56 protein-coding genes and 1 pseudogene (2 of these 57 cut by a window edge) are annotated in these 55251 nt (G+C 63.4%); 24 read left to right on the forward strand and 33 right to left on the reverse strand.

Features of this window, described 5'->3' with window-relative positions:
• Positions 1–251 carry the 5' end (the start) of a 2-isopropylmalate synthase gene (gene leuA, locus NKH43_RS15295; RefSeq protein ID WP_352640817.1) on the reverse strand. It extends 1426 nt beyond the left edge of the window, so only the first 251 of its 1677 coding nucleotides appear in the window; it begins with the start codon at positions 249–251; its stop codon lies beyond the left edge, outside the window.
• Positions 252–842: 591 nt separating this feature from the next.
• On the opposite strand from leuA, the gene NKH43_RS15300 reads away from it, so the two are divergent.
• A complete protein-coding gene (locus tag NKH43_RS15300; protein WP_352846535.1) occupies positions 843–1157 on the forward strand; it encodes a nuclear transport factor 2 family protein in 315 nt (104 codons plus the stop codon).
• Between the two features lie 19 nt (positions 1158–1176).
• Here NKH43_RS15300 and NKH43_RS15305 read toward each other — a convergent pair whose 3' ends face one another.
• From NKH43_RS15305 to NKH43_RS15320, 4 genes are all read right to left on the reverse strand, one after another.
• Complete coding sequence (locus NKH43_RS15305) at positions 1177–2265, reverse strand: AbrB family transcriptional regulator (RefSeq protein WP_352858871.1); 1089 nt, start codon at positions 2263–2265, stop codon at positions 1177–1179.
• Positions 2266–2432: 167 nt separating this feature from the next.
• On the reverse strand, positions 2433–2738 hold the full coding sequence (locus NKH43_RS15310) for a putative quinol monooxygenase (protein ID WP_352858873.1): 306 nt from the start codon (positions 2736–2738) through the stop codon (positions 2433–2435).
• 49 nt (positions 2739–2787) lie between these two features.
• Positions 2788–3585 carry an SDR family NAD(P)-dependent oxidoreductase gene (locus NKH43_RS15315; protein WP_023719253.1) on the reverse strand — a complete coding sequence of 266 codons (798 nt, stop codon included), beginning with the start codon at positions 3583–3585 and terminating at the stop codon, positions 2788–2790.
• Positions 3586–3657: 72 nt separating this feature from the next.
• Positions 3658–4110: a DsrE family protein gene (locus tag NKH43_RS15320; protein ID WP_352858874.1), complete on the reverse strand. Its 453-nt coding sequence runs from the start codon at positions 4108–4110 to the stop codon at positions 3658–3660.
• Positions 4111–4211: 101 nt separating this feature from the next.
• Here NKH43_RS15320 and NKH43_RS15325 point away from each other — a divergent pair, with 101 nt between their 5' ends.
• Positions 4212–5300 carry a hypothetical protein gene (locus NKH43_RS15325; RefSeq protein ID WP_352858876.1) on the forward strand — a complete coding sequence of 363 codons (1089 nt, stop codon included), beginning with the start codon at positions 4212–4214 and terminating at the stop codon, positions 5298–5300.
• A gap of 220 nt (positions 5301–5520) precedes the next feature.
• On the opposite strand, the gene NKH43_RS15330 is transcribed toward NKH43_RS15325, so the two are convergent.
• Together NKH43_RS15330 and NKH43_RS15335 are read right to left on the reverse strand one after the other, a co-directional pair.
• Positions 5521–6450 (reverse strand): cation diffusion facilitator family transporter, encoded by a 930-nt coding sequence (locus NKH43_RS15330; protein WP_502906482.1) that lies wholly within the window; start codon positions 6448–6450, stop codon positions 5521–5523.
• Positions 6451–6482: 32 nt separating this feature from the next.
• Positions 6483–8672 (reverse strand): anthranilate synthase, encoded by a 2190-nt coding sequence (locus NKH43_RS15335; RefSeq protein ID WP_352858878.1) that lies wholly within the window; start codon positions 8670–8672, stop codon positions 6483–6485.
• A gap of 319 nt (positions 8673–8991) precedes the next feature.
• Here NKH43_RS15335 and NKH43_RS15340 point away from each other — a divergent pair, with 319 nt between their 5' ends.
• Positions 8992–9762 carry an isocitrate lyase/PEP mutase family protein gene (locus NKH43_RS15340; protein WP_023719246.1) on the forward strand — a complete coding sequence of 257 codons (771 nt, stop codon included), beginning with the start codon at positions 8992–8994 and terminating at the stop codon, positions 9760–9762.
• 14 nt (positions 9763–9776) lie between these two features.
• Here the strand turns inward: NKH43_RS15340 and NKH43_RS15345 are convergent.
• From NKH43_RS15345 to NKH43_RS15355, 3 genes and pseudogenes are all read right to left on the reverse strand, one after another.
• Positions 9777–10825: pseudogene (locus NKH43_RS15345) on the reverse strand (M14 family metallopeptidase).
• Positions 10826–10965: 140 nt separating this feature from the next.
• On the reverse strand, positions 10966–12342 hold the full coding sequence (locus tag NKH43_RS15350) for an FAD-containing oxidoreductase (RefSeq protein ID WP_352591699.1): 1377 nt from the start codon (positions 12340–12342) through the stop codon (positions 10966–10968).
• On the reverse strand, positions 12339–12800 hold the full coding sequence (locus tag NKH43_RS15355; RefSeq protein WP_352482058.1) for a DUF4126 domain-containing protein: 462 nt from the start codon (positions 12798–12800) through the stop codon (positions 12339–12341). The genes NKH43_RS15350 and NKH43_RS15355 overlap by 4 nt, the downstream gene beginning before the upstream one ends.
• 146 nt (positions 12801–12946) lie before the next feature.
• Between NKH43_RS15355 and NKH43_RS15360 the strand changes: the two genes are divergently transcribed.
• Positions 12947–13504 (forward strand): sugar O-acetyltransferase, encoded by a 558-nt coding sequence (locus NKH43_RS15360; protein WP_352787774.1) that lies wholly within the window; start codon positions 12947–12949, stop codon positions 13502–13504.
• A 6-nt stretch (positions 13505–13510) separates the two neighbouring features.
• Here NKH43_RS15360 and NKH43_RS15365 read toward each other — a convergent pair whose 3' ends face one another.
• Entirely contained in the window at positions 13511–14497 is a 987-nt protein-coding gene (locus NKH43_RS15365) for a helix-turn-helix domain-containing protein (protein ID WP_352858881.1), read from the reverse strand.
• Positions 14498–14625: 128 nt separating this feature from the next.
• Between NKH43_RS15365 and NKH43_RS15370 the strand changes: the two genes are divergently transcribed.
• Positions 14626–15273 carry a cysteine hydrolase family protein gene (locus NKH43_RS15370; RefSeq protein ID WP_352482061.1) on the forward strand — a complete coding sequence of 216 codons (648 nt, stop codon included), beginning with the start codon at positions 14626–14628 and terminating at the stop codon, positions 15271–15273.
• A 71-nt stretch (positions 15274–15344) separates the two neighbouring features.
• On the opposite strand, the gene NKH43_RS15375 is transcribed toward NKH43_RS15370, so the two are convergent.
• The 9 genes from NKH43_RS15375 to NKH43_RS15415 all read right to left on the reverse strand — a co-directional run bounded on the left by NKH43_RS15375 (position 15345) and on the right by NKH43_RS15415 (position 25973).
• Positions 15345–17024: a formate--tetrahydrofolate ligase gene (locus NKH43_RS15375; protein ID WP_023719240.1), complete on the reverse strand. Its 1680-nt coding sequence runs from the start codon at positions 17022–17024 to the stop codon at positions 15345–15347.
• 303 nt (positions 17025–17327) lie between these two features.
• Positions 17328–18452, reverse strand: coding sequence for a DUF2333 family protein (locus NKH43_RS15380; protein ID WP_023719239.1), 1125 nt, complete (start codon positions 18450–18452; stop codon positions 17328–17330).
• A gap of 15 nt (positions 18453–18467) precedes the next feature.
• On the reverse strand, positions 18468–19772 hold the full coding sequence (locus NKH43_RS15385) for a DUF6638 family protein (protein ID WP_023719238.1): 1305 nt from the start codon (positions 19770–19772) through the stop codon (positions 18468–18470).
• 109 nt (positions 19773–19881) lie between these two features.
• The gene (locus NKH43_RS15390) at positions 19882–20298 is read right to left on the reverse strand and encodes an endonuclease domain-containing protein (RefSeq protein ID WP_352858883.1); all 417 of its coding nucleotides are present in this window, start codon (positions 20296–20298) and stop codon (positions 19882–19884) included.
• A gap of 136 nt (positions 20299–20434) precedes the next feature.
• Positions 20435–22345, reverse strand: coding sequence for an AAA family ATPase (locus NKH43_RS15395; RefSeq protein ID WP_352858885.1), 1911 nt, complete (start codon positions 22343–22345; stop codon positions 20435–20437).
• Positions 22346–22369: 24 nt separating this feature from the next.
• Positions 22370–23515, reverse strand: a complete 1146-nt coding sequence (locus NKH43_RS15400; protein WP_352858887.1) for a hypothetical protein — start codon at positions 23513–23515, stop codon at positions 22370–22372.
• Between the two features lie 35 nt (positions 23516–23550).
• The gene (locus tag NKH43_RS15405) at positions 23551–24639 is read right to left on the reverse strand and encodes a hypothetical protein (RefSeq protein WP_352494786.1); all 1089 of its coding nucleotides are present in this window, start codon (positions 24637–24639) and stop codon (positions 23551–23553) included.
• Positions 24640–24851: 212 nt separating this feature from the next.
• Complete coding sequence (locus NKH43_RS15410) at positions 24852–25241, reverse strand: c-type cytochrome (RefSeq protein ID WP_023719233.1); 390 nt, start codon at positions 25239–25241, stop codon at positions 24852–24854.
• Between the two features lie 120 nt (positions 25242–25361).
• On the reverse strand, positions 25362–25973 hold the full coding sequence (locus NKH43_RS15415; protein WP_023719232.1) for a thymidine kinase: 612 nt from the start codon (positions 25971–25973) through the stop codon (positions 25362–25364).
• Between the two features lie 93 nt (positions 25974–26066).
• On the opposite strand from NKH43_RS15415, the gene NKH43_RS15420 reads away from it, so the two are divergent.
• From NKH43_RS15420 to choV, 4 genes are all read left to right on the forward strand, one after another.
• A complete protein-coding gene (locus NKH43_RS15420; protein WP_280940418.1) occupies positions 26067–26195 on the forward strand; it encodes a hypothetical protein in 129 nt (42 codons plus the stop codon).
• A 15-nt stretch (positions 26196–26210) separates the two neighbouring features.
• On the forward strand, positions 26211–27146 hold the full coding sequence (locus NKH43_RS15425) for a choline ABC transporter substrate-binding protein (RefSeq protein WP_023719231.1): 936 nt from the start codon (positions 26211–26213) through the stop codon (positions 27144–27146).
• 117 nt (positions 27147–27263) lie between these two features.
• Positions 27264–28118 carry a choline ABC transporter permease subunit gene (gene choW / locus NKH43_RS15430; RefSeq protein WP_023719230.1) on the forward strand — a complete coding sequence of 285 codons (855 nt, stop codon included), beginning with the start codon at positions 27264–27266 and terminating at the stop codon, positions 28116–28118.
• Positions 28115–29296, forward strand: coding sequence for a choline ABC transporter ATP-binding protein (gene choV, locus NKH43_RS15435; protein WP_023719229.1), 1182 nt, complete (start codon positions 28115–28117; stop codon positions 29294–29296). Before choW ends, choV begins: the two co-directional genes overlap by 4 nt.
• Before the next feature lie 235 nt (positions 29297–29531).
• On the opposite strand, the gene NKH43_RS15440 is transcribed toward choV, so the two are convergent.
• Both NKH43_RS15440 and NKH43_RS15445 read right to left on the reverse strand, forming a co-directional pair.
• Positions 29532–30941, reverse strand: a complete 1410-nt coding sequence (locus tag NKH43_RS15440) for an ATP-binding protein (protein ID WP_352496078.1) — start codon at positions 30939–30941, stop codon at positions 29532–29534.
• A complete protein-coding gene (locus NKH43_RS15445; protein WP_023719226.1) occupies positions 30938–31654 on the reverse strand; it encodes a response regulator in 717 nt (238 codons plus the stop codon). The genes NKH43_RS15440 and NKH43_RS15445 overlap by 4 nt, the downstream gene beginning before the upstream one ends.
• Before the next feature lie 237 nt (positions 31655–31891).
• On the opposite strand from NKH43_RS15445, the gene NKH43_RS15450 reads away from it, so the two are divergent.
• The 3 genes from NKH43_RS15450 to clpS all read left to right on the forward strand — a co-directional run bounded on the left by NKH43_RS15450 (position 31892) and on the right by clpS (position 33049).
• Positions 31892–32236, forward strand: a complete 345-nt coding sequence (locus NKH43_RS15450; protein WP_352858934.1) for a hypothetical protein — start codon at positions 31892–31894, stop codon at positions 32234–32236.
• Between the two features lie 36 nt (positions 32237–32272).
• On the forward strand, positions 32273–32488 hold the full coding sequence (locus NKH43_RS15455) for a hypothetical protein (RefSeq protein WP_023719224.1): 216 nt from the start codon (positions 32273–32275) through the stop codon (positions 32486–32488).
• A gap of 255 nt (positions 32489–32743) precedes the next feature.
• Complete coding sequence (clpS, locus tag NKH43_RS15460) at positions 32744–33049, forward strand: ATP-dependent Clp protease adapter ClpS (protein ID WP_023719223.1); 306 nt, start codon at positions 32744–32746, stop codon at positions 33047–33049.
• A 40-nt stretch (positions 33050–33089) separates the two neighbouring features.
• Here the strand turns inward: clpS and NKH43_RS15465 are convergent, their stop codons facing one another.
• Genes NKH43_RS15465 through NKH43_RS15480 form a run of 4 tightly spaced genes read right to left on the reverse strand, consistent with a single transcriptional unit; the run spans position 33090 to position 39918 of the window.
• Entirely contained in the window at positions 33090–35177 is a 2088-nt protein-coding gene (locus tag NKH43_RS15465; protein WP_023719222.1) for a membrane protein, read from the reverse strand.
• 3 nt (positions 35178–35180) lie between these two features.
• On the reverse strand, positions 35181–38003 hold the full coding sequence (locus tag NKH43_RS15470; RefSeq protein ID WP_352858889.1) for a DUF4159 domain-containing protein: 2823 nt from the start codon (positions 38001–38003) through the stop codon (positions 35181–35183).
• Complete coding sequence (locus NKH43_RS15475) at positions 38000–38914, reverse strand: DUF58 domain-containing protein (protein WP_352546818.1); 915 nt, start codon at positions 38912–38914, stop codon at positions 38000–38002. Before NKH43_RS15475 ends, NKH43_RS15470 begins: the two co-directional genes overlap by 4 nt.
• Positions 38914–39918 carry an AAA family ATPase gene (locus tag NKH43_RS15480; protein WP_023719219.1) on the reverse strand — a complete coding sequence of 335 codons (1005 nt, stop codon included), beginning with the start codon at positions 39916–39918 and terminating at the stop codon, positions 38914–38916. Before NKH43_RS15480 ends, NKH43_RS15475 begins: the two co-directional genes overlap by 1 nt.
• Before the next feature lie 145 nt (positions 39919–40063).
• Between NKH43_RS15480 and NKH43_RS15485 the strand changes: the two genes are divergently transcribed.
• The 3 genes from NKH43_RS15485 to NKH43_RS15495 are packed head-to-tail and all read left to right on the forward strand — an operon-like array spanning position 40064 to position 42604.
• Entirely contained in the window at positions 40064–40693 is a 630-nt protein-coding gene (locus tag NKH43_RS15485; protein WP_023719218.1) for a DUF1285 domain-containing protein, read from the forward strand.
• Positions 40694–40703: 10 nt separating this feature from the next.
• On the forward strand, positions 40704–41339 hold the full coding sequence (locus NKH43_RS15490; protein ID WP_502906483.1) for a CoA pyrophosphatase: 636 nt from the start codon (positions 40704–40706) through the stop codon (positions 41337–41339).
• Positions 41336–42604: a CCA tRNA nucleotidyltransferase gene (locus NKH43_RS15495; protein ID WP_352858891.1), complete on the forward strand. Its 1269-nt coding sequence runs from the start codon at positions 41336–41338 to the stop codon at positions 42602–42604. Before NKH43_RS15490 ends, NKH43_RS15495 begins: the two co-directional genes overlap by 4 nt.
• A gap of 3 nt (positions 42605–42607) precedes the next feature.
• On the opposite strand, the gene NKH43_RS15500 is transcribed toward NKH43_RS15495, so the two are convergent.
• The 3 genes from NKH43_RS15500 to hemF all read right to left on the reverse strand — a co-directional run bounded on the left by NKH43_RS15500 (position 42608) and on the right by hemF (position 44513).
• Positions 42608–42793, reverse strand: a complete 186-nt coding sequence (locus NKH43_RS15500) for a DUF1059 domain-containing protein (RefSeq protein WP_023679490.1) — start codon at positions 42791–42793, stop codon at positions 42608–42610.
• A 286-nt stretch (positions 42794–43079) separates the two neighbouring features.
• On the reverse strand, positions 43080–43340 hold the full coding sequence (locus NKH43_RS15505; RefSeq protein WP_023679489.1) for a DUF1344 domain-containing protein: 261 nt from the start codon (positions 43338–43340) through the stop codon (positions 43080–43082).
• 258 nt (positions 43341–43598) lie between these two features.
• Positions 43599–44513, reverse strand: a complete 915-nt coding sequence (gene hemF, locus NKH43_RS15510; protein WP_352858893.1) for an oxygen-dependent coproporphyrinogen oxidase — start codon at positions 44511–44513, stop codon at positions 43599–43601.
• A 103-nt stretch (positions 44514–44616) separates the two neighbouring features.
• On the opposite strand from hemF, the gene NKH43_RS15515 reads away from it, so the two are divergent.
• Entirely contained in the window at positions 44617–44874 is a 258-nt protein-coding gene (locus tag NKH43_RS15515) for a hypothetical protein (RefSeq protein ID WP_023679487.1), read from the forward strand.
• Here the strand turns inward: NKH43_RS15515 and soxR are convergent.
• Positions 44871–45317 carry a redox-sensitive transcriptional activator SoxR gene (soxR, locus tag NKH43_RS15520; RefSeq protein ID WP_023719213.1) on the reverse strand — a complete coding sequence of 149 codons (447 nt, stop codon included), beginning with the start codon at positions 45315–45317 and terminating at the stop codon, positions 44871–44873. The genes NKH43_RS15515 and soxR overlap by 4 nt on opposite strands.
• Positions 45318–45487: 170 nt before the next feature.
• The gene (locus NKH43_RS15525; RefSeq protein ID WP_352858895.1) at positions 45488–45946 is read right to left on the reverse strand and encodes a tRNA (cytidine(34)-2'-O)-methyltransferase; all 459 of its coding nucleotides are present in this window, start codon (positions 45944–45946) and stop codon (positions 45488–45490) included.
• A gap of 283 nt (positions 45947–46229) precedes the next feature.
• Between NKH43_RS15525 and NKH43_RS15530 the strand changes: the two genes are divergently transcribed.
• The 4 genes from NKH43_RS15530 to NKH43_RS15545 are packed head-to-tail and all read left to right on the forward strand — an operon-like array spanning position 46230 to position 50907.
• Positions 46230–46772, forward strand: coding sequence for a hypothetical protein (locus NKH43_RS15530; RefSeq protein ID WP_352482080.1), 543 nt, complete (start codon positions 46230–46232; stop codon positions 46770–46772).
• Positions 46773–46798: 26 nt separating this feature from the next.
• Positions 46799–48688, forward strand: a complete 1890-nt coding sequence (locus NKH43_RS15535; RefSeq protein ID WP_352482081.1) for an ABC transporter ATP-binding protein — start codon at positions 46799–46801, stop codon at positions 48686–48688.
• Complete coding sequence (locus NKH43_RS15540; RefSeq protein ID WP_352546823.1) at positions 48685–50568, forward strand: ABC transporter ATP-binding protein; 1884 nt, start codon at positions 48685–48687, stop codon at positions 50566–50568. The genes NKH43_RS15535 and NKH43_RS15540 overlap by 4 nt, the downstream gene beginning before the upstream one ends.
• A gap of 24 nt (positions 50569–50592) precedes the next feature.
• Positions 50593–50907, forward strand: coding sequence for a DUF6665 family protein (locus tag NKH43_RS15545; protein ID WP_352846587.1), 315 nt, complete (start codon positions 50593–50595; stop codon positions 50905–50907).
• A gap of 27 nt (positions 50908–50934) precedes the next feature.
• On the opposite strand, the gene NKH43_RS15550 is transcribed toward NKH43_RS15545, so the two are convergent.
• Complete coding sequence (locus NKH43_RS15550; RefSeq protein ID WP_352858896.1) at positions 50935–51279, reverse strand: cupin domain-containing protein; 345 nt, start codon at positions 51277–51279, stop codon at positions 50935–50937.
• Between the two features lie 280 nt (positions 51280–51559).
• Here NKH43_RS15550 and petA point away from each other — a divergent pair, with 280 nt between their 5' ends.
• The 4 genes from petA to NKH43_RS15570 all read left to right on the forward strand — a co-directional run bounded on the left by petA (position 51560) and on the right by NKH43_RS15570 (position 55160).
• A complete protein-coding gene (petA, locus tag NKH43_RS15555) occupies positions 51560–52120 on the forward strand; it encodes a ubiquinol-cytochrome c reductase iron-sulfur subunit (protein WP_023719206.1) in 561 nt (186 codons plus the stop codon).
• Positions 52121–52136: 16 nt separating this feature from the next.
• Positions 52137–53438 carry a cytochrome b gene (locus NKH43_RS15560; protein ID WP_352858898.1) on the forward strand — a complete coding sequence of 434 codons (1302 nt, stop codon included), beginning with the start codon at positions 52137–52139 and terminating at the stop codon, positions 53436–53438.
• A gap of 89 nt (positions 53439–53527) precedes the next feature.
• The gene (locus NKH43_RS15565; RefSeq protein ID WP_352846592.1) at positions 53528–54400 is read left to right on the forward strand and encodes a cytochrome c1; all 873 of its coding nucleotides are present in this window, start codon (positions 53528–53530) and stop codon (positions 54398–54400) included.
• Positions 54401–54614: 214 nt separating this feature from the next.
• On the forward strand, positions 54615–55160 hold the full coding sequence (locus tag NKH43_RS15570) for an adenine phosphoribosyltransferase (protein ID WP_023719203.1): 546 nt from the start codon (positions 54615–54617) through the stop codon (positions 55158–55160).
• 43 nt (positions 55161–55203) lie between these two features.
• On the opposite strand, the gene NKH43_RS15575 is transcribed toward NKH43_RS15570, so the two are convergent.
• Positions 55204–55251: the end of a MaoC family dehydratase gene (locus tag NKH43_RS15575; protein ID WP_023719202.1), read on the reverse strand. Its footprint extends 423 nt past the window's final position; the window shows 48 of its 471 coding nt (coding positions 424–471); its start codon lies beyond the right edge, outside the window; it ends in the stop codon at positions 55204–55206.

The following is a 55251-nucleotide window of genomic DNA, read 5'->3' on the forward strand; positions in this document are numbered from 1 at the left end:
CGGGCGAAATCGAAGTCGGTCTGCGAGGCCGACGGGAAGCCGATCTCGATCTCCTTGAAGCCCATGTCGAGCAGCAGGGCGAACATGCGCGCCTTGCGTTCCTGGCCCATCGGATCGATCAGCGCCTGGTTGCCGTCGCGCAGGTCGACCGAGCACCAGATCGGCGCCTTGTCGATCACTCTCGAAGGCCAGGTGCGATCGGCAAGGCCGACGGTCGGATAGGGCTGGTATTTGCGGGCGGCGTCCGGCATGCCCTTTACCGCAGGCTTGCTGATTTCCTCTACATTCAGGCGGATATCTTCTCGTGCGTTCATCGTCGTTTCTCCCGGCGGCTCGCGGATCCAGCTTCAGGCGGATTGGTGGCGAGCGGCGCCTTTACCAGAATTTCGTTCGCTTGATGTGACGTGCCAATTTGTGACTGGCCAAGGAGCGTGCGCGTGAGCGGCAATTCGACCGCCGGGCGCTCCTTCAGCGAACCCGGCGATCGCCGATAAGGCCGAGAAGCAGCAGGGTGGAGGCAAGCGCGCGAACGGTCTGGCCGGCAATGCCGGTCGGGCGGGACGCAAAAGAGGTGGCGCGCGGGCTCATGGCGGATTTCATACAGGAGCGGGCAAAGCGAGGCAAGTGGGAGCCTCGCCGTCGCAGAAGCTGCCGATCTCCCCCCGCAAGGGGGAGATTGGATGTCGCCTTGGTTTTCGCCAACATTCAAAGTTGAGGGTGGGGCAACTTTGTTCTTGCTTTGTGCCGGCAGCTATGCTACTAATCTGGCTATGGTGCTGATTGGCGCCGAGGACCCGCCGTCGAGGCGGGTTTTTTATTTCCGGCACCTCCCAGGAGGAAACATGACCACACCCGATCCGATCCGCCGCTTTGTCGAAGCCACCAATGCCGGCGATAGCGAAGCCTTCCTGGACAGTTTCACGCCCGACGCCTTCCTGAGCGACTGGGGCCGGTCGTTCAAGGGCCGCGAGCAGATTGCGCGCTGGAACCAGTCGGACAATATCGGCGTGCAATCCAGGCTCCGCATCCTCGGCATCGCAGCGAAGGACGGCACCTGCCGCGTTCGCATCGCCGTCGAAGGCAACGGTTTCAACGGGGACGGCGATATGGTCTTCACGCTGGACGGCGAGCGTATATCGGGCCTGGTGATCAGCTGACGCACTGCCCGGCTGGTCTTTACTCCCGCAGGCTTCTCGCCATCAGCCGCGCCACGCTTGGGCCGACCAGAAGCACGATCAGGAAGCGTGCCGATTGCAGCGCCATGACGAAGGAGATGTCGACATGCTGCGCGGCGGCGGCGATGATGGCGACGCTGTCCATGCCGCCGGGGCTGGTCGCCAGATAGGCGGTCAGCGGATCGATGCCGAGCAGGCGGCTGATCAGGAAGGCGAGGCCGCCGCAAAAGACGATCAGGGCAATGATCGAGCCGACGATCTGCGGCAGCGCGCGGGCCGCGTGGCGCAAAATGGCCCTGGTGAAATTCAGGCCGATGCTCCAGCCGATCATTGTATAGCTCAAGGCGAGCAGCCAGGGCGGCAGCTGCATGGTCACGCCGAGCCCGAGATGGATCACGGTGCCGAAAATGAAGGTGCCGAGGAAGAACGGCGACGGCAGCCTGAAAAGCTTTCCGGCGAGGCCGCCGACCAGCGCCACGCCGAATGTCGCGGCCAAGCCTTTCGGGTCGACCGGCGGAAACCAGACGATGGCCGGCACCTCGATGCCTGAGGTGTCGACCCAAAGCTTGGCCACCAGGGCCGCCGTCATCGAGACGCAGATGACGCGCAGATAGAGCATGAAGGCGACGAGGCGCTGGTCGGCGCCGAAGGCACCGGCCATCAGCACCATGGCGGTGGCGGCGCCCGGCGATGAACCCCAGACGGCGGTGGTGCCGGGCAGGATGCGCCAGCGGCTGATCAGCCAGCCAAGCAGGCTGGATGCCGCGACCGTCGCCATCACGACGCCGAGGAACAGCGGCCATTCCTTGTAGAAGACGGGAAAGATATCGGCCGAGATGGAACTGGCGACCAGGCAGCCGACGACCGCCTGGGCGGAGCCGAACAGAACCCGCGGCACGCGCACCGTGGCGCCGTTGGTGCCGGCAGCGATGGCAGCCAGCATCGGCCCGATCAGCAGTGCGGCGGGCAGGTTGGCGAGTTCCAGCGCGCCGGCAAACAGCACCGAGACCACCACCAGGACCGGCCACTGCCAGCCCTTGTGGATCCGCGCCAGATGCTCGATGGCCGGCGGGTTCGGGGAAGAATCCATAGATCGGCTCTTAGACCGGTCGCGAAAAAATGCGAACCCTTTTTGCGGGGGGAAAAGGGCTTGGGTGGTAATAGGACCGCGAAGGCCGAAGTGACATTCAATCTCCCACTTGAGGGGGAGATGGCCGGCAGGCCAGAGGGGGGGCGCTGTCCCGCCGGCCTCTCCCTCTATTCCGCCTTCGCCGGCAACCCAAACCCACCAGCCGGATGCGTCTCCACCTGGAACTCGAAGCCGGCGATGATCGGCCGTGCCTTGGCGATTGCCGCCTGGACTTCGGGCAGCTGCAGCGAAGCTTTATGGCTTTCGGCGTCGGTCCACACTTCGGTCACCCAGATCGCGTCGGCGTCGGCCGGGTCGGTGGCGATGATGTAGTTCAGGCAGCCGGGCATGGCGCCGGTGCTGGCGAGCAGGACCTCCATGACCGCGTCGCGCTGGCCGCGCGTCGCCCGCATCTTGCCGATCAGTCCGTACATTCGCTTTGCTCCGTTGAGATTACGCAACCAGGAGTATGCAGTTCGCCGTCTACGGCATCAACTGGCCGCCATTCACCTCGATCACCTGGCCGGTGATGTAGCCGCTCAACAGATCGGAGGAGAGGAACAGATAGGCGCCAACGCAGTCCTCGGCGGTGCCGGCGCGGCCCTGCGGGATGGTGGCGATCATGCCTTTCATCTGGTCGTCGGTCGAGTAGCGCTCGTGGAAAGGTGTCGCGATCGTGCCGGGCGCCACCGCGTTGACGCGGATGTTGAAACCGATCAGCTCCTTGGCCATGCCGCGCGTTACGTTGGAGACGAAGGCCTTGGCGGAGCCGTAAAGGCCGGCGCCGCCACCGGCGCCGTTGCGCGCGGCGATCGAGGAGGTGTTGACGATGAAGCCGCCCTGCCGCTTCAGCCATGGGATCGCCTTGCGCGAAGCTGTCAGCACGGAACGCGCGTTGAGGTCCATCACCGCGTCGTAATGCGCCTCGGTCTGCTCGGCATAGGGCACGCGGCCGAGCATGCCGCCGGCATTGTTGACGAGGCCGTCGAGCCGGCCGAAATGTTGCGCACTGTCCTCGACGACACGCTCGACATCGGCGGGGATCGAGAAATCGCCCTGGGTCAGGAACACGTCGCCGCCACCGTTGCGAATGGTCGCCGCCAAGTTTTCGGCAGCCACCCGGCTCGAATTGTAGTGCAGTGCGACACGGCATTTCTGCGCGGCATAGGCAAGTGCAAGCGCCGCGCCGATGCCGGTCGAGGCGCCGGTGACCAGCACCGCCTTTCCGGCAAGGTCGGGGATGACCAGAGAGGGGCTGACAAGGGTGGTGGTGGCTGGCACGTCTATTCCTCCGGGGGACTCGGCCTGCTCTTCGTAGGCCCTCCCAGTCCTCGCGTTCAAGTCCGTAAAAGCCTATGGCCTGAGATAGGCGTAGCCCTGGCGCTGCAATTCGGCGAGCTTGACGACACCGCCTCTGTCGGCGGCATGGAAGCCGTCGAGCAGGTCGGCCAGGCCGATATCCATGCCGTGCATGGTGTTGGCGCAAGCGTGCGGGCTGAGCCCATCCTGGACAAGGCCGGCGAAACGCCCGGAAATGGCGGCGGATATGCCCTTCGACTTGAAGGCGGCAAGTGCTGGGCCGTGCACGACAAGCGCGATGTCGACCTTGCGGTCGGTGCCTTCGAAGTGGTTCTTGATGTTGCCGAGCACGAAATTGACCTTGTCGAGATCGCTGAGGTGATAGGCGACCTTTTGCCTTTCCTCTTCGACGGCCTTGACTTCAATGGCTGCCGCCTTGGTGGGGCGCAGCCCGAAAAGCCCGGCGGCCCCGGCAAGACCGACGCGGAAAATATCGCGGCGTCGCATGGCTTCATCTCCCATTTAGCCGGCCCGCGCAAATTGCGTGGCCTCGGCCTCGATCCTAGCATAAATTGACATCACGTCTTGTCGGGGCAGGGGGAGCCAGCATGATATCAAAGACCGTGATGGGCGCCGGAGTTGGGGTTGCCTTGCTTGCCGCAGTCGCCGGCGCGGCTTTCGCCGATGACACGCTCAAACTCACCGAGCTCAGCCCCGACGGCAAGGACGCCTGTTTCGGGCGCGTCTACGACGCCGCGCATCTCAAGTCGCATCCGCACCAGAAGGTGGCGCGCATCTTCTTCTATTACGGCCGCGATCCGGTCAGCCGGCCAAACGAGGAGCCAAGCACCGGCATCGATTCCTCCTACAATGGCTTCATGGCGACGACGGTACGCCGTGCCAAGGCGCCGGAATGGCTCGGTGGCTGGTGCAGTCATGAGTCGGAGGACGGCAAGACCGGCCCGATCCGCTGCGGCATGGACTGCGATCGCACCATGGCTTCGCTGAAGGTCGACGACAAGGGCCGGCTGATCGTCTCGGACGTGCAGCCCGATCTTTATCTCGATGCCGGATCGGAAGACGAGCTCGGGGAGGCGGAGTACGAACGGCAGGCGTTGGGCAAGGACGACAACGGCTTCAGGCTCGATCCGATGCCGGCCGCGACCTGCAAGGCGGAGTTCGCCCGCATCGACCCGATCGATCCGGCACTTGGCCCGCCATTGCGCGAGCGGCTGAAGCCGGACCAGGCCTTCTGCTACGGGCGTGACTACGATGCCGCGCATCTCGGCTCGCATCCCGATCAGCTGACCCAGACGATCCGGGTTTTCCGCGGACCGGTCGAGCTGGCATCCTTCGCCAAGGGCGGCGACCTCGCCAATTGGCCGAGCGGCGCAGACATCGCCGTTTCGGTTACCACGCGGCAGAAATCGGCCAAGGTCACGCAGGTCTATAACTGCCAGGGCGAGGGCGACCAGTGGCGCTGCGCGGCGAGCGCGAAGACGGGTGGTGCCTCCTGCGATATCGCGCAAAAGGAGATTTTTCTCCGCCGCGGCGCCAACGGCACGATGATGCTGGCCAACCCAAACAGCGGCCTGCCGATCATCGATCTGTGCTCGAAAGCGGCGGAAGGCGACACCAGCTCCGACGACAAGGTCTACCGGCTGGAGCCGATGCCGCAGGCTGCCTGCGGGCTGTAGCAACCGCAATGCTGGAGGGACAGCGCCCCCCTCTGTCCTGCCGGACATCTCCCCCACTTGGGGGGAGATCGGCAGCTTCCTCGCGTCACTCACTCCTGCGACTATGGCTATTGGCAAAAGCCGCGGTGACGGCCAATCTCCCCACTTGTGGGGGAGATGTCCGGCAGGACAGAGGGGGCGCGAAGGATCACGACTGAGCGATTTTTCTGCGCGAATTGCTTCACGCGAACGGCACGGCCGTCGTGCCCTTGGGCAGTTTCGCTTCGTCGTCGGGCTCGACATGGATGATGACGCGAACCGAAGGAATCTCTGCCCGCAGCGCGTCCTCGATGCGGTCGCAGATGACGTGGCTGGCGCCGACCGACATGTCGGCGTCGACGACCAGATGGAACTCGATGAAGGTGGCGCGGCCGGCGATGCGCGTCTTCAGGTCGTGGACCTCGAGCGCGCCCTTGCAATTGGCAGAGATGATGTCGCGGATACGGATATGTTCCTGGGTGTCGACGGCGCGGTCCATCAGCCCGTTCATCGACGAGCCGATGACGTGCCAGCCCTGCCACAGGATGTTCAGCGCCACGATCACCGCAAGAGCCGGATCGAGAACCTGCCAGCCGGTCAGCACGGCGCCGACCAGGCCAATGAACACACCGACCGAGGTCGCTACGTCGGTCATGATATGCCTGCCGTCGGCAACCAGCGCCGGTGATTTTTCACTCCGTCCGGTGCGGATCAGCGTCAAGGCCCAGACGGCGTTGATGACGGTTGCGACGCCGTTGACGGCAAGGCCGGTCCATGGCTGTTCGAGCGGGGCCGGATGCTGCCACGACCACCAGACCTCGTCGAGGATGAGCAGGGCGGCAAGCACGATCAGCACGCCTTCCAGGACGGCCGAGAAATACTCGGCCTTGTGGTGGCCGAACGGATGGTCCTGGTCGGCTGGCTTGTAGCTGACCTGGATCGCCCAATAGGCGGCGGCCGAGGCAATGACGTTGACGATCGATTCCAGCGCGTCCGAATAAAGCGCAACCGAACCGGTGACGTACCAGGCCACCAGCTTGAGGCCGAGCACGACGAAGGCGACGACGATCGACCAGAAAGCGAGGCTGGCGACCTTCTGCCTGGCGGCTGCTTTGATTTCTGCCGCGGTCACTGGGGAAGAAATCCCAACACTGAGCCCTCGAATTAAGCGGCCTTTTCCTTGGCCTTGCGCGGCAGGTGCGCGACGATGTTCTCGATGATGCGCATGCCGGCATTGTGGCCGAGCGTCATGATCGATTCCGGGTGGAACTGCACAGCGGCGATCGGCTCCTTGCGGTGCTCGAAGGCCATGATGATGCCGTCCTCGGTCTCGGCGGTGACGACAAAACCATCGGGCAGCCGCACCGGATCGGCAAAGATCGAATGATAGCGGCCGACCGTCACCTCCTTGGGCAGGCCGGAGAAGATGATGCCCGGCTTCGACACGCGGATGCGCGACGGCTTGCCATGCATCGGGATGTGCAATTGCCGCAATTCGCCGCCATAGGCCTCGGCCAGCGCCTGCAGCCCGAGGCAGACGCCGAAGATCGGCAAGTCGCGCGCACGGGCTCGCTTGATGGTGGCGGCGCAGTCGAAGTCCTTCGGCGTGCCGGGGCCGGGCGACAGCACGACCAGGTTTGGTTTCAGCCGGTCGAAGACCTCGTCCGGCACCGGTGTGCGCACCGTCGAGACATTGGCGCCGGTCTGGCGGAAATAGTTGGCCAGCGTGTGGACGAAGGAGTCCTCGTGGTCGACCAGCAGGATGTTGACGCCATCGCCGACGCGCGCGGTGCTGCGTTCGGTGCTGGCGGCATTGCCTAACTTGGCGTCGCGGGTGGCGGAGATCATGGCGGATGCCTTCAGTTCGGTTTCGGCTTCTTCTTCCTCGGGTATGCTGTCGAAGAGCAGCGTGGCGCCGGCGCGCACCTCGGCAATGCCGTCCTTGATGCGGATGGTGCGAAGCGTCAGGCCGGTGTTCATGTCACCGTTGAAATTGACCATGCCGATCGCCCCGCCATACCAGGCGCGCGGGCTCTTCTCGTTCTGCTCGATGAAGCGCATGGCCCATAATTTCGGCGCGCCGGTGACGGTGACCGCCCAGGCATGCGACAGGAAGGCGTCGAAAGCGTCCATGCCTTCGCGCAGCCGCCCTTCGATGTGGTCGACGGTGTGGATCAGGCGCGAATACATCTCGATCTGGCGGCGGCCGATGACGCGCACCGAGCCCGGCTCGCAGACCCTCGACTTGTCGTTGCGGTCGACATCCGAGCACATGGTGAGTTCGGACTCGTCCTTCTTGGAATTGAGCAGCTTCAGGATCTGCTCGCTATCGGAAATGGCGTCGTCGCCGCGCTTGATGGTGCCGGAGATCGGGCAGGTCTCGACGCGGCGGCCGTTGACGCGCACGAACATTTCCGGCGAGGCGCCGATCAGATATTCGCCCTCGCCGAGATTGATGAAGAAGGAATAGGGCGAGGGATTGATGCTCTTCAGCTTGCGGGAAATCTCGGAGGGCTGGGTTTCGCAGCGTTCGTAGAACATCTGCCCCGGCACCACTTCGAACAGGTCGCCGCGCTCAAAGCTCTTCATCGCCTTGCGCACCAGCTTGGCATATTCGCCGGGCTCGTGGTCGCCGCGCGGCGGGATGCGGTCGGCGGTCCTGAACGGCTCGACGATTTCGTCGCGCGGCAGGCCTTCGGTCGAAAAGCCGTCGCCGGAATAGTCGTAGCGGTCGGTCCAGGCCTTGGTGGAATAGTGGTCGACGACGAGGATCTCGTCGGGCAGGAACAGCACGAGATCGCGCTGGCTTGGCTTGCGCTCGAGCTTGTAGTCGACCGGATCGAACTGGAAGGCGAGGTCGTAGCCGAAGGCGCCATAGAGGCCGAGATTGGCGTCTTCCTCGGTCTTGAACAAAGCAGTGATGGCGCGCAGCACGGTGAACACGGAGGGAACGCGGCTGCGTTCCTCTTCGGTGAAGACACGGCCGGGCTTGGCGACCTCGAGGCGGATGAGTTTGTTCGACGTCTCGGCGATCGTGACATCGTCAAGGCCAGCAAGCACCGTACCGATCACCGGCAAAAGCACCTCGCCACGGCGGTTCAGCGCCTCGATGCGCATGGCGCGGCCGCGTGCCGAGATCACCAGCGGCGGATCGATGATGGCGGTATCCCAGCGCGTATAACGGCCGGGATATTCGTAATTCGAGGAAAACACGGCGCCGCGGCGCGAATTCAGGCCATCGACATAGCCGTCGATCGCGCCCTCATATGGCCGGTCATGGCGCTGGCGGGTAATCGCCACGCCACCCGCGGTGACGAAGCGCTCGGCGCCATTCTCCAGAATTTTCGTCGTCATTGCCGTCTCCATCAGCGTCTTTGGGGCAACGGACCCGGGAATGGCTTGAAAAAACAAATGGCCGCCCGGACATTCCGCTGCGGCCACCTTCTATTGTCACGCGAACGCGTTCGAACAGGCCGCTGTCAGCGAGCCCACCACCAAATGGTCTTGATCGAACGCATATTCATGGCGAAATCCATAGCCGCGAAAAGCGGTATGCGCAACAGGTTTGAAAGTCTGTGGGGTGGCTGCTGCTTTCGCAACCCATGGCACATGGCCAAGACCGGCAGTCCTGCCTAGACTCTGCATCAAACAGCAGGAAGACGGGAAAACATCGATGACCGAGCAGATCGACCGCGCACGGACGTTCCATTCCCTCCATGTCAAGGGCAACCCGATTGTCCTCTACAATGCCTGGGACCCAGGCTCCGCCAAGATCATCGCGCAAGCAGGGGCCAAGGCCATCGCCACCGGAAGCTGGCCGGTCGCGGCCGCTTTCGGATTCGCCGATGGCGAGAAAATCCCGTTGGAACTGGCGCTCGAAAACATCAAACGCATCGTTGCGGCGGTGGATCTGCCGGTAACCATGGACCTCGAGGGCGGTTACGGGGTCGCTCCGGAGGTTGTCGCCCGCAGCGTGGGGCTCGCCGTGCAGGCTGGAGCCGTCGGCTTTAATTTCGAGGATCAGATTGTCGGCGGCAGTGGGCTGCACGACATCGCCATACAGGTGAGGCGGATCGAAGCCGCCGCGGCGGCCGTGAAGACCTCGGGTATTCCGGCCTTCATTAACGCCCGAACCGACATTTTCCTGAAGGCGAAACCGGATGCGCACGACAAGGCTCTCCTCGATCAGGCGATCGAGCGGGCGCACGCCTACGAAAGGGCCGGAGCGCATGGCTTCTTTGCGCCGGGGCTTGCCGATGAAGGCCTGATCGAGGCGCTCTGCCAGGCAACGGCATTGCCGGTCAACATCATTGCACTGGCGCATGTGCCGCCGCGCCAGAGGCTTGCCGAACTCGGCGTCGCCCGCGTGAGCCATGGTCCGGTGCCTTACCGGCAGATGGCCGAATGGCTGGAGTCCAAGGCGCGACAGGCGATTTCGGGGTAGCCTGGCGGGTTGCGTCAGTCCTCCAGCGTCCCCGACCTTGCATCGGCACTCTTCCTGTCGCCGACCAGCTTCAAGAGGTCCTCGCCGGCGCGAATTATGCGGCGCGAGCGGCGTGTCAGGATGAGGCCGGCCTGGGGCGCCAACACTTCCGTGCGGCCGTCGGGCTCACCCGGCGCGTGGACGATGGTGGCAAGGCGCGCACCCTTGGTGACGCGGTCGCCCGGCTTCACGTGGTAGAGGATCGCGCCCGAGCGGGGCGCCGGCATCATCTCGATGTTTTCGATCGGCGCGACGAGCCCTCCGAAGCCGCCAGGCGCGGGCAGCGCCTGATCCCGGATGACGCCGCGCGCCACCAGCAGCCGGTAGAGCCCTTCGGCATCGGCGCCGGCGAGGGCGCCGTCGACATCGAGTATGCCGCGATATTCGACGGTGGTGGCGACGCGCCGATCGAGGCGCGCGACGTCGGCGGAACGTTCTGATACGGCATGATCGAGGCGCCTTCGAAGGTGCCGTCGGGATCTTCGTGCCACAGCATCACCGCATCGACGCCCATAGCCGCCGCACAATCCGCCATGGCCGGCCACAGGCTGGTGTGGACGTAGAGGTAGGCGAGGCCTTCATCGTCGCAGTGCAGGTCGAGCACGATGTCGTGGCCGATGGAGAGCTGCAGCAGCCGCGTCTTCAGCCGCTGATCGACCGTGCCGTGCGCCGGCAGGAGCGTGAGGTCGGGCGCGGCGAGCCGCGGAAAGCCGCGATTGAAATTGGTGCGCGTCCCCAGATGGAAGCGGCCCTGATGGTCGCCATAGAGATATTGCGCGCGGCCGATCGGATTGGCCCAGGGCACGATGGTCATATTGCCGCTGATGCGGCCTTCGGCTTCCGCCCTGCTGAGCATCGGCATCAGCGCATCGATGGCAACGACGCCCGGCAATTCGCCGGCATGAAGTGCCGCCTGCAGATAGGCCGAAGGCGCTGTCTTGTCCGTTCCGGTGAAGCGGAAGACGGGGAATTCGTAGGAAACGCCCTCGCTGTCGCCGGCGATGCGTTCGATGGATTTCTGCATGGACTGTCTCCAGGAAACGAGACCGAACACATGCCCTTTCGCCAATACACTGTCGATTGGTCCAGCTTTTCGCGCTATGGGCGCACGGCTCTATCCGGGCTTGGCGCTCAAAGGATCGCGAGATAACGCCTGCGCCCGGCCTATGCCAGCGGCTTCAATTCCTGGGCGATGGTCGGCAGAAGCTCCGAGACGTTCGGGTGGATGTGCACCGCGCGCGCCAGCGTACTGACCGGCGCCTTGGCATACATCAGATCGAGCACGCAGTGCACTGCCTCGTCGCCACCCGGGCCGAGCACCGAACAGCCGAGGATTTCCTTGGTGTCGGCATCGACCAGGATCTTCATGAAGCCTTGCGTCTCACCTTTTTCGACGGCACGGCTGACGCGGGTCATTGGCCGCTGGCCGACAAGGGCGCGGCGGCCGGATTTCCTTACCGCGGCTTCGGTCATGCCGCAGCGGCCGAGTGGTGGGTCGATATAGAGCGCATAGGCCTCGATGCGGTCGCTGACCTTGCGCGGATCGTTGTCGAGCAGGTTGGCGGCGACAATCTCGTAGTCATTGTACGAGGTGTGGGTGAAGGCGCCCTTGCCGTTGCAGTCGCCCATCGCCCAGATGCCGGGCACGCTGGTGCGCAGCTGGTCGTCGACGACGATGAAGCCGCGTTTGTCGACCTCGACGCCGGCTTTGTCGAGGCCGAGATCGTCGGTGTTTGGCGTGCGGCCCAGGGCCAGCAGCACATGCGAGCCGACCGCAGCCGCCTTGCCTGGCGAGAAGGTCACGGCGATTTCGTTGCCTCGCCTGGCGAAGCGGATATCGTCGGCGCCGAGATGGACGGCAATGGCTTCGTTTTCGAGGATCGACAAAATGGCGTCCGAGACGTCATCGTCCTCGCGGCCGATCAGGCGCGGGCTCTTTTCGATGACCGTGACTTCGGAACCGAAGCGGCGGAACATCTGCGCGAATTCGAGCGAGACATAGCTGCCGCCGACGACGATGAGATGGCGCGGCAGCACGTCGAGATCCATCATCGACGAATTGGTCAGGTAAGAAATGCCGTCGAGGCCGGGCAGGTCGGGCACCGAGGCGCGGCCGCCGGTGTTGAGGAAGATCTTTTCGGCGCTCAGCAGATCGTCGCCGACGCGCACCGTATTGGCGGTCACGAAGCGCGCATGGCCGCGATAGAGCGTGCATTTGTCCATGCCGGCAATCCAGTCTTCGAGATTGCCGCGGGCATCGTTCGAGACTTTGTCCTTGCGCGCCTTGATCGCCTTGTAGTTGACGCCGATGGGACCGGAGAGCGTCACACCGTAGTCCGCGGCGCAGCGGGCGAGATGCGCGGCATAGGCGCTTGCCACCATCGTTTTGGTCGGCGTGCAGCCGGTATTGACGCAAGTGCCGCCGACCAGCTTTCGCTCGATCAGCGCCACGCTCATGCCGGCCGCATTCAGCCGGCCGGCGAGCGGTGGGCCGGCCTGCCCGGCACCGACGATGATGGCGTCGAATGTCTTTGCCGTCATGCCACCGCCGCCACGATCAGAAGCCCGCCGACGATCGCCACCGCGTCCTCGATGAAGGCGGCGGGCGGGTCCTTGCCGAAGGCGGTGGCCAGGCGTTTACGCGCCTCGGCGCCGCCCAACGTGCCGATCACCGCGCCGACGGCGCCGGCGATCAGGCCGCCGATGGTGGCGCCGCCGGTGGCGCCGATCACCGCGCCGGTGAAAGCGCCCAAGACGATGCGCGTGCCGAATTGCTGCGGCACCTTGCGGCTCGGCGCCGATGGCAGCTGGTCGGTGACCAGTTCGGCGATGGCCAGGATGGTGAAGATGCCGACGGCGATCCAGTGGCCCATGAAACTCGCCCAGGTGCCGGTGACCGGCAACCAGCCTAGCCAGGCGCCCCAGGCGACCGCGGCGGGCGCTGTCATGGCGCGAAGCCCGGCAACGATGCCAATCAGGAGTGCAAGAATGTACAGCATGATTGATCCCTCGATGGCCGGCTTGGGACAGGTCCGAGAGAGCAAGCTACCATAGGTCCGGTATTTGACCAGAGGCGGTGTCGCCGCCGGCGCTTCCGTATTTTCACCAGTTGTGCTTGGCAAAGATTGAGACTGGAGTTGCGGCCATGACGGGGAGCGAACGCACGAAAATGGCGGCGGGCGAGTGGTATTGCTGCCTCGACCCGGAACTGGAGGCGCTGCGGATCACGGCACGCGACGCGGTGTTCGAGCACAACAGCCTGCCACCACGACAGCGCGGCGATATCGGGCCTGCCTTGCGGGCGCTGCTCGGCGCTGCAGGCGAGGGCGCCCGGATCGAAGCGCCGTCCCACTGCGCTTATGGCTTCAACATCTTTCTCGGCGACCGCGTCTTCCTCAATGCCGGCTGCACCATTCTCGATACGGCGCCAGTGCGCATCGGCAAGGGAACGCTGCTCGGCCCCAATGTGCAGATCTATTGCGCCGAGCACCACAGGGAGGCTGCGGGGCGACGGGCAGGGCTGGAGATCGCCAGGCCGGTCGAGATCGGCGACAATGCCTGGATCGGCGGTGGTGCCATCATCCTCGGCGGGGTCAGGATCGGTGATGGCGCCATCGTCGGCGCCGGTGCCGTGGTGAAGCGCGACGTGGCGGCGAACACCACGGTGGTCGGCAATCCGGCACGGGTAATCAGGAGCGGGTGAGCCGGATCAGCGTGAAGCGCCGCGTCTATCCAAATCGACACTCCTCGAGAATTCGCGCCGGTATTGCACGGGCGAGGTTCTGAGCCGCGCCGCGAAATGCTGGCGCAGCGAGGTGGCGCTGCCGAAGCCGGCCTCGAAGGCAACCGTATCCATCGATTTTTCCGTTGCTTCCAGCAGCCGCTGCGCCAGTTGCACACGCTGGTCGGTCAGCCAGTCGCCGAAACTGGTGCCGATCGTTTTCTGGAAACGGCGCGTGAACGTCCGGCGGGTGAGGCCGGCGAGACCGGCAACGCTGTCCAGACTGTGCGGATCACCCAGGGTTTTGCGCACCGTTTCGAGAGCCTGGGTGAAGCGGTCCGCATTGCCGGTCCTGGCGATGGGACGTTCGATGAATTGCGCCTGCCCGCCCTGCCGATGCGGAGAAAGCACGATCTGCCGGGCAAGGCGAAGCGCTGCCTCCGCGCCGTAACGAGCCCGTACGACGTGCAGGCAGCAGTCAAGCCCGGCGGCGACGCCGGCGGATGTCACGACATCGCCATCGTCGATGTAGAGCACTTCTGGTTCGACGAGAATGTCGGGATAGAGTTCCTGCAGCTGATCCGCGTAGGCCCAGTGCGTCGCGGCTCGCCGCCCTGAAAGCAATCCGGTCGCCGCGACAGCGAACGTTCCCAAGCACAGTCCGACGATCAGCGCGCCGCGCTCGTGCGCGCCAAGCAACGCCTCGATCAGTGTCGTCGGCGGTGAGATCCCGAGATCCTTCCAACTCGGCACGATGACGATGTCGGCATCATCGAGCGCTGAAAGCCCGTGCGGGACGCTGATGGTCAGCCCGGCATCAGTGCGGATCGGCCCGTTCTCAATCGCGCAGACCCGGAAGTCGAAGCGCGGCAGGCCGAGCGTCGTGCGATCCGCGCCGAACACGAGACACGGCACGGAGAGATGAAACGGGCTGATGCCATCGAAGGCGATGGCGGCAACGACAGGATCGGCCATGGGAGCTCCAGCAAAGGGTGACACCGATTGTCCCAATTCTTTCGAACAATGTCAATCGGGACACTTTTTGCGATCCGGCGCCGCGCTTATCGTCCACCCATCAATGCCAAACGGGAAAGGAAAACCCCATGTCGGACCCAGCCAAAGGCAAAGCTCCACGCCGCGCCCTCATCGTCATCGATGTTCAGAACGACTATGACGGCGGCAACCTCGCCATCCAGCATCCGCCGTTCCGCGAGAGCGTCGTCAATGTGGCGCGAGCGATGGACGCGGCCACCGAGGCAGGCGTCAAGGTGGTGGTCATCAAGCAGTTGGCACCGGAAACCTCATCGGTCTTCGCCAAGGGCAGCCATGGCGCCGAGTTGCACCCGGAAATCGCCAGGCGAAACCGCGACCACTACATCGAAAAGAACTTGCCCAGCGCCTTCACCGGCACGGATTTAGAGGAGTGGCTGCGCGCCAACTCTATCGATACGATCACGGTCATCGGCTACATGACGCATAATTGCGATCTGTCCACGGTCATCCATGCCGTGCATATGGGTTTTGAGGTCGAGTTCCTGTCGGACGCGACGGGGTCGTTGCCCTACGCCAACAGCGCCGGCTACGCTTCGGGCGAGGAAATCCATCGCGTCGTGACGATCGTATTGCAGTCGCGCTTCGCGGCCGTTCTCAAAACCGCCGAATGGATCGATTGCCTGAAGACCGGCGTGGTACCCCAGCACGACACACCCTATGCCTCCAACCAGCGCGCGCTGGCGCGAAGCGCGGCGTAGGAGACTATTGCGAGCAGGCAGAGGGGCGCCGCAGCGTTGCGGCGCCCTTTGCCGTTCGAGCGTTGATATCCTTAGAACAGGCCCTCGATCTGGCCCATTTCGTTCAGGAAGATCTTTTCCGAGGATGGCGCTTTGGGCAGACCGGGCATGGTCATCACCTCGCCGCAGATGATGACGACGAAGCCGGCGCCGGCAGACAGCCTGACCTCGCGCACCGGCACGGTGTGGCCGGTCGGCGCGCCGCGCAGATTCGGATCGGTGGAGAAGGAATATTGCGTCTTGGCCATGCAGACCGGCAAATGACCGTAGCCGGCGTGCTCCCAGGCGTGGAGCTGGTCGCGCACCGATTTGTCGGCGATCGCTTCGGAACCGCGATAGATGCGCTGGACGATGGTGTTGATCTTCTCGAACAGCGGCATGGCGTCGGGATAGAGCGGGGCAAATTGCGACGCGCCGGATTCGGCCAACGCCACGACTCTTTTGGCCAGTTCCTCGATGCCGGCCGATCCCTGAGCCCAGTGCTTGCACAGGATCGCCTCTTCGCCCATCGAGGCGACATAATCCTTCATCGCCTGGATCTCTGCCTCGGTGTCGGAGTAGAAATGGTTGATGGCGACCACGGCCGGCACACCGAACTGGCGGATGTTCTCGATGTGGCGGCCGAGATTCGCACATCCCTTCTTGACCGCCTCGACGTTCTCCTTGCCGAGTTCCTCCTTCTTGACGCCGCCATTCATCTTCATGGCGCGAACCGTGGCGACGATGACCGCCGCTGCCGGCCTCAGGCCGGCCTTGCGGCATTTGATGTCGAAGAACTTTTCGGCACCGAGATCGGCGCCGAAACCGGCTTCGGTGACGACGTAATCGGCAAGCTTCAGCGCCGTCGTGGTGGCAACGACGGAGTTGCAGCCATGCGCGATGTTGGCGAAGGGGCCGCCATGGACGAAAGCCGGGTTGTTCTCCAGCGTCTGCACGAGATTGGGCTGCATGGCGTCCTTCAAGAGTACGGCCATCGCGCCGTCGGCCTTGAGGTCGCGTGCATAGACGGCCGACTTGTCGCGGCGATAGGCAACGATGATGTCGCCGAGGCGCTTTTCGAGGTCCTTCAGGTCGGTCGACAGGCACAGGATGGCCATGACTTCCGAGGCGACTGTGATGTCGAAACCGCCCTCGCGCGGGAAACCGTTGGCGACGCCGCCGAGCGAACAGATGATCTCGCGCAGCGACCGGTCGTTCATGTCCATGACGCGGCGCCAGACGACACGGCGGGTGTCGATGCCGAGCTCGTTGCCCCAATAGATATGGTTGTCGATCAGCGCCGACAGCAGATTATGGGCGGTGGTGATGGCATGGAAATCGCCCGTGAAGTGGAGGTTCATGTCCTCCATAGGCACGACCTGCGCGTAGCCGCCACCGGCGGCACCGCCCTTGACGCCGAAATTCGGTCCGAGCGAAGCCTCGCGGATGCAGACGATGGCCTTCTTGCCGATGCGGTTGAGGCCATCGCCCAAGCCCACCGTCGTCGTCGTCTTGCCTTCGCCGGCCGGTGTCGGGTTGATGGCGGTGACGAGGATCAGCTTGCCGTCCTTGTTGCCCTTCACCGACTTGATGAACTCGGCCGAGATCTTCGCCTTGTCGTGGCCGTAGGGCAGAAGATGTTCGCTCGGAATGCCGATCTTCTGGCCGATCTCCTGGATCTGCTTCTTCCTGGCGCCGCGCGCGATCTCGATGTCGGACTTCACTTCGGCCATGACGGCTTCCCTCTGAATTGAACGGATTCGATTACTGTGGTCGCAAGCCCGGCACTGCAGGCGCGGGCATGTTCTACCCCTGTCGCTGCCGCGGCGTCAACTTTCATGCAACTATGTTTCCTACGAAGAAAGTGCCTCTGCGGTCGGCTGCCCTGCTACAGGTTCTTTTTTCGCGCCGGTCGCCGCGCCGTATAGAAGCCAGAGCAGGCGCGGTTCCGCCGTCTCAAAACAGCCGCGTAATACGCGAAAAGCGACAGAAGCAACGGCGCAAATTCACCAGCGCCGGCTGCGCGGAACAATCCGCTACTGCGTCAGCACGTTGCTGATCTCGACCATGTTCGAGCGGACCCTGAGTATGTAAAACCCCATCGTCGTCAGATGTGTCGGCAACAGCCAGCCGTCCTCGCGGCCATTGGCGATGATGAAGGGCTGGATGCGCAGCGCCGAGACGAATTGCGCGTCCATCGTATCCCACAGGTTCTGCAGGTGCTTTTCCTTGATGACGTCCTCGAAGTCGGCCTGCGCGCCCTTCATCAGCCCGTAATAGGCATAAAGCTGGCCATAGGCGAACCAGAAGCGGTCGTCGGCACGGGTGTCGAACCAGCCATTGTTGTGGTTTTCGGCACGCTCCTTGAGGATCGCCGAGGTCGAGCCGATGTCGGACGAGATGCGGTCGATATACTGCTTGAGATTGTCGGCGCGGGCATCGAACGTGGCCTGGCAGGCTGCCAGACGGGCGTTGAAGGAACGCAGCTTGCGCACCGCGTCGCGATAATAGCTCGGCGTCGGCGTCTTGGGACCAAACGGGTTCAAGCCGAAGTACCAGGTTTCCTCATCGAACTGCAGATTGCCGCGGGCGTCCTGCAGGTCGGCGTCGATCTGCGAGGTGGTGCGGACGCGGCCGAGATTGTCGGCAAGCTCGGTCGCCGTGCGCCGCACCGCCTGGTTGATGCCGCGCTGGAACGAAGCCTTGTTGTCCATGAACGGCGTGTGGTCCCAGTCGATGCCGAACAGGCCGAGCTTGTAGAGGATCATCGACGACACCCAGGCATTCTGGTTGACGTTGAAGTCGGTCAGGTCGGCCGCAACCTGGGCAATGGCTGAATTTCCGCAGGTCTTGGCCGTGTCGGTGCCGGCGCCTGCAGAGACCTGTTCACCGGCGGAGCTGTTGCGCTTTTCGAACGTGTATTTGTCGACGTAATTCGGGTCGAAATTGTTCCACCACTGGGTGGCGTAGAAGAAATTAATGTAGAGGCCGATCAGCACGACGACAGCCAGGCCGAGCACCGCCTTCAGGATCCAGCCGCGTTGCGTGTACCAGCGCCCCGCCCACAGGAACGGCCACAGGATCGCGCCGATGAGCAAGCCGATGCCGCGGCCAATCCACTGGAAAATCCGGGTGAAGAAATTCACGATCGGATCAAGCATGGCGATGTCACCCCCTCAGTCAGTCAAGCCGTAGAGGCGTGTGCGAAACGCCACCTTGTCCTTCAAATATGTGGTTTTCAGAACGTCCACAACATGCGATCGCCAAGCGTCGCTGAAGCCGTCATAATCCCTGTAGAAGCCCGGCTTGTTGAAGACGTAACGCGAGACGAAGTCCTGCGGCACGAAGTCCGAGATCAGCTGGTTGGTCAGCCAGGCGTCTTGATGGTCCGGCTTGGCGCGGATCACCAGGAAGCGCTGCTGCGGGAACACATCCTCTATCTTGAGATGGCCAAGTTGGGCGATCTCGCGCTTGGCGGCGTTGAGGAAGGGAAAATTGCCGTCCCTGGTGATCAGATCGGCGTGGCCGTGGATCCAGGTCTGCAGCCAGACCTTATCGACGTCGGTCAGATTGCGGTCGGGCTCGGCGTCGCGGATCAGGGCGCGCACCACCATTTCGGCGCGATGCTCGAGATAGCCGGAGGTTTCGATCCATGAGGCGCGAGGCAGCTCGATGCGGCCGGTCGAAGCGAGGAACTTGAACACCTTGTCGGCGTCATGGATCGAGAGATAGCTCACCTGCCACGGCCGCGAGCGGCGGAAGCCGGGCGCTGCCGGGTCGCTGATCACCGTCGTCACGTCCGGATCGACGAACACATAGAGCCCGCCGAAATGGCTGGTCCAATAGGCGTTGTGGCGGAAGATCACCTGGTCCGGCACCAGCGCATTCTCGCGGATGTCGCCGCAGACCTTCGCCAGCTCGACCATGTGTGCAAGCATGGCATTGTCGCGCCAGGCATCCGGTTCCTGCTTCAGCCGGTCGACCAGCTTGCCGAGCTCGGCGGCCTTGCCGAGCACATCCTCGGCCGACAGCACCTTGAACTCGACCTGATTGATCGACAGCAGATCCTCGATGTCGTCGACCTTGGGGACTGAATCCTCGATCTCGCCGTAGATGACGTCCTTGATTGTCAGCGCATCGATGGCGCGCTGGTTCTTCGACATGAACTCGTACATCAGCAGCGAGGTGTTGGAGAAAGCCGTGTGCACCACCGGCAGGTCGATCTGCGACGGCGTCAGGATGATGAAGCGGCGGTTGACCTCGTTCGGATCGAGGTAGCTGTAGTCGCCGCATTCCTCGGCGACCTGCGGCGAAAAGCCGGTACGGTCGATCTCGAAGCTTTTCAGCTTGGTCGGCTTCAGCCCGAAGGCGACCATCGCCTTGTTGTAGCGCTGGATCAGATGCGGCTCGTCGACCGTCAGCAGCCGGCCGTAGATCAGCTCGTTGTCGCGTAGCAGGTCGGGTTTCTTGGCAGGGCTCATGCGCGTAGTCCCAACGGATCTTGCGCAGGATGACCGAGCTCCAACGCTGACGCCCCCCTCTCCCCGTTCTTCACGGGGAGAGGGTAAGGGTGAGGGGCAGCGCAAACGGTCAAGGACATGTCTCTCCATAGCCTTTGGCGGCGACAAATCGAAGATCACGCGTTTCGATATGGCGTTCGAGGCGCCCTTCGATCGCAGCCACCACTGTTTCAAGGACTGCTTCCCGCTCCTTCAATACGTCTACGTTCCAAAAGCGAAGGATAGACCAGCCATCGGAGACGATGAAGCGATCTCGGATTCGATCATATTGGCTGCCGACATGCTGACTGCCATCGACTTCGACGACGAGCTGGCAGTCTCTGCAGGCGAAATCGACGAAGTAAGAGCCTATCGGCAACTGCCGTACGAATTTATGGCCGTTCAGTCTGCGGTCGCGCAACTCCAGCCAGAGCGCGGTTTCTGCATCGTTGTCGGATTGACGCAGGCGCCTTGCGCGCTTGGTTGTGTCTGTTTCTGGCCCACGCATGCGCTGCCCCTCACCCTTACCCTCTCCCCGTGAAGAACGGGAGAGGGGGGCGTCAGCGTTTGAGCCACGTCTTTCAGCGTTGCTGTGGGAGCTTATGCATCGCACCGGAAACAGTGCTATCCGGTGAGAAAGAAGATCACGCATTCCACATTCCCTTCTTCTTCAACTCCTCGATCTCGCGGACGGCACGCTCCCGCAGACGGGTGTCGCGGATCATCTTGCTCACCGCCGCATCGTCCGACTTGTCGGAATAGCGGAATTCGGAATCCGCATAGCGGTTGATCTCCTGCATGACCATGTCCATCGAGAACGGCCCGCGCAGTTCCTCGATCATCGCCTTCTTGTCGTCGTAGCTTTTGTGCATGAAGGCTTCCGGCTTCTCGAACCACTCGTCGGGCAATTCGATGTCCATGGCGCGCATCTTGATCGCGTCGGTGACGTTCTTGATGGCGCGTCCGGTGAAACGCGGCTCGGCATCCTTGATCAAGTGCAGATAGGTGCCGATATCGGCCATCGACTTCGGCGCGCCGTTCTCCTTCATGTAGCGCTCATAGACCTTCATCAGCCCGTCTTCCTGCGGCTTCTCATGCTCCTCGTAAGCCTCCATCACCGCGCGCTGGATTTCCTGAGCGGCATAGAGCTTGTGGTCGCCGAGCGGGATCTTGTGGTTCTTGCCGGCGAGCAGGACGAAGATGTCGATGTAGTCGTCGCGGCTCTGCGGGCCGTCGACCAGCCAGCGGGCGCCGGCGCGCTGGCGCAATGCGTCGTCAACGTTTTCGGGATAGTTGGAAAACATGCCGAACGAGCAATTGCCGCGCACCACGGTTGCCGCGCCGGCAAATGCGTCCATCAGCACACCGGTGATTTCCTGCTGGCCGGCCGAGGCGCGGTCGTCTGAGCGGCGTGCGGCGACCTGGTCGATATCGTCGATGGTGCCGAAGCCGATGACGCGCGGGTTCAGCACATTGTTGATGAACTGGCGGCAGTTCTGGCCGGACTTGCCCTGGTAGGAGGAGATCTGGTCGACGCCGAAATTTTCGTAGGCGAAGGGATAGCCGGCGACTTGGCAGTAGCCGTTGAGAAGGCCGGCGATCATCTGGATCAGCGTCGTCTTGCCGGTGCCGGGCGCGCCGTCGCCGATAAACGTGAACAGGAAGCCGCCAAGCTCGACGAATGGGTTCAGCTCGCGCTCGAAGTCGTACGCCATCAGCATCTTGGCGAGCTTTACCGACTGGTACTTGGCGATGTGGTTGCCGACGACCTCTTCCGGTTTCTTGAAGGTCATCACCAGTGGTTTTGCCCGCTTGCCAGGGGCGACGTCGAAACCATCGAGGGTAAAATCGTCGACGTCGATGCGGATATGGGCGTTCTCGAACGGGCCGATGCCGTCGAAGCGGCCCTTTCGCGCCAACAGCCCGTCGATGGCTACGCGGGCAAAGGCGCGGGCGCGGGTCATCAGGTCGGCGTCGTCCTTCGAACCTGCTATCGCCCTGTCGAGCCCGGCCACGATCGACTTCACCGCATCCTGCGGGGTGTCGAACAGAAAGTCCGGCTCGGGCGTGTCGTTCGGCGCCTCGCCGTCGCTGTCGATCAGCTGGAACAAATAGGAGGCGAGGCTGAAGGCGGAGATGTAGGCAGAGGCCGACAGCAGCTTCTTGAAGGTGGCAGCTTCGTCGCCTTCGAGCGGCGCGCGGGCGTTTTTCGCCTGCAGGCTTTCGAGGTCCGAGCCTTCGGCGAAGACATCCGATATGGCTAGCGCTATTGCCGCCCCGCGCCGAGCGCGAAACAACAGCATGTGCTGCGGTATGGTCAGCAATTGGTCGTCGGGATGGACGGCGGCGACGGTTTTGGCGAGCTCGACCTCGCGCGTGCGGCGAACCGAGCCGACCGAGACGGTCGAGACGAAGCGGCGGTTGGTGCCGGCAAGCGCTGTGCCGGACTCGCGCGATGGGTCTTCCAGCACGACGATGCGGGTGATGAAACTTTGCGCAGTGGCGCGGTGCTTTTCAATTGCCGCTTCCGGGATGGTGGTCAGGCCGGTGTCCATGGAAGATGCTCCGCGATTTGACGGTCAGACGTCGCTGATGACCTGCCCTTTGGACAGGATGTGGACCTTGTAGCCCGAAAAGATCTTCTGCGCCTCGCCGGCGGCATAGAGCGCCTGATAGGCCTCGTGCGGGATCAGCGCATGGTTCTCATAGCTCGACACGCCCTGGCGCGCGGCCTCGAGATCGTCGGTATTGATGAAGAATTCCTGCGTCGTCTTTTCGCTCGAGAACAGCCCCTTGCGGCCTGGCTTCTCGGCCTTGGAAAAGACCTCCTGGATGGTCCAGGTCAGCAGCCAGGCGTTTTCCGGCTTGCGCACCTTGGCCAGCACTTCGCTTACCGTCGAATTGTTGTCGGTAATCCCTGCAGAATAGAACGGGCCGAGCACGACGCGACGCAGCTGCTTGGGATGCAGCGGTTCGAAATCCTTGTCGAGGTTGACCGCGATGGTCGCCGGCGACAGCGTGTAGGCGGAATTCTTCTCGGTGAAATCGTCGAAACGGTGGGCGAGCTCGGGATTGAGCAGGCCGTCGACCGGCAGCGGAATGTCGACCCTCTCATTAAGCTTGCCGCCGGAGTCGACCAGTTGCCGGATCATGTCATCCGAGGAATCCTCGACCGTCACCATATAGACCAGCGGCAGGTTGGCGCTGCCATCGAAGCAGGCCCAGTGGACCAGATAATAGGGCCGCAACGTCTTCGGATTGACCGAAACCTTGGCCGTCTGGGCCAGCGTGAACGGGCCAAAGGTGGTCTCGCTCTTGACGTCTTCGAGGTAGAGCCGCTCGGCCATCGATTTCTGCAGCGCTTCGGGAAATTCCTTGTGGCGCAGGATGAAGTCCGCCATTTCCTCGCGCAGCTCGCCGGCCAGCGGGAGGTTGGCGAGGCGCGCATCGGTCTGGAGGCGGTCGTTTTCCAGCTCGAGCAGGTTCTGAAAGACCGGAAAACCGCTTTCGGCGCGCGAGATGCGGAACGTCTCGGTGAAGCCCAGCCGGTTGCGCCAGCATGAGAACGACTTGTCGAGCCGCGCAATATATTCGGCGACGATCTTGGCGACGATGCCGTGCCGGTAGAGCGGCGAGCGATCGTCGCGCATGAACACTTCGAGGCCGCCAAGTGCCGCCGCGATCGCCGAGAAATAGCGCGCCGCCGCTTCGTTTTCGGGGGTCATGCTGCCAGCCCTTGGGAGCAGTGCACGTGCAGCAATTACGACTGCACGTAATTTGCCGAATTGTGCTTCTTCATCACGTCGTCGAAGCGGCGGGCGAAGGCATCGTCGGCGAGCTTCTTGCGGCGCTGGATGTCGGCGGTGGCGACCATGTTCTTCTCGTGCATTTCAAGCAGATCGCCAATGTGCTTCTGCGAGGCAGCACCAATGCCGGCCATGGTCTCTTCGGCGGTGTTGTCGACCTGGCTGCCCAGCGTGTTGATCTTGTGGGCGACATCCTGTTGGGCGGCGGTCTTCAGCGAATCTTCCAGCGCCTTGTACAGCACGATGCGCTGCTCGGTATCGATGGTCAGCTTGTTGATCAGCGTCGATTGCGCCGCGATCTGGTTGTTGAGCGAATCGACGAAGGTCTGGAACATCGAGGTGTAGCGCTCCAGCGTCTGGCTTTCGGCCAGCAATTCTTGCTCCTTGGCCTGCTTCTCGTTGTATTCCGTGGCCAGTTTCGAACGCTCGCCTTCAAGCTGCGTGCGCCCCTTCTGGCTGGTCGAGGCGGCGATCTTGTTCTCGATGTCGAGCAGCATCGGGTTGAGCTCCTCGATGCGCTTCTGCACGGTCTCGAGATTGGACATCGTGGTCTTGCGGCGCTCGATCACCTGCGACAGGCTGGCCTCGGAGGTTTTGTAGCGCGTGTCGAGAACCTGCTTCTGCGCCTTGAGGATGCCGACGATGGTGTCGGACTTCGCCAGCAGTTCCTGCAAATTGCCGGCCAGCGACATGTTGCGGACGCGGTCGGTGCGCATGCGCTGCTTGCGCTGGCTGGAGAAGACGCCGACGAAACTTTCCCAGCCGGTGTAGTTCTTCATGCTCTCGAATTCGGCGCCGAAGACGTTGGTAGCGTCCTCGAGGCCGATGATCAGGTCGGCGATATTGCCTTCCATCACCTTCTGCTGCTTCAGCACATCCTCGATGCGGGCATTCTCGATGTCGAAATTGGCATCGCCGATCTTCTTGTCGGCGGTGGCGAGCGTGTCGAGCACGGCACCGGACTGCTCAATCTTGGTGCGCATGTCCTGCACGACCTGCTTGGTCTTGGCAATCTCGGCATCGAAATTCTGCAATGTCGCCATTGGGGCCTCCGCTTCGGCATCGGTTTCGTTTCGCAAACCGCCGCGAATATATGTGCCGGGTTTGGCGAATGAAAGACGGAAGACATGGGATTACAGGAAAACAAAGAATTTCAGGAGGCGACTGCAGGATAATCAAGCCATGATTACGCTGTAACTGCCGGCCGGTCAGGCACCGCTTCGACCTCGGCTGGATTTTTGCTCGGGAGCGACGCTCAAGGCTTGGGATCGGCTTTGAGGTAGGCGATGACGTTGGCGATGTCCTCGTCGCTGGTCAGGCCGGAGAAGGCCATTTTGTTGCCGGGGACCTTCTGCCGGGGCGCGCGCAGGTATTCGGCAAGGTTTGCTTCGTCCCAGACCAAACCGGCGGCGCCGGCATCCTTCATCGCCTGCGAGTAACGGCTGAGATAACTGTCCGCGGTGCCGGCGGTGCGGCCGACGACACCAAGCAGATGCGGGCCGACCTTGTCGCGGTCGCTCGTTGCCTCGTGACAGACCATGCATCTGTTGAAGACCTTCTTGCCGAGAGCAGCATCGCCGTCGGCATGCGCGGCAACGATGCCGGCAATGAGGAAAGCAGTTGCAGACGAAATTACTCGAAGCATGGGAACTCCCGACGGCTCTGGCAGTGGATCAAAATAGGCAGCACGCTCAACAAAGGCCGCAATGGCGCGATTGCGGAACGAATGTCAGCCGGGAGGTCGGATGAAAGCAATAGCGCTGGTTTAGGCTTTGGTGAAGCCGATGAAATCGTCTGGGGCGGCGCGGCCCATTTCCTCTTCCCAATGGCGGCGGCAGAGCGAGACATAGACGTCCTTGCCGATCGCCACTTGTTCGCCCTGTTTGGCCACCTTGCCGTCGGCGCCGAGGCGCACCACCATCGTCGCCTTGCGGCCGCAGCGGCAGATGGTGCGCACCTCGCGCAGGTCGTCGGCGATCGCCAGCAGGGCGCGCGAGCCGGAAAACAGCTTGCCTTGGAAATCGGTGCGCAGGCCGTAGCACATGACCGGGATGTTCAGCCGGTCGGCGATGCGGGCGAGTTGCCAGACCTGCTCCTCTTCGAGGAACTGCGCCTCATCGATAAAGACACAATGGACCGTGGCGTGGTCATGATGCTCGGCGACCCGGGCGAATAGGTCGTCGCCGTCGCGGAACATCTCGGCTTCCGTCTCCAGGCCGATACGCGACGAGATCAGCCCGGTATCGCCCTTGCGATAGTGGCCGGCGATGAACAGCATCGTCGTCATGCCGCGCTCGCGGTAATTATACGAGGCCTGCAACAACATCGTCGTCTTGCCGGCATTCATCGTTGCATAGTGGAAGTACAGCTTGGCCATGCCGTCCTTTTAAGCCGAGTTGCAACAAAGCGGGGAGGGGGAGCGCCTACATTCCACCGGGAAAAGACGACTTCCATCCGGAAAGCGGCGGGCGTGTCGTTGATCGACCAGCCTGCGCCGTTGATCGTGGTTGCCTTAGTGCTTGAAACCGCAGCAGAATGGTGTTTGGCTGACGGAACAAAGGTGGAGATAAAACCGCCACTTCGCTTCACCGAGAACTGAAATGGGAGAATTTTGATGTCGCGCATGAATTCATTCGTCGCCGGTCTCGGCCTGGCGGCTTTTCTATCCACGACTGCGGCCTTCGCCGGCGATCCGGAAAGCTGCAAGACGGTGCGCATGTCCGATGTCGGCTGGACCGACATCCAGGCGACAACCGGCATAGCCTCGGTGCTGCTCACCGCGCTCGGCTACGAGCCGCAGGTAATCCAGCTTTCGGTGCCGGTGACGATGGCGTCGCTGAAGAACAAGGACCTCGATGTCTTCCTCGGCAACTGGATGCCGTCGATGACCAACGACATCAAGGACTACACCGCAGAAGGCTCGATCGAGACCGTGAGCGAGAATTTGAGCGGTGCCGGCTACGGCATCGTCGTGCCGACCTATGTCGCCGACGCCGGCGTCAAAACGCTGACAGATCTCGGCAAGTTCAAGGACAAGTTCGACGGCAAGATCTACGGCATCGAGGCCGGCAATGACGGCAACCGCATCATCCTCGACATGATCAAGAACCCGGCCGACAATCTCGAAGGCTTCGAGCTGGTCGAATCCTCCGAAGCCGGCATGCTCACCCAGGCCGAGCAGTCGATCAAAAACAATGAATGGATCGCTTTCCTCGGCTGGACGCCGCATCCGGTGATGGGCGCCATGAAGATCACCTATCTCGACGGCATGGGCGACACTGGCTTCGGCGCCGCCACCGTGCATACGATCGTGCGCAAGGGCTATACGACCGAGTGCCCGAATGCCGGCAAGTTCATCACCAACCTGAAGTTCAACCTGGACATGGAAGGCGAGATGATGGACGCGATCCTGAAGGGTGGCGACGCCAATACGGTCGCGACCGACTGGCTGAAGAAGCACCCGGACGCGGTTGCTCCCTGGATCGCCGGCGTCACCACCTTCGACGGCGGCGACGCGGCGGCAGCGGTGAAAACAGCGCTCGGAAGCTGACCTGACCGCTTGCACGACAAGACGAGGGGCAGCCACGGTAGAAATGGCTGCCCTTTTTCATATCCTGTGACAAGATGACCGTCCGGCAAAGGACGGCGCCGGCAGAAGAGGGGCTAGATGGATCCGATCTCCAAATTCCTGGTCAGCTACAAGATCCCCATTGGCGCGTGGGGGAAGGCGTTTTTCGGCTTTCTCACCGACAATTTCGACACCGTCTTCAGGGCTTTCTCCAACAGCCTCAACTTCCTGCTCGATGGCATCGTCGACGGGTTGCTGTTGCTGCCGCCGGTTCTGCTGATCGCCCTGATCGCTTTGCTCGCCTATTTCCTGCAGCGTTCGAAAGGCCTTGCTTTGGCGGTGTTCATCGGGTTGCTGTTCATCCTCAACCAGAACCTGTGGAAGCAGACAGTGGAGACGCTGGTGCTGGTCGTTGCCGCCGCCGCCGTCTCGATGGCCATTGGCGTGCCGCTCGGCATCTGGGCCGCGCACAAGCCGAAGATCTATCGCGTCATGCTGCCGGTGCTCGACCTGATGCAGACGCTGCCGACCTTCGTCTACCTGATCCCGGTGCTGACCCTGTTCGGCCTCGGCAACGCGCCCGGCCTGATCGTCACCATCATCTTCGTCATCCCGACCTCGGTTCGGCTCACCCATCTCGGCGTCACCTCGGTGCCGAAATCGATCGTCGAGGCGGGCGAAGCGTTCGGCGCCACCAAGCGCCAGCTGCTGTGGAAGGTCGAGCTGCCTTCGGCACTGCCGACCATCATGGCTGGGCTGACCCAATCGATCATGTTGTCGCTGTCGATGGTGGTGTTCGCCGCCCTGATCGGCGCCGGCGGCCTCGGCACAGAGATCAACCGGGCGCTCGGGTCGCGCCGGATCGACCTCGGGCTTGAGGCAGGTCTGGCCATCGTCGTGCTCGCCATCGTGCTTGATCGAATGACGCGCATCGGCGTGGGAGGCAAGAAATGACCGTCGCCGTCGATTTCAGGAATGTCGACATCGTCTTTGGCGCCGACCAGGCCGGTTCGCTGGCGCTGATCGACAGCGGCGCCACCCGTGCCGAGATCCTCGAACAGACCGGTAACGTGCTGGGCTGTGCCGGTGCCAGCCTCACCGTGCACGAGGGTGAGATTTCGGTGCTGATGGGCCTGTCCGGCTCCGGCAAGTCGACGCTGCTCAGGGCCGTCAACCGGCTGAACGTCGTCTCGCGCGGCCAGGTGCTGGTCAAGGACGGCGATGGTACGGTCGACGTCGTCACCTGCGACGAGGCGACGCTTCGGCGGTTGCGGCAAAAGCAGGTGGCAATGGTGTTCCAGCAGTTCGGCCTGCTGCCTTGGCGCACAGTGGAGGAAAATGTCGGCCTTGGCCTCGAGCTCGCCGGCGTACCGGAAGCCGAGCGCAAGGAGCGGGTGAGCAAACAGCTGAAGCTGGTTCATCTCGACCAGTGGTCGAAGAAATACGCGCATGAGCTTTCCGGCGGCATGCAGCAGCGCGTCGGCCTGGCGCGCGCCTTCGCCACCGAGGCGCCGATCCTGCTGATGGACGAGCCGTTCTCGGCGCTCGATCCGCTGATCCGGACCAAGCTGCAGGACGAGCTGCTGCAGCTTCAGGCCGAACTGAAGAAGACCATCATCTTCGTCAGCCACGACCTCGAGGAGGCGCTGAAGATCGGCACCCACATCACCATCATGGAGGGCGGGCGCATCGTGCAGACCGGCGCGCCGGAAGACATCGTGCTGCGGCCTGCCAACGACTATGTCCGCGACTTCATCGCCAATGTGAACCCGCTCTCGGTGCTGACCGCCTGGAACGTCATGCGCGACCGCCGCGACCTCGAACATGGCGAAAACGGCTGGGTGTGGCTCGACCGCCGCAAGACGACGCGCTTCAAGATCGACGAGCATGGGCTGGTGGCGGCGGCCGAGCGCGACGGCAAGCCGGCGGTGTGGGTCTCCTGCGCCGACGTCGAGGCTCAGCCGGAGGAGACGGCGCAGGTGTTCTGGGCCAATCCCGGCACCTCGCTGAAGACGGTGATGCTGGCCATGCATCGCTCACAGACAGCACCCGTGGCGCTATTCGACGACCAATCGCGCTTCGTCGGCGCCATCGGCGTCAGGGATGTGCTGAGCGCGGTGTTGCGGCGGTAGTTTTTCTCCTTGGGGAGAGAACCAAGACCAACGCCGAGTTCTGTCGCGCCCCCCTCTGTCCTGCCGGACATCTCCCCCACTTGGGGGAGATCGGCGGTTTCGCAGACGGCTCTCACACTCCAACGTTTGTAGTTGGCGAAATCGGCGACGACAGCCAATCTCCCACCTGTGGGGGAGATGTCCGGCAGGACAGAGGGGGGCGCGAAGGAACGCCAGCTTAGCCCGATACCGCAAGCTAAACCGCCAGCGGCAGGCGCAGCTCCGTCAACAGGCCGCCATCGGGATGGTTGGACAGGCTGACTTCGCCGCCGGCGCCGCGGGCGATATTGCGGGCTATGGTCAGGCCGAGGCCGAGGCCGCCGGTCTGGCGGTTGCGCGACTGGTCCAGGCGTACGAACGAGCCGAACACGGCGTCGAGCTCGGCCTGCGGTATGCCCGGCCCCTCGTCGCGGATCGCCAGCGCGATGATCCTGTCCGATTGGCGCAGGTTGAGATGCGCCTTCTTGCCATAGGTCACCGCGTTCTGGACGAGATTGGTGACGCAGCGCCGGAGCGCGACTGGGCGCGCTATGCAGATCAGGCCGCGCGAGCGCGCATCGTCATTGTCGAACGAAACCTCTTTGTAGCCGTCGGCGACCGATTCGACGAGCGACCAGAAATCGATCCTCTCGCTCTTCTCCTCGGTCACCTCGAAAGTGGCGAAGTCGATGACCGAGCTGGCAATGCCTTCGATGTCGGCGAGGTCGTGCCCCAGTGCGGCGCGAATGGTCGAATTCCTGAGCAGTTCGAGGCGCAGCCGCATCCTGGTCAGTGGCGTGCGCAGGTCGTGCGCGAGCGCCGCAGCGAGGTGCTCGCGGTCCTCGACATAGGCGCGCAGCCTTGCCTGCATGGCATTGACCGCCTTCGCCGCGGTACGCACCTCGCGGCTGCCGCTCTCGGCGATCGGCGGGCTCTTCAGGTCCTCGCCGATCCGCTTCACCGCGGTCTCCATCATCCGGTAGGGCGCCGTCAGCCGGCGCAGCGACCAGATCGAGGAAGCCACCACCAGCCCGGCGATCAAGGCATAGAGCGGCAGGCTATCGAAGCTCAGTATCGGCCCGGCCGGCGTGTTCGGTTCGGTGAAGTTCAGCCATTGGCCGTCGGCAAAGCGAAGCGAAGCGGTCAGCTTGTCGCTCTGGGCGAAATCGGCGGCCAGCACCAGCAGGTCGCGCTCGACCTGGCCAACATCGGGACCGGCGACCGTCCCACCGGGAGCGTCGGCTTCGTGCGTTGCCGGGTCGCGGCGGACCCGCGCGTCGGTGATGCCGAACTTCGATAGCCGACCGACCAATATGTCCTCCAATTCGGCCAGCTCGTCGTCGCCGGCTATCGACGAAGTGACGGCGGGCGTGCCGGAGACGGTGAGCGCGTAAGTGGCGTTGAACAGGCCGGAGGCCGTCGCCTTGCGCTGTTCCGGCGTAGCATCATGCATCAGCTGTACCAGCGAGAAGGCGCGGTCGTTGAGCCGGTAGAGATCGACGACTTCATTGGCGGCGGCACGGTCGCGCGAAACGATGTAGAGGGTCGCGATCTGGCTGATCAGCAGGCCGGCGATGACGATGAGCAGCACCCAGGCCGGCAGCGTTTGCGGCAGAATGCGTCTCATTCGGAGGTCGTCTCAGGCAGGAACTGATAGCCGCCGCTGCGCACCGTCAGGATCAGCTTCGGCGTTTTCGGGTCGTCCTCCATCTTGCGCCGCAGCCGGCTGACCAGAATGTCGACGCTGCGGTCGAAGCTGTAGCCGCTGTCGCCGCCGGACAGCTCGATGAGCTGCTCGCGGCTCAGTACGCGTTGCGCGCTCTTGACGAAGGTCTGCAGGAGATTGAATTCGGCCATCGTTAGCTCGATCCTGACGTCGCCGGGCGCCATCAACCGGCGGCGCGAACAGTCCATCGTCCAGCCGGCGAAATGGTAGATCTGCCGCGAAGCGGCACGTCGCGGTTCGGCGGTGCCATTACGCCTCAAGACGGCACGAATGCGTGCGAGCAGCTCGCGCGGATCGAAGGGTTTCGGCACGTAGTCGTCGGCGCCCATCTCCAGGCCGACGACGCGGTCGGTGGTCTCGGTGACCGCGGTCAGCATGATGATCGGTGTCGAATAATTGGCGCGCAACTCGCGGCAGAGCTCCAGGCCGCTCTTGCCGGGCAGCATGACGTCCAGAACGATCAGGTCGACCTGGGCGCGGCGCAGCACGGTCTCCATCTCGGTGCCGTCGGCGGCGACCGATGTATGCAGCCCTCGCTTCTGGAAAAATTCCTGAAGCAGGTCGCGAATGCCCTTGTCGTCGTCGACGATCAGTATGTGGGGGTCGGATTTCACAGGAAACCTGTCATTTGTGGATCGCCCAAGCGGTGCTTCGGCCGTCAGCCAGACGATAGAATTCAGGCCATAAGTTGGCCAGTGGAGATCGGCAGCTCGATCCGGGCCGCCCAGAAACAATCCAGAAACAAAATTCTACAATCCGGAAAAACTGCCGAAAAAAAACAAAGGCATAAGTGGTGCCGTGGCGGTCAGGTCATCGGCTGCGACACGCGTTACGGGATTACGGACAGACCAATGCAAAGGTTCTCGATCAGTCTGATGGGTGCGTTGCTTTCCATTTCGCTCGTCACGGCTGCGGTCGAACATGCCGATGCAAAGCTGGCCGATGCAAAGGCGGCCAATTCAAAGGCGGCCGATGCAAAGGTGGCGACCACCCGCAGCGAGCGTTGCATCGATCTGAACCGCCAGTTTGACGAAGCCCTCGAAACCCATGCCGCGGCAACGCAGGTCACCGCGGCGAAAGCACTTCAAAGAAAGGGAAACCGGTTCTGCGCCAACAAGAAACGGGCACAGGGAATCCGGATGCTCGCGAACGCTTTGAAGCTGCTTGGAGTGACACCGATCGATCCCGTTCAGTGACACTCAATCCGATCTGCACAAAAAGGAAGTGAAGCCATGAAAAAGTCCCTCCTCTCCGCCCTCGGTCTCGCCATCGCGCTGGCCCTCTCGATGCCGGTTCTCGGCGCCAGCAGCGCCAATGCCGCGACCACCACCCCGGCTGCGACGACAACGACGACCGCTGCGCCGGCCAAGGCCGTGAAGAAGGTCGCTGCCAAGAAGACCGTCAAGAAGCACAAGAAGCACGCGGTCAAGGCAGCTCCGAAGGCCTGATCAAGCGACATCTTCTGCCGTATGAGAAGACCGCTCCAGTTGCGATTTGCCTGGAGCGGTCATCTTTTGTTGGCGTGCAGACAGTACGGCCGGTCCCGGCCCACACCGCCGGTTGAACGCCAAACGGCAGTTCCCACATAGGCATGGATTTGTGAACTGCGCTCGCCGGGAAGCCGATCGCGCGCGGTTGAATGGACGACCGCTTTTGCCCATGTCAAAATGACCGCAAAGCTGTCGTACGCAATTGCCGGTCCAATGCCTGAAATCACGACAAAACCCCGTACCAGCACGAAGCCGAAGGTCGAACGGCCGAAGCTCTACAAGGTCATCCTGGTCAATGACGACTTCACGCCGCGCGAATTCGTCGTGACGGTGCTCAAGGCCGAGTTCAAGCTCAGTGAAGACCAGGCACATAGGGTTATGATCACCGCTCACCGGCGCGGCGTCTGTGTCGTCGCCGTCTTCACCAGGGATGTCGCCGAGACCAAGGCGGCGCGGGCAACCGATGCCGGCAAGGCTAAGGGCTACCCGCTGATGTTCACGACGGAGCCGGAGGAATAGAGCTCCTCCCTCGCCCCGTTTGCAGGGAGAGAGAAGGGAACTACCGTCCTTCGCGGTACCACATCGAGCCCATCGCCAGAAGCAGCAGGCCGAGGCCGAGGAAGCCGCCGAACAGCGGCACGCGCGAGACGGCCTTGAGCACGCTGTCGTCGGTGGTGCGCAGGCCGATCCAGTCGTTGCCGGAGGCAGCGCCCGAGGCACGAACCGGGACGATGGAGGGCAGCGTGACAGTGCTGGTGAGATTGCCAATCGCCGAGGCCGGCGCCAGCCGGCGAACGCTGCCGCCGGTTGCCTCAGCCGGCGGTTTCAGCCGGTTCTCGGTGGAGACGACGTCGGTGAATTCCGGCGCGTTGACAGGCCCGACATGGGCCAATGCCGTCAGGTCGCCATTGCCGACCTGATAGAGACCGATTTCGCTGGTCTCGACGCTGCCGAGGAAGACGCCTGGCTCGGATTTCTCGAGCCTGACGATCAGTGCCTTGCCGGACGGCGTGATGACCTGCGCCGGGCCGGGGTCGTCGCTCATCGTCTGGCGGCGAATTTCAAGCACCATGCCGCGGCCGTCGGCGGTCAGCCGCTCCTCCTCGAGTTCGGGCTCCTTCATCAGCCAGTGGGCGATGCGTCGGTAGAGCTGGACATGCGGGCCGCCGCCCTCGAAGCCGCGCGCCCATAGCCAGCCCTGATCGGACAAAAGCATGCCGACGCGGCCTTCGCCCTTGCGGTCGAGCAGCAGCAGCGGCCGGTTGTCGGCGCCCTTCATCACCACCTCGCCCTCGGGGTTCTCGACGCCGATGGTGCGGAACCAGCGGCTCCAGTGCGGCGGCTCGGTTGCGGAGCCGTCGAGCCCGCGCGTGACCGGATGGCGCTGGCCGGTATCGGTGAGACGTGGGTAGAAGGCCTTGTCGATGACCTCGCCGGTCGGCATTGCCGGCAGCGCCGACATCAGCGGCGTGCGGGCGATCGAGCTTTCGCCGGCATATTCGGGGCCTGCCGCGATTAGCAGCGCGCCGCCTTTTTCGACATATTCGGAAATGTAGTCGTAATAGAGGATCGGCAGCACGTCGCGGTGCTGATAGCGGTCGAAGATGATCAGGTCGAAATCCTTGATCTTCTCGACGAACAACTCGCGTGTCGGGAAGGCGATCAGCGACAACTCGTTGATCGGCGTGCCGTCCTGCTTTTCCGGTGGGCGCAGGATGGTGAAGTGCACGAGGTCGACCGAAGCGTCGGATTTCAGCAAATTGCGCCAGGTGCGCTCGCCGGCATGTGGTTCGCCGGACACGAGCAGCACGCGCAGATTTTCGCGGATGCCGTCGATCAGCGCGATGGCGCGGTTGTTGGTATCGGTGAGTTCGCCCGGTTCGTGGTCGATGGCGAGTTCGACGATGTTGCGCCCGGCGCTGGGAATGGTCACCTGCAGCGGCATCGCCTGGCCGATGTTGGCGTGCTCGACCGATACCTGCTCGCCGTTGACCGATACGCGGACATCGACCGGGCCGGTTTCGTTGTTGGTGGCGATGACGCGATAGGTCATGTCGAGCGGCTTGCCGACGAGGCCGAAGCGCGGCGCATTCTCGAAGCGGATGCGACGGTCCTTTTCATGGTCGTTGCCGGTAATCAGCGCATGCAGAGGGGCATTGAAGTCGGGTGCGCCAAGCGGCGCGTCATGCACCTCGCCGTCGGTGATCATGATGGCGCCGCCAATGCGCGACGGCGGCACGTCTCGGAAAGCATTTTCGAGCGAGGAAAACAACCGCGTCTCGGTGCGCTCGTCGGCGGCTTCGGACTTGCCGGCTTCGACGACACGGACGTCGAACTGCTTGAAGCGGCCGAGACGCTGCTGAAGCCCGGCCAAGGCCGCGTCGGTCTGCTTGGTGCGGTCGCCTATATCCTGGCTCTGGCTGCGATCGACGACGACGGCGACGATACTTTTCAGCGGCTCGCGCTCTTCGTCGAGGAATACCGGATTGAGCAACGCCGCAGCCAGCGCAATCAGTGCTGCCAGGCGGAAGATCGCGCCGCGCTGGCGAAACCAAAGGCCGACCAGCGCCAGCAGCAGCAGCGGCAACAGAACCACGGCGAGCAGCGGCCAAGTGATGAGCGGTTCGAAGGCGAGCGACCAATTCATGGTCTATTGCCCCAGCCGTTCGAGCAGCACCGGGACGTGCACCTGGTCGGATTTGTAGTTGCCGGTCAGCATGTACATCATGATGTTGACGCCGGCGCGCAGCGCATAGATGCGCTGCATCGGATCCGACGGCACGGTCGGCAATAGCGGGTCGCCATTCTCGTCGACCGCCCAGGCGCCGGCGAAATCATTGGCGGTGATCATGATCGGGGAAACGCCGTCGCCGGTGCGCACCGGGCGGTGCTCGGTGTTGCTGGCTTCGAGCGATGCCTCGACCCAAAGCGGGCTGCCGGCAAAGCGGCCGGGAAACTCTGGAAGGATGTAGAAGGATTTGGTCAGCACGTGGTCCGAAGGCACCGGTTCCAGCGGTGGCACGTTGAGGTTGCCGAGGATGTCGCGCAGCCGCTCCGTTGCGGGGCTGGTCGAATCCGCACCAATGCCGTTGGCGAACTGGTCGCGGGTGTCGAACAAGACCGTTCCGCCCTGCTGCATATAGGCGTCGATACGGGCGATGGCGGCCTCGCTCGGCATCGGGGCGGCGGGATCGATCGGCCAGTAGATCAGCGGGTAGAAGGACAGTTCGTCCTTCGAGATGTCGACGCCGGCCGGTGCTCCGGGTTCGAGCGCGGTTTTTTCGATGAGAAAGCGGGTCAGGCCTTCGAGCCCGGCGCGGCTGATCGAGTCGACACCCGGCTCGCCGGTCAGCACATAGGCGATCCGGGTCTTTGAAATGTCCCCGATCGCCTCCGTATCTCCCGGTTTGGCGTCGTCGGCACGCGCGACGTCCGCGTGGCCAATCAAGGCGCCGAGCGCAATCAGCAGGACGGCTGCCGTCGCCGCAGCACCGGGACGGCGCGGGCGGCGCGACAACAGGCCGCCCATCCAGAATACGGCAAGCGTGTCGAGCACCATCAGCACCAGGGTGGCCGTGACAAGCGGACCTTTGAGGTTGCGCTGCTCGTCGAAGGCATACTGGACGGTGGTGACCGGCACGGTGATCTCAGGCCGGGCCAGCGGCGTGAATGCGCTGTCGCCACCGAGCAGATTGTGAGCGAATACCCCCGTCTCGGAGCCGTAGAGGCCGGGCGGGTTTTCCAGCGTCACCGGCAGCGGGCCGGCGCCGGGCACCAGCGGCCTGGCGTCCGGCGTCGGCGGCACCAGCGTGCCGTCGGCGGCGATCATGCGATAAGGTGCCAGCGACGTGGCGGCGGCTTCGGCATTGGCGACCGCCGCTCCCTGGTTGCGCGACAGTTGCACGATGCGCCGCAGCATCTCGACGAAGCTGCCGGAGATCGGCAGGTTGGACCATGTCGCCTCGGGGGTGACGTGGAACAGCACGAGCGTACCCTTGTCCTTCTTCATCCCGGTCACCAGCGGCGTACCGTCGGCAAGGGTGGCCCAGGTGCGCTCGACGATATCGGGCGTCGGTTCGGCCAGCACCTGCCTGGTGACGGTGACCTCGGTGGGCGGCGCGAGGTCGGCGAAGGGGCCGGTTTTCGGGAATTCGGTGACCGGCTGCGGCGCCGTCCATGACAGCGCGCCGCCCAGCGAGCGCTCGCCTGTGCGGAGCCGGACCGGCAGCAGGTCGTCGTCATTGCCGGCAGCGGCGAGCCGCGAACCGGCAAAACGCACCAGCGTGCCGCCCTTGTCGACCCAGTCGACCAGCCTTTCCCGGGCCTGTTCCGGAATGGTGCCGACATCGGCCATGACGATCATCGCCGGTTTCTGATCGAGCAGTTGCGGGATGGCATCGGCGAGATCGACGCTGGACGGCTCGACGAGATCGGCGAAGGGCTGCAGGGCGCGGCGGATGTAGTAGAGCGGCGACAGCAGCGGTTGCGCCTGGTCGGCCTCGGCCTGCGACAGCAGCCCGACGCGGCGGCGTTTCGAGCTCTCATCGAGCACGCGGACGGCACCGGCCTGGCGTTCGCCATCGAGCGCGATGTAGGCGAAGTCGTTGCGGAGTTCGAACGGCACCGCCATCGTGGCGGTGGCGGTGGTTACGCCCGGGGCAAAGGTCAGCGTCGCGTCGGCGATGCGGCGGCCCTTGTCGTCGAAGGCGCCGGCCGTCACCTGTGCAGGTGCCGGATCGCCCGGTGCGCGGATGGCGGTCAGGGCGAAGCCGTCGACCTGGTTATCGGCGCCGGTCAGGCCGGTCAGCGACAGTCGGTCGGAGACGGCCCAGACGACGCGTGCTGCGTTCTTCGACAACAGCGTGTTGAAGGCGGCTTCGTCGCCTTGCGCCGCCAGGCCATCGGCGAGCACGGCAACGCTGGTGCCCGGCAGCGACTCCAGGGCTGATGCGACGCGGGCATAGACGGCGGGGCGGTCGGTCGGGATCGGGCGCGGCTTTGCCGCGCGCAGCCGGTTGAGCGCGGCAGCGGCATCGAAGGGACCGATCTCGGCATTCGGCTTCTCGGCGGTGAAAGCGATGAGCACCGGCACACCGTTCGAATTGGCATCGGCGATCAGCCGCTCGGCGGTGGCGACGCGCTTACCCCAGTCGGCGGCACTTGCCCAGTCATTGTCGATCACCAGCGCCAGGGCAGCGCCCTCGGCCGGCAGCTTTTCGCGCGGGTTGAAGACGGGCTCGGCAAGTGCTGCCACGATAAGCGCGGCCATCAGCAGCCTGAGCAACGTCAGCCACCACGGGCTCTGCTGCGGCGTTTCTTCGCGCCTCAGCACGCGGGCGAGAATCCTGAGCGGCGGAAACACCTCGGTTTGCGGCCTGGGCGGGGTCAGCCGCAGAAGCCACCAGATCACCGGCAGCGCCAGCAGGCCCCACAGCACCATCGGCGCCCCGAAGGAGAGCGGCAGCCAACTCATGCGCGAGCCCTCCCGGCAAAGGCGCCCTCGGCGGTCATCGCCATGTGGATGCGCACCAGCGCCTCGGAGGCAAGGCGGTCGGTATGATTGACGGTAAAGCTCCAGCCAAGCCGTTTGCACCACGCGGCCAGTTCCTGGCGGCGGGCGGCATAAAGCAGGCGATATTCTTCGCCCAGCATTTCGGCGCGGCCGGCGGTCAGCTTGTCGCCGGTCTCAGGATCGGTGAATTCGGTGCGCCCCGCATAGGGGAAGCTTTCCTCGGCCGGATCGGCGACCTCGATCAGATGGGCGCGCACGCCGTGGCGGGCGAGCACGTCCAGCCAGGCTATGGTGTCCTCAACCGGGTCGAGAAAATCGCTGACGATCACGATGTCGCAGAAGCGGCGGATGCCGGACAGGTCGGGCTTTGCCGGCAGGTCGGCGGCGTGCATCAGTTGCGCCGCGATGCGCTCGGCGCCATTGCGGGCGGTGAACGGGTCGGTCAGGCCCGGCCAGGCAATGCGCTCGCCGCTGCGCGACAAAAGCTCGGCCATGGCCAGCGCCAGCACCAGAGCGCGCGACTCCTTGGAAACGCTGGCTCCGGTCGATTTGTAGAGCATGGAAGGCGAGGGGTCGGCCCACAGCCACACCGTATGGGCGGCCTCCCATTCGCGGTCGCGGACATAGGTGTGGTCGTCGCGCGCCGAGCGGCGCCAGTCGATGCGCGAGGAATCGCCTTCGACATAGGGCCGGAACTGCCAGAAATTCTCGCCGATGCCGCGCTTGCGACGGCCATGCCAGCCGGCAATCACCGTGTTGACGATGCGGCGCGCCTCGACCAGCAGGTCCGGCACCAGGGAAGCCCGCAACCGGCCTCTGGCGAGCGCATCGCGCGTCGCTGTCGGTGCCTGCGCTTCACCGATGCGCGCCATCAAATCCCTTTCGCGAGCTTCGCCACGACGTCGCGTACCGTGGTGCCCTCGGCGCGGGCGGCGAAGGTCAGCGCCATGCGGTGCTGCAGCACCGGCTCGGCCAGTGCGCGGACATCGTCGACCGACGGCGCCAGCCGGCCGTCATAGAGGGCGCGGGCGCGGGCGCACAGCGTCAGCGCCTGACTGGCGCGCGGGCCCGGGCCCCAGGCGACGTGCTTGTCGGTATCGGCGTTGCCCTGGCCGGGACGCGCCGAGCGCACCAGCTTGAGGATCGCCTCGACGACGCTTTCAGGCACCGGCATGCGGCGGATGAGCGTCTGGATGTCCTTCAGCCGCGTCGGCTGCAGCACGTTTTCGGCCTTGGCATCCTCGATGCCGGTGGTTTCCAGCAGGATGCGGCGCTCCGCCTCGATCTCGGGGTAAAGGATGTCGACCTGCATCAGGAAACGGTCGAGCTGAGCCTCGGGCAGCGGATAGGTGCCCTCCTGCTCCAGCGGGTTCTGCGTCGCCAGAACATGGAACGGCGCCGGCAGGTCATGGCGCACGCCGGCAATGGTGACGTGGTATTCCTGCATCGACTGCAGCAGCGCCGACTGGGTGCGCGGCGAGGCGCGGTTGATCTCGTCGGCCATCAGCAGTTGCGCGAAGATCGGTCCGGAAATGAAGCGGAACGAACGCTTGCCGAATTCATCCTGCTCCATCACCTCTGAGCCGAGAATGTCGGATGGCATCAGGTCGGGCGTGAACTGGATGCGGCGCGAATCGAGGCCGAGCACGATGCCCAGCGTTTCGACCAGCTTGGTCTTGGCAAGGCCGGGCACCCCGACCAGCAGTGCATGGCCGCCTGCCAGCAATGCGACGAGCGTGCGCTCGACGACGCTTTCCTGGCCGAAGATGACCCGGCCGACGCCGTCGCGGACCCTCGAAATGTCAGCCAGCGCCTTCTCGGCCTGCGCCACCATGTCCTTTTCGCTGATCGGGCTTTCCTTGATCATAACGCTCATGCAGCATCGATCCTTCTGGTTGGAAATACCGCTTGGCACCTTGGGGGCCGCAGAATGCCGCGATTCGGCCTCGCATGGCGCCTGCAAAGAACTTAAATCACAGACTTAGGCTGACAAGCGGAACAACAGTGACTATTTCGTGACCATGACAGAAGCCGCCGAGCATCGTGAAGAGAGCCTGACGGCCGCGACCGAGGCGCGTGGGCTAGAGGCGCTGGTCTCGCGCGCGACGCGCGCCGGCAAGGGGCCGGCGCCGGTGGAACGCTGGAATCCGGCATTTTGCGGCGATCTCGACATGGAGATCAAGCAGGACGGCACCTGGTTCTATCTGGGAACGCCGATCGGCCGGATGCCGCTGGTGCAGCTTTTCTCCTCGGTGCTGCGCAAGGACGACGACGGCAAGACCTATCTGGTGACGCCGGTGGAAAAGGTCGGCATCCGCGTCGCCGACGCGCCCTTCATCGCCGTCGAGATGGATGTGTCGGGCGCCGGCGACGGGCAAATCATCACCTTTCGTACCAATGTCGGCGATGTGGTCGAGGCTGGGGCGGAGCATCCGCTGCGATTCGTCGACGAGGACGAGACAGGTGGCCTGAAGCCCTATGTGCTGGTGCGCGGGCGGCTGGAAGCGCTGGTGGCGCGGCCAGTGATGTACGAGCTGGTCGAGCACGGCGAAGAGATCGACATCGGCGGCAAGACGATGTTTGCCGTCCGTTCCAAAGGCGAGGTCTATCCGATCATGCCGGCTGAGAAACTGAAACGGCTGAGCGCATGATGGACCGCCTATGGTGGATCAGGTGACGCCGGTGCCATTTTCCGCCGCCGAGTTTCGCCAGCGCGTCGTGGCGCAGCCGCAGGCGCATGCCGGTGACGATTTTGGCGACCACCGCTTCAATCCGGGACATCCCAGGCTGAAGCTGGCCAAGGCGCTGCGCGATGCCGCCGTGCTGATCCCGGTGGTCGACCATGGCCACGAGGCCACGGTCCTTTTGACCCGGCGGGCGGAAAAGCTGCGCAACCATTCGGGGCAGGTGGCTTTCCCCGGCGGAACCATCGATCCAACCGATGTGAGCCCGGAAGCGGCGGCATTGCGCGAGACGTTCGAGGAGATCGGTCTCGATGGGGATCATATCGAGATCCTCGGCCGCATGCCGGACTACGTCTCCGGCAGCGGCTATCGCATCGCCCCGGTGCTCGGGATTGTGCGGCCCGGTTTCAGCCTGACGCTGAATTCCGACGAAGTCGATGCCGTCTTCGAGGTGCCGCTGGGCTTTCTGATGGACCCCGCCAACCACACCAGGGACAGCCGCATGTGGAACGACCTCGAATGGTTCTTTTACGAGATGCCCTATGGCGGCCAGCGCATCTGGGGCGTTACTGCGGGCATCATCCGAACGCTTTATGAAAGGCTCTATTCGTGAGCGATCCGGTGTCGATCGCGGGCAAGGCCGGCTGGCTCGACGAAAGCCACTTGCAGCGCCTCCTCGCCGCGCTGACCGACGGTGGCGAGGAGGCGCGTGTCGCCGGCGGTGCCGTGCGCAATGCGCTTATCGGACAGCCGGTTGCCGACATCGACATCGCCACCACCACAGTGCCCGAGGAAACCATCCGGCGCGCCGAGGCGGCAGGCTTCAAGACGGTGCCGACCGGCATCGAGCATGGCACCGTCACCGCGGTCGCCCACGGCAAGGCCTATGAAATCACCACGCTTCGTGCCGATATCGAAACCGACGGCCGCCGCGCCAAAGTGTCGTTCGGCCGCGACTGGAAAGCCGACGCGGAGCGGCGCGATTTCACCATCAATGCACTCTACGCCGAAGCTGACGGAACTGTCGTCGATCTGGTCGGCGGTATCGCCGATATCGAAGCGCGGCGGCTGCGCTTCATCGGCGATCCGGAAGCGCGCATCCGCGAGGATTATCTGCGCATCCTGCGTTTCTTCCGCTTTTTCGCCTGGTATGGGGACGGCAGGCCGGATGCCGAAGGGTTGAAGGCTTGCGCCCGGCTGAAGCAGGGGCTCGACCAGCTCTCGGTCGAGCGCGTCTGGTGGGAGTTGAAGAAATTGCTGTCAGCGCCAGATCCGTCGCGGGCGCTGCTGTGGATGCGCCAGGCCGGCGTTCTGACCGGCGTTTTGCCGGAAAGCGAGAAATGGGGCATTGATGCCATCCACGGGCTGACCAAGACCGAGAAGGATCTGGCCTGGGCGCCGGACCCGCTGCTCAGGCTGGAAGCCATCGTGCCGCCGGATGCCGCGCGCATGAAAACGCTTGCCGAGAGATTGAGGCTTTCCGTGAGCGAGGCAAGCCGCCTGCGGTACTGGGCGATGACAGCTGCCATCGATCCGAAAACAACCGAAGGAGAGTTGGCGAAAAAGCTCTATTCTGGCGACCGCCAAGGCTTTGTCGATCGGTTGCGGCTGTCGCTCGCTTCCGCTCGAGCCCGCGCGGTCGAAGACAATGACGCACTGCTCGAAGCCGGCGGCTTCTCGCGCCTGCTTGCCTTCGCCGCAAAATGGCAAAGCCCTGTTTTTCCGGTCACGGGCGCCGATCTGACGACACTTGGCGCCTCACCGGGGCCGAAGCTTGGTGCAACGTTGAAGAATCTTGAAAAGGAATGGGTCGAGTCCGGTTTTGCGCTTGATCGCGGCGCGCTGCTCAAGCGCGCCGCAGAGGCACTCCAATCCTAACCATCACGCTGCGTCGCGGACCTTTTCGATGCGCGAGCGGATCGCCTCGATCATCGTCTCGCGGATCACCGTCTCGCCATGCGTCTCGCGCAGATGCTCGACGGCACGACGCATGACCTCTGCCTCCTCCTCGGCGCGTGTGTGCCACTCGCAGCCGGGTACGAGCGACCCGCAATGGAATTCCTTCATCGGCTTCTCCTCATTTCCTCCTTGGAGCGCCGCGCAGCGCACTGACACGGAAGCTCCAGACCTTTGATCTCGCGCATGATCTCGAAACCGGGTTCCGGCATTCGGGTTATACGCTGGCCAGCTAAGCATAACACGATCGAGCGGTTTTGGTTGCCTTAGAGCGCCGCGCGTCCAACCCGACAAGCGGCGTTCTAGTGTACGGGTTTGCGAAAAGGCGGAGCATCGCTGCTCCGCCCTCTACGCTACCTCCGAGGCAAGACGTTGTCTTGCTCCAGCGGGCAGGCCATCACTTCACGATCTTGACTGCCTCGGCAATTTTGTCCTTGCCGCTCATATCCCACGTGACGCGGACCTTTTCGCCGACCTTCAGGCCAGGATCCTTGAAGGTCTGGGGCAACGTAAAGGTGGCTCCGTTATCCAGAACTAGGCTCATCGCCGTTCCATCAAAGCTTTTGATCGTGCCGGTGGTGTGCTTGACCGCGGCGAATGCGGCGGTACCAGAGGCGAGAACGGCAGCAGCGGCTGCGGTCATAATAAGCTTGCGCATGGCATGCTCTCCTGGAAAATGCGGGCACCTGCTTGGGAGAGGTACCCCACTTAATCATGGGCCGTCCGGTCACGTCGGGTCGCAGCTCTCGGGGGGTAAGAACCGCCGGCGTTTCCCGGCCCGACGCGACAAATAGCCCAATCTTTTCAATAGTATATTAGACGAAAAAGATATTTTCTGGCGCGCCTTGCGCCACATTCGCCGCCAAATTCTCGGGATTTGGACCCGATTGCGGCTCACGTCGCGCTCACCGAGATTTTACGGCCATTTCACCTCTGGCGGCAGGCTGGACAGGATCGAGGCGACATTGCCGCCGGTCTTCAGCCCGAAGATGGTGCCGCGATCGTGAAGCAAGTTGAATTCGACATAGCGGCCGCGGCGGATGAGCTGCTCGTCACGGTCGCCATCGGTCCAGTTGTCATTGAAGTTGGCGCGCACCAGATGCCCGTAGACGACGAGAAAGGATCGCCCGACATCCTGGACGAAGTTGAAATCGGCGTCCCAGCCGCCTTTGTCCTCGCCCGAATGCAGCCAGTCGAAGAAGATACCGCCGGTGCCACGTGGCTCGTCGCGGTGCGGCAGGTAGAAGTACTCGTCGCACCAGGCCTTGAATTGCGCGTAGTCGGCGATCGCCGCGTTCTTCTCGCAGGCAAATTGCATCGCCCTGTGGAAGGCGATCGTGTCGGGGTCGTCCTGGCTGCGGCGGCGATCGAGCACCGGTGTCAGGTCGGCGCCGCCGCCGAACCACAGGCGCGATGTGACGACCATGCGCGTGTTCATATGCACGGCCGGCACGTTGGGGTTCCACGGATGGGCGATCAGCGAAATGCCGCTCGCCCAGAAGGACGGGTCGTCGTCGGCGCCCGGCATCTGCTTCCTGAACTCGGGCGAGAATTCGCCATGAACGGTCGAGGTGTGGACGCCGACCTTTTCGAAGACGCGGCCATGCATCATCGACATGATACCGCCGCCACCGTTGCCGGCATCGCGTTGCCACGGCGTCTTTTCGAAGCGGCCGGGCGACCAGCTGGCCTGCGGCCCCTGCAGGTCCTGCTCGATCTGCTCGAAGCTGGCGCAGATGCGCTCGCGCAACGTCTCGAACCACAGCCGTGCCTTCGTCTTCTTCTGTTCGATGTCGGCTGGCAGCCCCGCCGGTATCTCGGGTCGTTGCAAATGCTGTCTCCGGTTGCGGGCGCGCCCGACAAATGACTCGTCTTTTCCGGCCGCGATCCCTAATCTCTTGGATGCAAGGGTCAAGTGTGAATGGAGGTCTTTCGTGCGCACCCCGGCAAGACCGCCGCTGGATGGCCTGAAGAAAAGGCTCGACCGTTCGCGCGCCGAGAACGCGCGCATGCCGCGCGACGGCTTCCTGCGCGAGACCTTCGTGCTGCCGCGCTCCGACGCGCGCCTCAAGGCGAAAGAGTGGTTCGAGCGTTTTCCCAAGCAGGCCTATTGGACAGAGATCGAAAGCTGGTTCGAGCGGCCGGGCGACGTCATCGAATTCACCATCAGGCGGCTGCCGGCGGCGGATTAACGCTCGATCAACAGCCGTCTCGCTCCCGGCCCCCGGGTGCTCAGCCGATCGCCCTTGTTCCGCAGCGGGCATTTGTCAATCGACATGCAGCCGCAGCCGATGCAGTCCGTCAGCCCGTCGCGCAGCTTCTTGAGCTGGGCAATCTTCTGGTCGAGTTCGTCGCGCCAAGCCGTCGACAGCAGATTCCAGTCCTCGCGCGTCGGCGTTCGGCCTTCAGGCAGTGATCGAAGTGCTGTGCCGATCTCGGCCAACGAAATGCCGACCTCCTGCGCCACCTTTATGATCGCCACACGCCTCAGCACGTCGCGGCCGTAGCGCCGCTGATTACCGGCGGTACGGTGGCTGCGGATCAGCCCGCGCGCTTCGTAGAAATGCAGCGCCGACACCGCGACGCCGCTGCGCATCGCCACCTGGCCGACTGTTAATTCCGTTGCCGCAGCCATCTCCGATTTTCCGCTTGACCTCAAGTTAAGTTGAGCTTGTAACGAAGAAATTCTGGATAGGCAAACCGCAGGAGAAGGCGATGTGCGCCTGGGTTAGAATGACAAGCGAGGGCGCAGTCGTCGACCAGAAAGCGGCCGTACTCGCCGCGCGCGCCGACGGTCTGCAAATCCTATCCAAGCTGCCGCGTCGCCTCGCCGGCCACCATGGCGACGGAAAGCGCGACGTTGATGCTGCGCGCGGTGCCCTGCATCGGGATGGTAAGTCGCGCATCCGCCGCCTCGTGGACATGATCCGGAACGCCTGCGGATTCGCGGCCGAACAGAAGAACGTCGGCGCCGGTGAAGACGAAATCCGTATAGGCGCTCGCGGCTTTGGTCGACAGCAGCACCAGCCGCCGCGCTTCGCCTTTGCGCCAGTCCTCGAAGGCGTGCCAGTCGACATGCCGGGTCAGCGCCGCCATTTCGAGATAGTCCATGCCGGCCCGTTTCAGCGCCCGGTCGGAGAGCGGGAAGCCGGTCGGTTCGATGATGTCGACCCCAAGGCCGAGGCAAGCGGCGAAGCGCAGGATAGTCCCGGTATTGCCGGCGATATCCGGCTGGTAGAGCGCAATGCGGAGACGGTCGTTCATTTCCGCGTCTTTCTAATAAGTGGCAGATCAGCCACAGAGCTCTCGCGGTTTTGGAAATTCCTGGACTGGCGGGTGGTCATTTTCTGCGAAGTCGGTTATACGGCCAGCATTGTCAACCCGAACCGATGAAGGGGTAATTCATGATGGCCATGCACATCCACCACCCCTCTCGTGGGCTTACCAGCCCGACGGCGGTTTCGGTACGACGATTCTCCTGAACTTCTAGACTTCAATCGCACCGATTCCCGCCGAAACCTTTTTCGGCCTTCGAAGGAATCCGGCGATGTTTTTCAAGCTGTCGAAGGGGCTGAACGCCCCACCTGAACGTGCTTCGACCGATATCACCCTTGCCGCGCGGCGCGTGCCCACGGTCCGGGTTGGTTCACCCTTCTATCTGCATCTTCAACTGGAGGACGGACCGATGTTCGATCCCTGTAGAATACCCGGCTCAAGAAGCCTGCACGAGCGCAAAACCGCGACTTGGGCGCTTTTAATCGGCGAGACCTACTCGTCGGCGGTTCACGCCGAGACCCGCCAGCGTCCGCATCGCGGCATGCTGCCGGACGTCGATTTCTCGCATGCCGTTCCGGACTATAGCCGGCCGTCGCTGGTGCGCCGGATCATCAGGCTCATCCGGCCTGGTGCAAAAACCGGCGCGAAAATCCGGATCGTCAAAACGTCGTCAGCATCGTCAAACGAAACTGTCGGCGAAAGGCCCGCGACAACCTATATAGCCCGAAGCAGGACCGGCGAGGCGGACGATTCCGTATCGCCGGTCCTTGACGCCATGCGGTCTGGGCACGTCGTCCGTTCCCGTGCCGCGTGAGCGGAAACAATATTGTGAGCATCACTATGTTTAGCTGGTTTGAAAAAAGGCTCGATCCGTTTCCGGCTGCGGAACCGGTCGAGCCGCCGAGGACGCTGATCGCCTTCTGCGTGCATTATACGCGCGGCGCGTGGCCCTACATCGCTCTCGATGCGGTGCTGGTGACGGCCATCGCGCTGGCTGAGGTGTGGATGTTCGGCTTCATGGGCCGGATCGTCGACTGGCTGTCGGCGCAGAATCGCGAGACGTTCCTGCAGACCGAAGGCTTGAAGCTGGCCGGCATGGCCTTCATCGTGGTTTTCGCGCTGCCGGCGACGGTCTGGTTCCATTCGCTCCTCAACCAGCAGACGCTGATGGGCAACTATCCGATGCGTATCCGCTGGCAGGTGCATCGCTATCTGCTCAAGCAGTCGATGAGCTTCTATCAGGACGAGTTCGCCGGACGCATCGCGACCAAGCTGATGCAGACTGCGCTCGCGGTGCGCGAATGCGTCATCAAGCTCATCGACGTGCTCAATTATATCGTCGTCTATTTTCTCGGCATGCTGTTCATCGTCGGCTCGGCAGACTGGCGGCTGGCGGCGCCGCTTGCCGTCTGGCTTGCCGGCTATGTCCTGCTCTTGCGCTATTTTATCCCGCGGCTGGGCAAGGTCGGTGAGGAGCAGGCCAATGCGCGCTCGACCATGACCGGCCGTGTCGTCGACAGCTACTCCAACATCCAGACGGTCAAGCTGTTCTCGCATGCGCGGCGCGAAGCGTCCTTCGCCCGGGAAGGCATGGCCGGCTTTCTCGATACCGTCTATCGGTCGATGCGGCTGGTGACGCAGCTCTACGGCCTGCTCTACATCCTGAATTCGCTGCTGTTGTTTTCGGTCACGGCGATCTCGCTGTGGCTGTGGCTCGGCCAGGCCGTGACGATCGGCGCCGTCGCCCTAGTCATCGGCCTCGTGCTTCGGCTGTGGGGCATGTCGCAATGGATCATGTGGGAGATGTCCACGCTGTTCGAGAATATCGGCACGGTGCAAGACGGCATCAGCTCGATCTCGCTGCCCCGCCTCGTCGAAGACAGGCCTGGGGCCAAGGATATTGCCGTGACCAAGGGCGAGATCCGTTTTGAGGACATCCGCTTCCACTACGGCAAGCAGAAGGGCGTGATCGAAAGCCTGTCGCTGACGGTGAAGCCGGGCGAGAAGGTCGGCATCGTCGGCCGTTCGGGTGCCGGCAAGTCGACGCTGGTCAATCTTCTGTTGCGCTTCTACGACCTTGAAAGCGGCAAGATCCTGATCGACGGCCAGGACATCGCGGCGGTGACGCAGGACTCGCTGCGCGCCCAGATCGGCATGGTCACGCAGGACACCTCGCTGCTGCATCGTTCGGTGCGCGAGAACATCCTCTATGGCCGGCCGGACGCCAGTGACGAGATGCTGGTCGAGGCGGCACGCCGCGCCGAAGCGCTTGATTTCATATCAGGGCTTTCGGACGCCGGTGGCCGCAAGAATTTCGACGCGCATGTCGGCGATCGCGGCGTCAAATTGTCCGGCGGCCAGCGGCAACGCATTGCCATTGCCCGCGTTATGCTGAAGGACGCGCCGATCCTCATTCTCGACGAGGCGACGTCCGCGCTCGATTCCGAGGCCGAGGCGGCCATCCAGGAGAACCTCTACAAACTGATGCAAGGCAAGACCGTCATCGCCATCGCGCACCGGCTGTCGACGATCGCCGCCATGGACCGGCTCGTCGTCATGGACAAGGGCCGCGTCATCGAAGAAGGTTCGCATGAGGAACTCGTTGCCAGCGGCGGGCTCTACGCCCAGCTCTGGCAGCGCCAGTCGGGCGGCTTCCTGCTCGACGACGGCCCCTCTGCCAACGATGCAGCCGCCAACGATGCACTCGCCAAGGGTGAAGCCGCCGAATGATGACTGCCATCTACCGCTGGTTCGAGAACTGGGTCTATCCGTTCCGGGAGCCCGCGGACCTTCGGCCACCTGCCGGCGTCAGGGGTTTCCTCTGGCACTATGTCGGGCAGGCGAAGATCGCTTTCTTCGCCATGCTGGTGATCGGCGGCATCGCGCCGTTGGTCGAGGCCGGACTGTTCTACTTCGTCGGGCGGCTGGTCGACATCCTCGACCAGCTTCCTGGCGAACGTAGCTGGCATGCCTTGTGGACTGCCGCCGGCCCCGAACTTGTCTTCATGATCGCCGTGGTGCTGGTCATCCGCACCATCGTCGTCGGCCTGTCGGCGCTGGTCGACGAGCAGACGATCACGCCGGGTTTCTATAATCTGGTGCGCTGGCAGGCGCATCGCCATGTGTCGCGCCAGTCCTACGCCTTCTTCCAGAACGATTTTGCCGGACGTATCGCGACCAAGGTCTGGCAGGCGGGGCAGGCGACCGGCGATCTGATGGAAAGCTTCATCGAGGTCGTCTGGTTCATGGTCGTCTATACGGTGACGACGCTGGCGCTGGTCGCCGGGCTCGATCTCAGGCTGGCGGTGCTGGTGGTGATCTGGATCTCAGCCTTCGGCCTGCTGGCCAGACGCTATTTGCCGGCGATCCGCAAGCATGCCGAGGCCACCGCCGAAGCCGGCTCGATGATCACCGGCCGCATCGTCGATTCCTATTCGAACGTGCAGACGCTGAAGCTGTTCTCGGCCGATGGCGACGACCGCTATATCAGGAACGGCTTCGACATCTATCTCGACGCGCTGCGCCCGTTCACCCGCCGGCTGACCGGCGTGCGCATGGCGCTGACCATGCTGTCGGGGATCATGATCACGGCGATCGCCTGCTTTGCCGTCTATCTCTGGGTCGAAGGCTCGATCACCGTCGGCGCCGTCGCCTTCACGCTGTCCTTGGTGCTGCGGCTGAACATGCTGCTCGGCCGGCTGATGATGCAGCTCAACAGTATTTTGCGGAACCTCGGCGTGCTGGAAAACTCGAAGGCGCTGATCTCGAAGCCGCTCGGCCTGACCGATGCGCCCGACGCGAAAGAGCTTCTCGTTGGCGGTGGGCGCATCGACGTCAGAAACGTCGAGTTCCATTACGGCAAGGGGTCCGGCGTGCTCAACGGCATCGACCTCGTGGTGCGGCCGGGTGAAAAGGTCGGACTGGTCGGGCCGTCCGGCGCAGGCAAGACGACGCTGGTCAACCTGATCCTGCGCCTCTACGACCTCGAGAGCGGCAAGATCACCATTGACGGGCAGGACGTCTCCAGGGTCACGCAGAATTCGCTGCGCGCTAATATCGGCGTCGTCAGCCAGGATACGGCACTTTTCCACCGTTCCTTGCGCGACAACATCAAGCTCGGCATGTCGGAAGCAACCGACGCCGAGGTGATCGCGGCAGCGGAGAAGGCCGAGGCGCAGGAGTTCATCCTCGGCCTGCGCGACAGTCGCGATCGTACTGGCTATGAAGCCTTTGTCGGCGAGCGCGGCGTCAAGCTCTCGGGCGGCCAGCGCCAGCGCGTGGCGATCGCCCGCGTCTTCCTCAAGGACGCACCGATCCTGGTGCTCGATGAGGCGACCTCGGCGCTCGATTCCGACATCGAGGCGGCAATCCAGGAGAATCTGGCAAGGCTGATGGAAGGCAAGACAGTCATCGCCATCGCGCACCGGCTGTCGACCATCGCGGCACTCGACCGGCTGGTGGTGCTCGACGAGGGCCGCATCGTCGAACAAGGCACGCATGACGAACTGGTTGCGCTCGACGGGCTCTATGCACGGCTGTGGAAACGGCAGTCCGGCGGCTTCCTGTTCAACGAAGAGAGCGCGTTGGCCGAGACCCGGCCGGCGGAGTAGTTTTCCATAGACCGGAGTGAAATCATGGCGGTGAGATTGCCATCGAATTTTGGACGGTCCGGCGCGCAGGAGAGCGCGTTGGATCTGCTTGGCCATGAAATCCTCGGCGAAAAGGCGGCAGCGCTCGGCCGCGCCGGCCGGCGCGTCGAGAAAACACTGACGAGGCTGCGCGAGAATGGCGACAGCGACGATCGACCCCGGCTGCTCAAGGACGCAGCCGACGCGGTGCACGGCTATTTCATCCAGCGCGAACTCTGCGGCCTGCGCAAGCACGACGCGGTGATCCGGGAATACAATATTCCCAAGGCCGTGCTGGCCAGGCTCGGCGCCAGCGTATGATCCAAACCGGAATCGGTTTGGGAGGCGTTATTCCAGCCACTCGGTGATGAAGCTGCCGTTCTCGTGTATGTCGGTGGTTTCCAGCGGGCCTGGCCCGAGATTGGTGAATTTGTGCGGCGTGTCCGGCGGTACGATCAGGATCTGGCCGGCCGTGGCCTCGATCTGCCGGTCGCCGACGGTGACCAGGCCGGTCCCGGTCCGGATGATAAAAATCTCGCAATAGGGATGGCTGTGCAGCCTGGGGCCGCCGCCGATCTCAGGCAGGTAGTTGAAGATCAGGCAGCTGTTGGAGCCGTAGGCGCCGCATTGCAACTCGCCCTGCCAGTGGTCGGGCGCCTCGGCCCATTTGTCGCGGTCTATAACATGCGCCATAGGGCGAGGATAAACCGCGCCAGCGCCCGCTGTCGAGGCGAACGCAGTCGTTTGGTTTTCCTGCGATTTTCCAATCATTCCATCGGGCAAATTACGTCCCCGCGACAATCTGCCCTTGTGCCTTCACCCGTCTGGACAAAAACAGGCTTCACGCATAAACCCAAGTCCCAAATGCCGGAGGAATTCGCTAGCCTGTTCGCCATGCGCTGTCGGGCCGGCGCGATTGAGCGGGAACAAGGCTCGGCCGCCGGCATGGAAGAGGCGAAAGGATCAGGCACCCGTGAGCGCAACCGACACCCAGGATCCCAACCGTCGTGATTTTCTCTACGTCGCCACCGGCATGGCCGCGGTGGTCGGCGCGGGCGCCGTCGCTTGGCCGTTCATCGATCAGATGCGTCCGGATGCCTCGACGCTGGCCCTTGCCTCGGTTGAGGTCGACGTCTCTTCGCTGACGCCAGGAATGTCGCTCGTTGTGAAGTGGCGGGGCAAGCCGGTGGTCGTGCGCAACCGCACTGAGCAAGAGATGAAGGACGGCGAGGCAGTCAATCTCGCCGAGCTCAAGGATCCAATTGCCCGCAATGCCAATTTGCCGGCCGACGCGCCGGCGACCGACGCCAACCGCACCACGCCGGGCAAGGAAGCGTGGATGGTGATGGTCCAGGTCTGCACCCATCTCGGCTGCATCCCGCTCGGCCAGGAAGGCGATTTCGGCGGCTGGTTCTGCCCGTGCCACGGTTCCGTATACGACACCGCCGGCCGCATCCGGAAGGGGCCGGCACCCGAGAACATGGCGGTACCGGTGTTCCAGTTTATTTCCGACACCAAGATCCGTATCGGCTGAGGCAAGGGATATTTCGATGAGCGAGGGACACTCGACCTATACGCCCAAGACCGGCATCGGACGCTGGTTCGATTCGCGCATGCCCCTGCCGCGGCTGGTCTATGACAGCTTCATCGCCTATCCGGTGCCGCGCAATTTGAATTATGCCTGGACCTTCGGCGGCATCCTCGCGCTCATGCTGGCGGCGCAGATCCTGACGGGTATCGTGCTGGCCATGCACTACGCGGCCGACAGCACTCTCGCCTTCGATTCGGTCGAGAAGATCATGCGCGACGTGAATTCGGGCTGGCTGCTGCGCTACCTGCATTCGAACGGCGCGTCGTTCTTCTTCGTCGCCGTCTACATCCATATCTTCCGTGGCCTCTACTACGGCTCCTACAAGGCGCCGCGCGAGCTGCTGTGGATCCTCGGCTGCATCATCTACCTGCTGATGATGGCGACCGGGTTCATGGGCTATGTGCTGCCTTGGGGCCAGATGAGCTTCTGGGGCGCCACCGTCATCACCGGCTTCTTCACCGCCATACCGCTGGTTGGCGACTGGATCCAGCAGCTTCTCCTCGGCGGCTTCGCGGTCGACAATCCGACGTTGAACCGCTTCTTTGCGCTGCATTACCTGCTGCCGTTCATGATCGCCGGCGTCGTCGTGCTGCACATCTGGGCGCTTCACGTCGTCGGCCAGAACAATCCGACCGGCATCGAGGTCAAATCGAAGACCGACACGCTCGCCTTCACGCCTTACGCGACCATCAAGGACGGGTTCGGCATGATCGTGTTCCTGTTCGTCTTCGCCTATTTCGTGTTCTACCTGCCGAACTATCTCGGCCATCCGGACAATTACACCGTGGCCAACCCGCTGAAGACGCCGGCCCACATCGTGCCGGAATGGTACTTCCTGCCGTTCTACGCGATCCTGCGCGCCATCACCTTCAATATCGGGCCCATCAACTCCAAACTCGGCGGCGTGCTCTGCATGTTCGGCGCGATTGTAATGCTGTTCCTGGTGCCGTGGCTCGACACCTCGAAGGTGCGCTCGGCTGTCTACCGGCCCTGGTACAAGCTGTTCTTCTGGCTGTTCATGGCCGACGCCATCCTGCTCGGCTGGCTGGGCTCGCAGCCGGCCGAGGGCAGCTATGTGTTCATGGCGCAGATGGCGACGCTGTTCTACTTCGCCTTCTTCCTGGTAGCGCTGCCGGTGCTTGGGCTGATCGAGACGCCGCGGCGGCTGCCGAATTCGATCACCGAGGCGGTGCTCGAGAAGAACAAGGGTGGCGGTGGATATCCTGCCGGCGCCACGGCCGCGCCGGAAACCAAAGGCTGAGCATGATCCCGAAAAGTGGAAACCGGTTTTCGGACAAGATCATGCTCGGGACGATGACCGCGCGTCAGAGAATCTCAAGGGGATATGGCATGAAGAAGATTCTCGCCTCGTTGGCGCTGCTTGGCCTTGTGGCCGCGGGCATTGGGGCCACAGGCACTGGAGCGAGCGCCCAGGAAGAGGCGCACAATGAGGCGGCGCCGACGCATTTCCCGATTGACGAACCGAAGGAAATGGACTGGAGCTTCGCCGGGCCATTCGGCACCTACGACAAGGCCCAGCTGCAGCGCGGGCTCAAGGTCTACAAGGAAGTCTGCTCGGCCTGCCATTCGATGAATTTGGTGGCGTTCCGTACGCTGGAAGGCCTTGGCTATTCGGATGCGCAGATCAAGACGCTGGCGGCCGAATATACGATCCATGACGGCCCGAACGATGCCGGCGACATGTTCGATCGTCCCGGCAAGCCGTCCGACCATTTTCCGCCGCCGTTCCCCAACGAGGAAGCGGCGGCGGCGGCCAATGGCGGTGCAGCACCGCCCGACATGTCGCTGCTGGCCAAGGCGCGCGGCGTCGAGCGCGGCTTCCCGCGCTTCGTGTTCGACATCTTTACGCAATATGCCCAGGGCGGCCCCGACTACATCCACTCGCTGCTGACCGGCTACGACCAACAGCCGCCGGCGGGCATGGTCATACCAGAAGGCACGCACTACAATCCGTTCTTCCTGTCCGGCGTGTCGCTGAAGATGCCGAAGCCGCTCTCCGACGGCCAGGTTACCTATGATGACGGGGCGCCGCAGACGGTCGACCAGTATTCTCGCGACGTGTCGGCCTTCCTGATGTGGGCGGCAGAACCGCACCTCGAGGACCGCAAAAAGACCGGCTTTCGCGTACTGGTCTTCCTGCTGCTGTTCGGCGCACTGGTCTACCTGACCAAGCGCAAGGTGTGGGCCGGCGTGGCGCACTGAGCCCTGCGATATAAGAGAATGCGAGGGCGTCGAAAGGCGCCCTTTTCATTGCAGGCATGTCGATTCATCGCAGCCGGCGCTGAACAAGGCCCTTTGCCGGACAATTTTCCGTCAGGCGTCACATGGCGGTAGCCGGACTTGGCTGCACCGGGTTACGATTGGCCAATTCCTTTCACGTCTTTAGCCGAATCTGAATGGCCCGGAGAGCCGCTTGATGAAGTCCTCGCTCGAAGAGACGCTGCTTGCCGCGATCCGCACCATTCCGGATTATCCCAAGCCGGGCATCCTGTTTCGCGACATCACCACGCTGCTCGGCAATGCGCGGGCCTTCCGCCGCGCGATCGACGAACTGGTGCATCCCTATGCCGGCCTGAAGATCGACAAGATCGCCGGCATCGAGGCGCGCGGCTTCATCCTCGGCGGCGCCATCGCCCACCAGCTCTCAGCCGGCTTCGTGCCGATCCGCAAGAAGGGCAAGTTGCCTTACGAGACGGTGCGCGTCGCCTACAGCCTGGAATACGGCCTGGACGAGATGGAGATGCACAAGGACGGTGTTTCTCCGGGCGAGAAGGTAATCCTCGTCGACGATTTGATCGCCACCGGCGGCACGGCGGAGGCGGCCGTCAAGCTATTGCGGCAGATCGGCGCCGACATTCTCGCCGCCTGCTTCGTCATCGACCTGCCGGACCTTGGCGGCCGCGAGAGGTTAGAGGGGCTCGGCGTGCCGGTGAGGACGCTGATCGGGTTTGAGGGGCATTGAGCGTTTCTTCCTTCTCCCCCGTGGCAGAAGGGAAGAATTCCGCTCACCCCACCTTCACCAGCACGGCACTTTCGAATTCGATCACCTTGTC

This window comes from Mesorhizobium sp. M1163, assembly GCF_040318415.1.
Classification (GTDB): domain Bacteria; phylum Pseudomonadota; class Alphaproteobacteria; order Rhizobiales; family Rhizobiaceae; genus Mesorhizobium.

What these genes read in the sequence shown, in the direction of transcription:
- NKH43_RS15390 (WP_352858883.1), bottom strand. Translation starts at nt 20,298, where the DNA reads ATGCGTGGGCCAGAAACAGACACAACCAAGCGCGCAAGGCGCCTGCGT.
- NKH43_RS15365 (WP_352858881.1), bottom strand. Translation starts at nt 14,497, where the DNA reads ATGGCCGATCCTGTCGTTGCCGCCATCGCCTTCGATGGCATCAGCCCG.
- NKH43_RS15465 (WP_023719222.1), bottom strand. Translation starts at nt 35,177, where the DNA reads ATGAATTGGTCGCTCGCCTTCGAACCGCTCATCACTTGGCCGCTGCTC.
- NKH43_RS15530 (WP_352482080.1), top strand. Translation starts at nt 46,230, where the DNA reads ATGTTTTTCAAGCTGTCGAAGGGGCTGAACGCCCCACCTGAACGTGCT.
- choV (WP_023719229.1), top strand. Translation starts at nt 28,115, where the DNA reads ATGACCGTCGCCGTCGATTTCAGGAATGTCGACATCGTCTTTGGCGCC.
- NKH43_RS15410 (WP_023719233.1), bottom strand. Translation starts at nt 25,241, where the DNA reads ATGCTTCGAGTAATTTCGTCTGCAACTGCTTTCCTCATTGCCGGCATC.
- NKH43_RS15320 (WP_352858874.1), bottom strand. Translation starts at nt 4,110, where the DNA reads ATGCGACGCCGCGATATTTTCCGCGTCGGTCTTGCCGGGGCCGCCGGG.
- NKH43_RS15505 (WP_023679489.1), bottom strand. Translation starts at nt 43,340, where the DNA reads ATGCGCAAGCTTATTATGACCGCAGCCGCTGCTGCCGTTCTCGCCTCT.
- NKH43_RS15560 (WP_352858898.1), top strand. Translation starts at nt 52,137, where the DNA reads ATGAGCGAGGGACACTCGACCTATACGCCCAAGACCGGCATCGGACGC.
- NKH43_RS15525 (WP_352858895.1), bottom strand. Translation starts at nt 45,946, where the DNA reads ATGAACGACCGTCTCCGCATTGCGCTCTACCAGCCGGATATCGCCGGC.
- NKH43_RS15425 (WP_023719231.1), top strand. Translation starts at nt 26,211, where the DNA reads ATGTCGCGCATGAATTCATTCGTCGCCGGTCTCGGCCTGGCGGCTTTT.
- NKH43_RS15500 (WP_023679490.1), bottom strand. Translation starts at nt 42,793, where the DNA reads ATGAAGGAATTCCATTGCGGGTCGCTCGTACCCGGCTGCGAGTGGCAC.
- NKH43_RS15485 (WP_023719218.1), top strand. Translation starts at nt 40,064, where the DNA reads ATGACAGAAGCCGCCGAGCATCGTGAAGAGAGCCTGACGGCCGCGACC.
- NKH43_RS15360 (WP_352787774.1), top strand. Translation starts at nt 12,947, where the DNA reads ATGACGGGGAGCGAACGCACGAAAATGGCGGCGGGCGAGTGGTATTGC.
- NKH43_RS15535 (WP_352482081.1), top strand. Translation starts at nt 46,799, where the DNA reads ATGTTTAGCTGGTTTGAAAAAAGGCTCGATCCGTTTCCGGCTGCGGAA.
- NKH43_RS15380 (WP_023719239.1), bottom strand. Translation starts at nt 18,452, where the DNA reads ATGCTTGATCCGATCGTGAATTTCTTCACCCGGATTTTCCAGTGGATT.
- NKH43_RS15335 (WP_352858878.1), bottom strand. Translation starts at nt 8,672, where the DNA reads ATGACGACGAAAATTCTGGAGAATGGCGCCGAGCGCTTCGTCACCGCG.
- NKH43_RS15540 (WP_352546823.1), top strand. Translation starts at nt 48,685, where the DNA reads ATGATGACTGCCATCTACCGCTGGTTCGAGAACTGGGTCTATCCGTTC.
- NKH43_RS15340 (WP_023719246.1), top strand. Translation starts at nt 8,992, where the DNA reads ATGACCGAGCAGATCGACCGCGCACGGACGTTCCATTCCCTCCATGTC.
- NKH43_RS15300 (WP_352846535.1), top strand. Translation starts at nt 843, where the DNA reads ATGACCACACCCGATCCGATCCGCCGCTTTGTCGAAGCCACCAATGCC.
- NKH43_RS15375 (WP_023719240.1), bottom strand. Translation starts at nt 17,024, where the DNA reads ATGGCCGAAGTGAAGTCCGACATCGAGATCGCGCGCGGCGCCAGGAAG.
- NKH43_RS15440 (WP_352496078.1), bottom strand. Translation starts at nt 30,941, where the DNA reads ATGAGACGCATTCTGCCGCAAACGCTGCCGGCCTGGGTGCTGCTCATC.
- NKH43_RS15550 (WP_352858896.1), bottom strand. Translation starts at nt 51,279, where the DNA reads ATGGCGCATGTTATAGACCGCGACAAATGGGCCGAGGCGCCCGACCAC.
- NKH43_RS15370 (WP_352482061.1), top strand. Translation starts at nt 14,626, where the DNA reads ATGTCGGACCCAGCCAAAGGCAAAGCTCCACGCCGCGCCCTCATCGTC.
- clpS (WP_023719223.1), top strand. Translation starts at nt 32,744, where the DNA reads ATGCCTGAAATCACGACAAAACCCCGTACCAGCACGAAGCCGAAGGTC.
- NKH43_RS15565 (WP_352846592.1), top strand. Translation starts at nt 53,528, where the DNA reads ATGAAGAAGATTCTCGCCTCGTTGGCGCTGCTTGGCCTTGTGGCCGCG.
- NKH43_RS15350 (WP_352591699.1), bottom strand. Translation starts at nt 12,342, where the DNA reads ATGACGGCAAAGACATTCGACGCCATCATCGTCGGTGCCGGGCAGGCC.
- NKH43_RS15570 (WP_023719203.1), top strand. Translation starts at nt 54,615, where the DNA reads ATGAAGTCCTCGCTCGAAGAGACGCTGCTTGCCGCGATCCGCACCATT.
- soxR (WP_023719213.1), bottom strand. Translation starts at nt 45,317, where the DNA reads ATGGCTGCGGCAACGGAATTAACAGTCGGCCAGGTGGCGATGCGCAGC.
- NKH43_RS15385 (WP_023719238.1), bottom strand. Translation starts at nt 19,772, where the DNA reads ATGAGCCCTGCCAAGAAACCCGACCTGCTACGCGACAACGAGCTGATC.
- NKH43_RS15475 (WP_352546818.1), bottom strand. Translation starts at nt 38,914, where the DNA reads ATGGCGCGCATCGGTGAAGCGCAGGCACCGACAGCGACGCGCGATGCG.
- NKH43_RS15450 (WP_352858934.1), top strand. Translation starts at nt 31,892, where the DNA reads ATGCAAAGGTTCTCGATCAGTCTGATGGGTGCGTTGCTTTCCATTTCG.
- NKH43_RS15395 (WP_352858885.1), bottom strand. Translation starts at nt 22,345, where the DNA reads ATGGACACCGGCCTGACCACCATCCCGGAAGCGGCAATTGAAAAGCAC.
- NKH43_RS15545 (WP_352846587.1), top strand. Translation starts at nt 50,593, where the DNA reads ATGGCGGTGAGATTGCCATCGAATTTTGGACGGTCCGGCGCGCAGGAG.
- NKH43_RS15400 (WP_352858887.1), bottom strand. Translation starts at nt 23,515, where the DNA reads ATGACCCCCGAAAACGAAGCGGCGGCGCGCTATTTCTCGGCGATCGCG.
- NKH43_RS15405 (WP_352494786.1), bottom strand. Translation starts at nt 24,639, where the DNA reads ATGGCGACATTGCAGAATTTCGATGCCGAGATTGCCAAGACCAAGCAG.
- NKH43_RS15490 (WP_502906483.1), top strand. Translation starts at nt 40,704, where the DNA reads ATGGTGGATCAGGTGACGCCGGTGCCATTTTCCGCCGCCGAGTTTCGC.
- NKH43_RS15455 (WP_023719224.1), top strand. Translation starts at nt 32,273, where the DNA reads ATGAAAAAGTCCCTCCTCTCCGCCCTCGGTCTCGCCATCGCGCTGGCC.
- NKH43_RS15470 (WP_352858889.1), bottom strand. Translation starts at nt 38,003, where the DNA reads ATGAGTTGGCTGCCGCTCTCCTTCGGGGCGCCGATGGTGCTGTGGGGC.
- NKH43_RS15325 (WP_352858876.1), top strand. Translation starts at nt 4,212, where the DNA reads ATGATATCAAAGACCGTGATGGGCGCCGGAGTTGGGGTTGCCTTGCTT.
- NKH43_RS15415 (WP_023719232.1), bottom strand. Translation starts at nt 25,973, where the DNA reads ATGGCCAAGCTGTACTTCCACTATGCAACGATGAATGCCGGCAAGACG.
- NKH43_RS15305 (WP_352858871.1), bottom strand. Translation starts at nt 2,265, where the DNA reads ATGGATTCTTCCCCGAACCCGCCGGCCATCGAGCATCTGGCGCGGATC.
- choW (WP_023719230.1), top strand. Translation starts at nt 27,264, where the DNA reads ATGGATCCGATCTCCAAATTCCTGGTCAGCTACAAGATCCCCATTGGC.
- NKH43_RS15355 (WP_352482058.1), bottom strand. Translation starts at nt 12,800, where the DNA reads ATGCTGTACATTCTTGCACTCCTGATTGGCATCGTTGCCGGGCTTCGC.
- NKH43_RS15310 (WP_352858873.1), bottom strand. Translation starts at nt 2,738, where the DNA reads ATGTACGGACTGATCGGCAAGATGCGGGCGACGCGCGGCCAGCGCGAC.
- NKH43_RS15480 (WP_023719219.1), bottom strand. Translation starts at nt 39,918, where the DNA reads ATGAGCGTTATGATCAAGGAAAGCCCGATCAGCGAAAAGGACATGGTG.